53 protein-coding genes (2 of these 53 only partly in view) are annotated in these 57,671 nt (G+C 41.7%); 26 read left to right on the top strand and 27 right to left on the bottom strand.

The window, feature by feature from the left end; genetic code table 11:
- The 12 genes from L4C37_RS02580 to L4C37_RS02525 all read right to left on the bottom strand — a co-directional run.
- On the bottom strand, positions 1 to 807 hold the 5' portion of the coding sequence (locus tag L4C37_RS02580) for a protein-glutamate methylesterase/protein-glutamine glutaminase (RefSeq protein WP_429767781.1). 243 nt of this gene lie to the left of the window's left edge; the window shows 807 of its 1,050 coding nt (coding positions 1–807); it begins with the start codon at positions 805 to 807; the stop codon falls past the left edge of the window.
- The gene (locus L4C37_RS02575; protein WP_372266585.1) at positions 807 to 1,430 is read right to left on the bottom strand and encodes a chemotaxis protein CheD; all 624 of its coding nucleotides are present in this window, start codon (positions 1,428 to 1,430) and stop codon (positions 807 to 809) included. Before L4C37_RS02575 ends, L4C37_RS02580 begins: the two co-directional genes overlap by 1 nt.
- Positions 1,431 to 1,533: 103 nt before the next feature.
- Entirely contained in the window at positions 1,534 to 2,361 is an 828-nt protein-coding gene (locus tag L4C37_RS02570) for a CheR family methyltransferase (RefSeq protein ID WP_137372254.1), read from the bottom strand.
- A 77-nt stretch (positions 2,362 to 2,438) separates the two neighbouring features.
- On the bottom strand, positions 2,439 to 4,838 hold the full coding sequence (aer2, locus tag L4C37_RS02565) for an aerotaxis transducer Aer2 (RefSeq protein ID WP_137371811.1): 2,400 nt from the start codon (positions 4,836 to 4,838) through the stop codon (positions 2,439 to 2,441).
- Between the two features lie 7 nt (positions 4,839 to 4,845).
- Positions 4,846 to 5,310, bottom strand: coding sequence for a chemotaxis protein CheW (locus tag L4C37_RS02560; RefSeq protein ID WP_137371810.1), 465 nt, complete (start codon positions 5,308 to 5,310; stop codon positions 4,846 to 4,848).
- A gap of 7 nt (positions 5,311 to 5,317) precedes the next feature.
- Entirely contained in the window at positions 5,318 to 5,803 is a 486-nt protein-coding gene (locus tag L4C37_RS02555; protein ID WP_372266589.1) for a chemotaxis protein CheW, read from the bottom strand.
- Between the two features lie 181 nt (positions 5,804 to 5,984).
- Positions 5,985 to 8,120 carry a chemotaxis protein CheA gene (locus L4C37_RS02550; RefSeq protein WP_429767780.1) on the bottom strand — a complete coding sequence of 712 codons (2,136 nt, stop codon included), beginning with the start codon at positions 8,118 to 8,120 and terminating at the stop codon, positions 5,985 to 5,987.
- A gap of 72 nt (positions 8,121 to 8,192) precedes the next feature.
- Positions 8,193 to 8,552 carry a response regulator gene (locus L4C37_RS02545; protein WP_137371807.1) on the bottom strand — a complete coding sequence of 120 codons (360 nt, stop codon included), beginning with the start codon at positions 8,550 to 8,552 and terminating at the stop codon, positions 8,193 to 8,195.
- Between the two features lie 20 nt (positions 8,553 to 8,572).
- Entirely contained in the window at positions 8,573 to 8,842 is a 270-nt protein-coding gene (locus L4C37_RS02540; protein ID WP_489686370.1) for an STAS domain-containing protein, read from the bottom strand.
- 409 nt (positions 8,843 to 9,251) lie between these two features.
- Positions 9,252 to 11,387 (bottom strand): tRNA(Met) cytidine acetyltransferase TmcA, encoded by a 2,136-nt coding sequence (locus tag L4C37_RS02535; protein WP_429767779.1) that lies wholly within the window; start codon positions 11,385 to 11,387, stop codon positions 9,252 to 9,254.
- Positions 11,388 to 11,472: 85 nt separating this feature from the next.
- The gene (locus L4C37_RS02530) at positions 11,473 to 12,447 is read right to left on the bottom strand and encodes a ParB/RepB/Spo0J family partition protein (RefSeq protein ID WP_273294584.1); all 975 of its coding nucleotides are present in this window, start codon (positions 12,445 to 12,447) and stop codon (positions 11,473 to 11,475) included.
- Positions 12,448 to 12,454: 7 nt separating this feature from the next.
- A complete protein-coding gene (locus L4C37_RS02525) occupies positions 12,455 to 13,672 on the bottom strand; it encodes a ParA family protein (protein ID WP_137371803.1) in 1,218 nt (405 codons plus the stop codon).
- Between the two features lie 1,236 nt (positions 13,673 to 14,908).
- Here L4C37_RS02525 and L4C37_RS02520 point away from each other — a divergent pair.
- Entirely contained in the window at positions 14,909 to 16,882 is a 1,974-nt protein-coding gene (locus tag L4C37_RS02520) for a replication initiator protein RctB domain-containing protein (RefSeq protein ID WP_137371802.1), read from the top strand.
- Positions 16,883 to 17,150: 268 nt separating this feature from the next.
- Here L4C37_RS02520 and L4C37_RS02515 read toward each other — a convergent pair whose 3' ends face one another.
- The 3 genes from L4C37_RS02515 to L4C37_RS02505 are packed head-to-tail and all read right to left on the bottom strand — an operon-like array spanning position 17,151 to position 19,380.
- Positions 17,151 to 17,618 carry a transcriptional regulator gene (locus L4C37_RS02515; protein WP_137371801.1) on the bottom strand — a complete coding sequence of 156 codons (468 nt, stop codon included), beginning with the start codon at positions 17,616 to 17,618 and terminating at the stop codon, positions 17,151 to 17,153.
- Positions 17,615 to 18,547, bottom strand: a complete 933-nt coding sequence (locus L4C37_RS02510; protein ID WP_137371800.1) for an ATP-binding cassette domain-containing protein — start codon at positions 18,545 to 18,547, stop codon at positions 17,615 to 17,617. The genes L4C37_RS02515 and L4C37_RS02510 overlap by 4 nt, the downstream gene beginning before the upstream one ends.
- A gap of 8 nt (positions 18,548 to 18,555) precedes the next feature.
- Positions 18,556 to 19,380 (bottom strand): ABC transporter ATP-binding protein, encoded by an 825-nt coding sequence (locus L4C37_RS02505; protein ID WP_137371799.1) that lies wholly within the window; start codon positions 19,378 to 19,380, stop codon positions 18,556 to 18,558.
- A gap of 359 nt (positions 19,381 to 19,739) precedes the next feature.
- Between L4C37_RS02505 and L4C37_RS02500 the strand changes: the two genes are divergently transcribed.
- The gene (locus L4C37_RS02500; protein WP_137371798.1) at positions 19,740 to 19,934 is read left to right on the top strand and encodes a PA3496 family putative envelope integrity protein; all 195 of its coding nucleotides are present in this window, start codon (positions 19,740 to 19,742) and stop codon (positions 19,932 to 19,934) included.
- 276 nt (positions 19,935 to 20,210) lie between these two features.
- On the top strand, positions 20,211 to 21,263 hold the full coding sequence (gene ribA, locus L4C37_RS02495) for a GTP cyclohydrolase II (RefSeq protein WP_137371797.1): 1,053 nt from the start codon (positions 20,211 to 20,213) through the stop codon (positions 21,261 to 21,263).
- Between the two features lie 127 nt (positions 21,264 to 21,390).
- On the opposite strand, the gene L4C37_RS02490 is transcribed toward ribA, so the two are convergent.
- A complete protein-coding gene (locus L4C37_RS02490) occupies positions 21,391 to 22,146 on the bottom strand; it encodes a substrate-binding periplasmic protein (protein WP_372265971.1) in 756 nt (251 codons plus the stop codon).
- A gap of 82 nt (positions 22,147 to 22,228) precedes the next feature.
- On the opposite strand from L4C37_RS02490, the gene L4C37_RS02485 reads away from it, so the two are divergent.
- From L4C37_RS02485 to L4C37_RS02475, 3 genes are all read left to right on the top strand, one after another.
- Positions 22,229 to 24,703 (top strand): response regulator, encoded by a 2,475-nt coding sequence (locus L4C37_RS02485; RefSeq protein ID WP_429767778.1) that lies wholly within the window; start codon positions 22,229 to 22,231, stop codon positions 24,701 to 24,703.
- A 141-nt stretch (positions 24,704 to 24,844) separates the two neighbouring features.
- A complete protein-coding gene (locus tag L4C37_RS02480) occupies positions 24,845 to 25,054 on the top strand; it encodes a DUF3283 family protein (RefSeq protein ID WP_137371794.1) in 210 nt (69 codons plus the stop codon).
- A gap of 96 nt (positions 25,055 to 25,150) precedes the next feature.
- Positions 25,151 to 25,867: a YebC/PmpR family DNA-binding transcriptional regulator gene (locus tag L4C37_RS02475; RefSeq protein WP_137371793.1), complete on the top strand. Its 717-nt coding sequence runs from the start codon at positions 25,151 to 25,153 to the stop codon at positions 25,865 to 25,867.
- A 138-nt stretch (positions 25,868 to 26,005) separates the two neighbouring features.
- On the opposite strand, the gene L4C37_RS02470 is transcribed toward L4C37_RS02475, so the two are convergent.
- Positions 26,006 to 26,257, bottom strand: a complete 252-nt coding sequence (locus L4C37_RS02470) for a DUF2798 domain-containing protein (protein ID WP_137371792.1) — start codon at positions 26,255 to 26,257, stop codon at positions 26,006 to 26,008.
- A gap of 85 nt (positions 26,258 to 26,342) precedes the next feature.
- Between L4C37_RS02470 and L4C37_RS02465 the strand changes: the two genes are divergently transcribed.
- The 15 genes from L4C37_RS02465 (at position 26,343) to rlmJ (ending at position 46,267) form a co-directional block, all read left to right on the top strand.
- Positions 26,343 to 27,245: a LysR family transcriptional regulator gene (locus L4C37_RS02465; protein WP_273297180.1), complete on the top strand. Its 903-nt coding sequence runs from the start codon at positions 26,343 to 26,345 to the stop codon at positions 27,243 to 27,245.
- 12 nt (positions 27,246 to 27,257) lie between these two features.
- Positions 27,258 to 28,133, top strand: coding sequence for an NAD(P)-dependent oxidoreductase (locus L4C37_RS02460; RefSeq protein ID WP_429767777.1), 876 nt, complete (start codon positions 27,258 to 27,260; stop codon positions 28,131 to 28,133).
- 446 nt (positions 28,134 to 28,579) lie between these two features.
- The gene (locus L4C37_RS02455) at positions 28,580 to 29,221 is read left to right on the top strand and encodes a hypothetical protein (protein ID WP_273293780.1); all 642 of its coding nucleotides are present in this window, start codon (positions 28,580 to 28,582) and stop codon (positions 29,219 to 29,221) included.
- A 37-nt stretch (positions 29,222 to 29,258) separates the two neighbouring features.
- Positions 29,259 to 29,960 (top strand): ABC transporter ATP-binding protein, encoded by a 702-nt coding sequence (locus tag L4C37_RS02450; protein ID WP_137371789.1) that lies wholly within the window; start codon positions 29,259 to 29,261, stop codon positions 29,958 to 29,960.
- On the top strand, positions 29,957 to 31,234 hold the full coding sequence (locus tag L4C37_RS02445; protein WP_429767776.1) for an ABC transporter permease: 1,278 nt from the start codon (positions 29,957 to 29,959) through the stop codon (positions 31,232 to 31,234). The genes L4C37_RS02450 and L4C37_RS02445 overlap by 4 nt, the downstream gene beginning before the upstream one ends.
- A 64-nt stretch (positions 31,235 to 31,298) precedes the next feature.
- Positions 31,299 to 32,033, top strand: a complete 735-nt coding sequence (locus tag L4C37_RS02440) for an outer membrane lipoprotein-sorting protein (RefSeq protein ID WP_273293766.1) — start codon at positions 31,299 to 31,301, stop codon at positions 32,031 to 32,033.
- 86 nt (positions 32,034 to 32,119) lie between these two features.
- Complete coding sequence (locus L4C37_RS02435; protein WP_429767884.1) at positions 32,120 to 33,499, top strand: hypothetical protein; 1,380 nt, start codon at positions 32,120 to 32,122, stop codon at positions 33,497 to 33,499.
- On the top strand, positions 33,499 to 34,539 hold the full coding sequence (locus L4C37_RS02430) for a sensor histidine kinase (RefSeq protein ID WP_372265965.1): 1,041 nt from the start codon (positions 33,499 to 33,501) through the stop codon (positions 34,537 to 34,539). Before L4C37_RS02435 ends, L4C37_RS02430 begins: the two co-directional genes overlap by 1 nt.
- Before the next feature lie 39 nt (positions 34,540 to 34,578).
- Positions 34,579 to 35,433, top strand: a complete 855-nt coding sequence (locus L4C37_RS02425) for a LytR/AlgR family response regulator transcription factor (RefSeq protein ID WP_429767775.1) — start codon at positions 34,579 to 34,581, stop codon at positions 35,431 to 35,433.
- Between the two features lie 166 nt (positions 35,434 to 35,599).
- Positions 35,600 to 38,359 (top strand): M16 family metallopeptidase, encoded by a 2,760-nt coding sequence (locus L4C37_RS02420; RefSeq protein ID WP_429767774.1) that lies wholly within the window; start codon positions 35,600 to 35,602, stop codon positions 38,357 to 38,359.
- Between the two features lie 235 nt (positions 38,360 to 38,594).
- The gene (locus tag L4C37_RS02415; RefSeq protein WP_429767773.1) at positions 38,595 to 41,399 is read left to right on the top strand and encodes a M16 family metallopeptidase; all 2,805 of its coding nucleotides are present in this window, start codon (positions 38,595 to 38,597) and stop codon (positions 41,397 to 41,399) included.
- Positions 41,400 to 41,686: 287 nt separating this feature from the next.
- A complete protein-coding gene (locus L4C37_RS02410) occupies positions 41,687 to 42,220 on the top strand; it encodes a hypothetical protein (protein WP_429767772.1) in 534 nt (177 codons plus the stop codon).
- 172 nt (positions 42,221 to 42,392) lie between these two features.
- A complete protein-coding gene (gene secD, locus L4C37_RS02405) occupies positions 42,393 to 44,234 on the top strand; it encodes a protein translocase subunit SecD (protein ID WP_429767771.1) in 1,842 nt (613 codons plus the stop codon).
- Between the two features lie 2 nt (positions 44,235 to 44,236).
- Positions 44,237 to 45,163, top strand: coding sequence for a protein translocase subunit SecF (gene secF / locus L4C37_RS02400; protein WP_429767770.1), 927 nt, complete (start codon positions 44,237 to 44,239; stop codon positions 45,161 to 45,163).
- 231 nt (positions 45,164 to 45,394) lie between these two features.
- Positions 45,395 to 46,267 carry a 23S rRNA (adenine(2030)-N(6))-methyltransferase RlmJ gene (rlmJ, locus tag L4C37_RS02395; RefSeq protein WP_273293776.1) on the top strand — a complete coding sequence of 291 codons (873 nt, stop codon included), beginning with the start codon at positions 45,395 to 45,397 and terminating at the stop codon, positions 46,265 to 46,267.
- A 70-nt stretch (positions 46,268 to 46,337) separates the two neighbouring features.
- Here rlmJ and L4C37_RS02390 read toward each other — a convergent pair whose 3' ends face one another.
- Both L4C37_RS02390 and L4C37_RS02385 read right to left on the bottom strand, forming a co-directional pair.
- Positions 46,338 to 46,979, bottom strand: a complete 642-nt coding sequence (locus tag L4C37_RS02390) for a hypothetical protein (RefSeq protein WP_429767769.1) — start codon at positions 46,977 to 46,979, stop codon at positions 46,338 to 46,340.
- 270 nt (positions 46,980 to 47,249) lie between these two features.
- The gene (locus tag L4C37_RS02385; protein WP_429767768.1) at positions 47,250 to 47,666 is read right to left on the bottom strand and encodes a hypothetical protein; all 417 of its coding nucleotides are present in this window, start codon (positions 47,664 to 47,666) and stop codon (positions 47,250 to 47,252) included.
- Positions 47,667 to 47,857: 191 nt separating this feature from the next.
- Here L4C37_RS02385 and L4C37_RS02380 point away from each other — a divergent pair, with 191 nt between their 5' ends.
- Positions 47,858 to 48,325, top strand: coding sequence for an OsmC family protein (locus L4C37_RS02380; RefSeq protein ID WP_429767767.1), 468 nt, complete (start codon positions 47,858 to 47,860; stop codon positions 48,323 to 48,325).
- 55 nt (positions 48,326 to 48,380) lie between these two features.
- The gene (locus L4C37_RS02375) at positions 48,381 to 48,728 is read left to right on the top strand and encodes a ribosome recycling factor family protein (RefSeq protein ID WP_429767766.1); all 348 of its coding nucleotides are present in this window, start codon (positions 48,381 to 48,383) and stop codon (positions 48,726 to 48,728) included.
- Positions 48,729 to 48,879: 151 nt separating this feature from the next.
- On the opposite strand, the gene L4C37_RS02370 is transcribed toward L4C37_RS02375, so the two are convergent.
- The 8 genes from L4C37_RS02370 to L4C37_RS02335 form a co-directional block, all read right to left on the bottom strand.
- Positions 48,880 to 49,119 (bottom strand): RNA recognition motif domain-containing protein, encoded by a 240-nt coding sequence (locus L4C37_RS02370; protein ID WP_137371774.1) that lies wholly within the window; start codon positions 49,117 to 49,119, stop codon positions 48,880 to 48,882.
- Between the two features lie 69 nt (positions 49,120 to 49,188).
- Positions 49,189 to 49,854, bottom strand: coding sequence for an SDR family NAD(P)-dependent oxidoreductase (locus L4C37_RS02365; RefSeq protein ID WP_429767765.1), 666 nt, complete (start codon positions 49,852 to 49,854; stop codon positions 49,189 to 49,191).
- A 184-nt stretch (positions 49,855 to 50,038) separates the two neighbouring features.
- Positions 50,039 to 50,299 carry a DNA polymerase III subunit epsilon gene (locus L4C37_RS02360; RefSeq protein ID WP_137371771.1) on the bottom strand — a complete coding sequence of 87 codons (261 nt, stop codon included), beginning with the start codon at positions 50,297 to 50,299 and terminating at the stop codon, positions 50,039 to 50,041.
- Between the two features lie 161 nt (positions 50,300 to 50,460).
- Positions 50,461 to 50,982 carry a DUF3833 domain-containing protein gene (locus L4C37_RS02355; RefSeq protein WP_429767764.1) on the bottom strand — a complete coding sequence of 174 codons (522 nt, stop codon included), beginning with the start codon at positions 50,980 to 50,982 and terminating at the stop codon, positions 50,461 to 50,463.
- A 104-nt stretch (positions 50,983 to 51,086) separates the two neighbouring features.
- Entirely contained in the window at positions 51,087 to 51,614 is a 528-nt protein-coding gene (locus L4C37_RS02350) for a chalcone isomerase family protein (protein ID WP_429767763.1), read from the bottom strand.
- Between the two features lie 3 nt (positions 51,615 to 51,617).
- Positions 51,618 to 52,193: a DUF2878 domain-containing protein gene (locus L4C37_RS02345; protein WP_273293524.1), complete on the bottom strand. Its 576-nt coding sequence runs from the start codon at positions 52,191 to 52,193 to the stop codon at positions 51,618 to 51,620.
- Positions 52,171 to 53,448 carry a class I SAM-dependent methyltransferase gene (locus tag L4C37_RS02340; RefSeq protein WP_429767762.1) on the bottom strand — a complete coding sequence of 426 codons (1,278 nt, stop codon included), beginning with the start codon at positions 53,446 to 53,448 and terminating at the stop codon, positions 52,171 to 52,173. The genes L4C37_RS02345 and L4C37_RS02340 overlap by 23 nt, the downstream gene beginning before the upstream one ends.
- Before the next feature lie 416 nt (positions 53,449 to 53,864).
- A complete protein-coding gene (locus L4C37_RS02335; protein WP_273293526.1) occupies positions 53,865 to 54,749 on the bottom strand; it encodes a LysR family transcriptional regulator in 885 nt (294 codons plus the stop codon).
- A gap of 157 nt (positions 54,750 to 54,906) precedes the next feature.
- Here L4C37_RS02335 and L4C37_RS02330 point away from each other — a divergent pair, with 157 nt between their 5' ends.
- From L4C37_RS02330 to L4C37_RS02320, 3 genes are all read left to right on the top strand, one after another.
- Positions 54,907 to 55,308, top strand: a complete 402-nt coding sequence (locus L4C37_RS02330; RefSeq protein WP_137371765.1) for a RidA family protein — start codon at positions 54,907 to 54,909, stop codon at positions 55,306 to 55,308.
- Between the two features lie 148 nt (positions 55,309 to 55,456).
- On the top strand, positions 55,457 to 56,932 hold the full coding sequence (locus L4C37_RS02325) for an aldehyde dehydrogenase family protein (protein ID WP_137372250.1): 1,476 nt from the start codon (positions 55,457 to 55,459) through the stop codon (positions 56,930 to 56,932).
- 72 nt (positions 56,933 to 57,004) lie between these two features.
- Positions 57,005 to 57,671, top strand: the 5' portion of a protein-coding gene (locus tag L4C37_RS02320) for a membrane dipeptidase (RefSeq protein ID WP_273293528.1). 320 nt of this gene lie beyond the right edge of the window; the window shows 667 of its 987 coding nt (coding positions 1–667); its start codon is at positions 57,005 to 57,007; its stop codon lies beyond the right edge, outside the window.

Raw genomic sequence — 57,671 nt, 5'->3', positions numbered from 1 at the left:
AAACATCACATCGACCGAAGGTTTATGTCGGTTAACAGGAGGTCTATCGTCCACCTGGCCAAATAACTTACCTCCCTTACGTATAATCACGAGATGTTTATCTCCGGGAGCAACATACGCTCTTCCGTGAATAAGCGGCACAGTGCCATCACTCAACTCTTGAACATTGACTTTACTTACGCTGTCTAAACGGGCTGCAAAAGGTTTAGTAAACAAAGCGCTAATATGCTGAGTAATAACGATAGGAGGAAGCCCGCTTGGCAAGGCTGATAAAACATGACGCACAGCTTCCGTTCCTCCGGTGGATGCTCCTATTGCAATCAACTCAATATTAGAATGACCCGGCGCCACTGGAGCTAAATCCACATCACTGGACATACTCTCTAGAGGTTTCCCATTTACGTTAGCCTTAGCTGCCATTTTGAGTTTTTTATTGATCAATGATCTATAGCTAAGCATGTCTCCTGTACTGTCCATCGCAGGCTTGGGAAAGTAGTCGATAGCGCCTAATTCCAAAGCTTGCAGCGTGGTTTCTGCTCCATGCTGAGTCAAAGTGGAGATCATCACGACAGGCATAGGTCTTAAACGCATAAGGTTTTTTAGAAACTGCACGCCATTCATTTTCGGCATCTCAATATCAAGCGTGATCACATCTGGATTATGCTTTTTGATCAAAGCTCTTGCTTCATAAGGATCTTCAGCAGTTGCGATCACTTCCAAAGCGGGATCCGACGAGATCAACTCCGATAACAATGCTCGGAACACGGGCGAATCATCCACAACGATCACTTTAATTTTTCTACACATTAAAATAACTCCACATCGTCGTTGGGTTGGTGACTATCAGACTCAACCTGCTGAGCGTAATGGTCTTCTTCATGTCTTAAATGGCTCACTTCGGCAAATGGAATCCTCTTAAGCCAAGCCTTTCCGGAAAGTGGATCAAAAATAATCTTACGAGGCTCTAATCCTCCTAAATCGTAAGCATCAAGTTCGAAACCTTCTTGCTTAGCGTAGCGTAAAACAAAGTCGACATTTTTCTCACCAATGGCTGACTTTATGCCGTGCATTTGCGCACCACCAAAAAGCTTCATATGCATTCGACTTCGATTTGCACCAAGAGAAATCAATTGATTAACCAACATTTCCATTGCATAGCTACCATATCGAGAGGCTGTCGACACCACATCATCATGTGACCAGTGGTGATGTTCACTGCTGTGCGCCATCGGTAACAAGAAATGGTTCATTCCTCCAACCTGAGCAAAAGGGTCCCAAATACAAGCTGCGACACAAGAACCTAACCCCGTGCTGATGACTTCTTTTTCGGCTGTGCAGTACAACCCCCCTGGCAGTACTTTAACAACATGTTGCTGCCTCAGTTCATGATAAAACCGACTGTAGTAAGCGCCCTGCTCTTTGGCTAACACGGGCTAAATTCTTTCATTACACACTCCATATGTTCCATTTAGGCGCTCTATGACCGATTCATTACGCCCTAGTCATCTCTGCTCAACATCCGCTGTGGGCACATTACAACTTCAAATAGATGGTATTGCCTAAGTGTTCAAACTGTTGGCAATCTGCCCCTACACTTTCGGAATGACCAATAAACAGAGAACCTCCTTCATTAAGCTGCTGGCAAAATCGATCTATCAGCAATTTTTGCGTTTCTTTATCAAAATAGATCATCACATTACGACAAGAGATCAGATCAAATTTCTTTGTCATTGGCCAGCTTTCTAAAAGATTGAGCTGCTTAAAAACCACTTGTTGCTGAAGCTTTATGGCGCATTTTATTTTTCCTAAAAACTCGCCTTTGCCTTTAACAAAGTTTCCCTTGAGGTATGATTTAGGAATGCTGTCTATCGCTTCTTCGTCATACACTCCAGCCTTAGCATGAGCCAACACATTTGTATCAAGGTCGGTTGCCAGTAATGCCACCTTAGAAAAATGTTCGAACGCATTCGCATGATTTAATGCCGCCATATAGCTGTACGGCTCTTCACCGGTAGAACAACCTGCCGACCATATCCGTACTTCCTGTTTTCGTTGGTTAACCCACTTTGGAACCAATGTTTTTTCAAGATAATCAAAATGATGTTGCTCTCGAAAAAATGACGTTTTGTTAGTCGTCAGAGCATTCACAAATGCTATTTGTTCAGATTTAGAATGTTCAATCATCTTTCGATAATCAGCAAAGCGTCCCACCTTCTTCTCACGCATTTTTCTACTGACTCGTCCATACACCATCGCGTACTTCTGATCGGTTAAATGAATACCCGCATTCTTATGGATAAACCACTGCACAAATTTGAAGTCTTTTTCTGTCAACTCAAACTCTTGCTTACCGAGATTCATCGAATTTAAACTTGGATTCACAGAAGACGCTCTTGGGCCCATTGAGCTTACCTTTTCTGACTGATCAACCTGCTTGGTTAGAACTCTTCCCATTCATCCCCATCCTCACGAAACGTCACTCCAGAATTAACAACCTTAGCGTTTTTTAATTCGCTCACATTGCCTCGTTTAGGAACAGATGAAAGATTACTTTGAGCGTTGTACTGAGCAACATTACTGTCGGTACTGAAGAAATTCATGAGATTAAGTAGCTCTTTACCTTCAGACCTTAATGACTGGCTGGCAGCCGACGTTTCTTCAACTAATGACGCATTCTGCTGAGTCATTTCATCCATGGTGGTAATGGCTCGGTTTATTTCATCAATACCTGTCGACTGCTCCAAACTCGATTCAGCAATTTGTTGGATAAGATGTGAAACACTGGCTACCGCTTCAACAATTTCATTCAGAGTTTCACCAGATTCATCAACCAAACGGGAACCTTCATCTACTTTCTCTACGCTGTCTTTAATTAAACCTTTAATTTCTTTTGCTGCTGCTGCGCTTCGCTGCGCAAGATTTCTTACCTCTCCAGCAACGACAGCAAAACCGCGTCCTTGCTCACCAGCTCGCGCTGCTTCAACCGCAGCATTCAAAGCTAACAAATTCGTTTGGAATGCAATCTCATCAATGACACCTATAATGTCGGCAATCTTCTTACTCGCACTGTTAATTTCGGACATCGCAGACACAGCTTGGCCAACGACTTCCCCTCCTTTCCCCGCTTTCTTCGCCGCATCATCAGACAGTTCATTAGCACCTTTGGCATTTTCCGCATTTTGTTTAACCGTTGCGGTCATCTGTTCCATACTGGCTGCCGTTTCTTCTAGATTCGAAGCTTGCGCTTCCACCCTTTGGCTCAAGTCATTATTACCTTCGGCTATCTCAGTAGAGGCTGTCGCGACTCTTGCTGACGAGGTTGTGATCTTCTCGACCATATTTCGAATATTTAAAATAGACGTATTTACCGCATCCGCTAAACGACCAAACTCACCTTGATTACTGTCTGGCATCGTACTTTTTAAATCACCATCAGCGACTTTACTCATGACATCAATACACTGCCCTAATGGCTCAACTAATGTATCTAATAGCCCGTTAATCCCATCCCCCAACTCTTTCATGAAACCGCTGTAAACCGAGGTGTCGATACGTTCGGCTAACTGCCCAGCCGTCGCCTTTTGGATTAAACTTTCTACTTGGCGCTGCCCATCTTGTTGCTCTGTTATGTCAACCCACTGCAATGCAGGTCCCATATAGTTGCCGTTACCATCTCGCATGGCGATACACGTTAAATTGAATTCTAATGAACCAACTTTTATATCGGAGGAAAATGGTAAGCGGTCAGGATTGGCAATAATACTTCGCTGGTGGGCAGGATTTTTATGGAAGATGTCTATATTTTTACCCACTAAATGACTCGCATCGAAGCCGGTAAGTACTTTACGCATCTCACTCTCACGACCTTTCAATAAGGTAGAAAGAGATGGGTTTACATATTGAATAATGCCTTCTTCATCCGCCATCATGAGGTTTGTGGTCATACCTTCAACGGCAGAGGCTAAACGACCAATTTCAGCTTCTTTTGCACGCTCTTCGGTAACATCGCGCCACTCTAGAGTATTCCCAATATAATCACCTTTGGTATCAAAAATAGACGCGACATTAAGTTCAATTTTTAAATGCCCAATCGTGATATCAGTACTGTAAGGTAGGTTACTGGGGTTGCTGAGTAACTGGCGTTGGTGCGCGGGGTTTCTATGAAACTCATCAATACATCTGCCCATTAACCATTCTTCTGTGGCTAAAAAACCAGACCAAACGCTTCTTAAAGTCGCTTCATGTTTCTTAAATAAATTAACAGTTTCATTATTGATGTAAGTGATCAGTAAATCTCGGTCAATCATCACCATGGCAGTTTGTGCTTGATCAACTGCCGCTTGCAAACGAGCAACATTATTTTCCTGCGCTCGCAATGCCGTAACATCTTGCCACTCCAAAGTATTCCCAACGTAATTACCCGAGGAATCAATAATCGCCCCGACATTTAATTCGAGCAGTACATCTTGAACAGTAATAGTGGTGCTATAAGGAAGGTTTGCTGGGTTAGATAATAACTGTCGCTGGTGTTGTGGGTTGGCATGAAAGCCATCAATACAAAACCCAACCATGAAATCTTTGTCTGCTCGAAAGTTTGGCCACACAGATTGAAACGTCGCTTCATGTGTTTTTAATAAAGTAATGGATTGCTGGTTGATATAAGTGACCTTAAAGTCTCTATCTACCATCATAAGAGCGGTTTTAGCCGCGCCTAAAGCTGAAAGTAATTGTTCTTTGGATAAGCCATCCTCTTCCACTGAGGTTTCTTCCATTAATACATCTGATGCTGCTTCTGCAAACTGAGCAACAGGTTCCTTTTTTCTATTCCAAAATGACATATTTACCTCACATTAGCGCGTCTTCTACTGTCGTCGAATTGAGCTCGTCTACATCAAATAGAGCCTCAAGATTTATTATAATTAGATGCCCATTAGCTTCTGATGCAATACCTTTGATGTAGCTTTCATCAAGCGTTACAGACATATGTGGAGCAGGTTTAATTGCTGTAGGTTCGAATGCGTACACTTCAGCCACGGCATCCACAATGATGCCTAAAGGATGTTTTTGTTCATCATTCAAAACAATGACCACAGTTGTGTGATTAATCACAGACGGGGGCAAATTGAACCGCATTCGAAGATCAACAATCGGTACGTATTCCCCTCTTATTTCTAACACTCCTTTAAGATAATTAGGTGAATTAGGCACACTCCGAACTTCACTCCACCCACGCACTTCACGCACATCCAAAATAGGCACTGCGTACTCTTCATGTTCCAAAATAAAGCTTAAATACTCTTCTGCAGCCATGGTTTCCTTACCCTCGCGGAAGTGTCTGGTTAGTGTGTTTTAAGATGAGATCGATATTAAGTAACTCAGCAGTGTCAAACAGAGACATCACTTGATCATCGACATTTAATAAACCTTGGATAAATGGATTAACTTGGGACTCTCCAACGGCAGGATAAAGTTCATTTTCACCTTGGCTAACTACGTCGGAAACGGCGTCTACTACAAGCCCCATTAACTTTTCACCCTCGTCATCTTCTGAACGCAAAACTAACACCACCGTGGTAGGCAAGTAATCGCAAGTGCCAATTCCAAAGCGAGATCGTAAATCGACAATAGGAACGATCATCCCTCTCAGGTTTATCACCCCTTTAACAAAACTTGGAGAACGAGGTATCGGAGTAGGTCTTTCCCAGACTCGAATTTCTTCAACATCTTGAATGACGACACCATACAATTCGTTTGCCAAGCAGAAACTGAGAAAGTCAGCATTCTCGCTGATTTCAGCATTCATCACATGAGTCGGTAAATCAGATGCATCAGTCGCTACTTGTTGCTCCATACTTGCTCCTTGCATTGCTTCGTTTGTCTTTGCTTGGTTTGTTTTATTTTGTTTATGGCACCATCGCTTAAGGTTTCTCGTAGCCATTTTCTATAATGGGTTCGTCACTTTTTTCTGCGAAACCCCATTAGTGCTAGGCAGCGATACCGCCTTTATTCACTTTACTGTCTGAAGCCTTATCTAAAAATGAGGTAATCAAACCTTGGATATCGAGAATTAATGAAACCGAACCATCACCTAAAATAGTGGCACCAGAGATGCCTGGCACTTTATTGTAATTAGACTCTAAGCTTTTGATGACCACTTGCTGCTGATCGAGAAGCTCATCCAAAAGTAAACCAACTCGGTTACCAGCCGCTTCAACAAAACAGAGAATTCGATTATGGAGATCCCCACTTGCTCCCATACCAAACTCTTCTTGCAAACGTAAAATCGGAATATTTTCGTCACGAAGTCGGTATAGCTCCACACCGCCTGATGCATGCTTCACGCAGTGGGTATCAATTTGGATAGATTCAATAATGGTTAGAAGTGGAATGACATAAACTTCTCCGCCGACTTTAACAAGTTGTCCATCAAGAATGGCTAAGGTAAGAGGTAAGCTAATGGTGAATTTGCTGCCCTTGCCTAATTTTGATTCCACCTCGATATGTCCGCCGAGTTCTTCAATATTTCTTTTTACAACATCCATACCCACACCACGCCCTGAAATATCAGACACTTGATCAGCGGTAGAAAAACCAGGGGCGAATATTAAGTTTAGGACTTGTTTATCTGTCATCTCCTCTCGGCGAGCGTCACTGACCACTACGCCTTTTTCTACAGCTTTACTCCACAATCTATCGCAATCAATTCCGGCGCCATCGTCTTCTACTTCTATAATGATTGCCCCTCCTTGATGGAAAGCAGTGAGTTTGATAACCCCCATTTCCGCTTTACCACTTTCTTGACGTAGCTTGGGAATCTCAATCCCGTGGTCAATACCATTTCGCACGAGATGTACGAGGGGATCGACTATCCTTTCGAGTACGGTTTTATCCAGCTCGGTATTCTCACCAATGATTTGAAGGTCGACTTGTTTTTCTAAACGACCCGACAAGTCTCTAACTAAACGAGGAAAACGACTAAATGCAAAGCTCATTGGCAACATGCGTATGTTGAGCACATTCTCTTGCAGGTCTTTGCTGTTTTGTAAAAGTTGGTCTAATCCTGCTTTTAGTTTCTCAAGCTTATCGACCGTAAAATCATTGCCTATTTCTGTCAGCATTGACTGAGTAATAACAAGCTCACCCACAAGGTTTATCAGCCCGTCGACTTTATCGATATCAACTCGAATAGAGCTGACACCTGAATCTGTTTTATTTGATTTTGCTGGGGTTGGCTTTTGTTGCGTCTCTTTAGTATTAGCTTCAGCCTCTGTAACTGGAGGAGTCGTTTCAGTGAGAGTCGTGGGAGTTTCTTTTGAAGTGGGAAGAGGTGTATTTAAAGGTGGCGTTTCTTTCTCAGTACTTGGTGAAACCTGTTTTTCAATGTTTAGGTCGCATTCGTCTTCAACCCATTCGAATACTTCAACGATATCCTCTTTATTTATCTCGCCATTTAATTCAAACGTCCAACTCAAATAACACAGTTCTGCTTCTAGCTCAGCTAAATGAGGTAGTTCCAACTGAGTATTAGTTACCACTATGTCTGAATCTAAATCTTTTAATTCTCTGATAATTCTTAGCGGATCATTGCCACTGAAAAACAAATCAGAGTGTGGGATGAAGGTTATACTCCAATTCCCCAATACTTCACCATCAACAACATTCGTTGAATTCTCGAGATTCGTAAGAGCTTCATCTTCAAAATTATCGCCACCACTCACTGTTTGAACTTGTTCAGAACCAAGCAAATTTCTTAATTCATTACTGACGGACTCTTTGAAATTTAAATCTACATCTACTTTATCTTCATGCCCTTCCAGCATTGCTTTAATGCAGTCACAACTTCTCAGCAAAACATCCACAGTTTGCTTCGTTAGTTGCATTTCATTGTTTCTGACTTTATCTAAGTAGGCTTCTACGGAATGGGTAAACTCGCTAATATCAAAAAGGTTAAATGTTGCCGCACCACCTTTAATGGAATGAGCCGCTCTAAAAATAGTGTTAATGGTTTCAATATCGACAGTCTCAGGTTCAAGATCGAGAAGAATCTCTTCAAGTACTTCTAAGTTCTCGCAACATTCTTCGTAGAACATTTTACGTAACTGGTCCATGTCTAAAGCCATAACTGTCCCTACCCTGAGTTGAGCACTACTATTTTGTGTTACTACCGAATTAGTTCTTTGGAATCTAAACTGCTATAGCACTCGCTTTAGCGTTTTTAATAATGTCTCTGGATTGAACGGTTTCACTAACCAGCCTGTAGCTCCTGCAGATTTTCCTTCCTGCTTTTTTTCCACACTGGTTTCCGTCGTCAACATGAGGATTGGAATGAACTTATATTGGGGAATGCCTCGAATAGCTCGAACAAGATCAAAACCACCCATGATTGGCATATTTACATCGGAGATAACCACATCATACTTTGTGGTTTTAGACTTTCGTAATGCATCACTTCCATCATTTGCCGTTTCAACATCGTAGCCTGCGTCTTTCAATGTATGGCTAACCATTTGACGAATCGATACTGAATCATCTACCGCTAAAATTTTCTTCATTTGAAACCCTCAACATCCATTTATGAGTAAAACTGCGCTTTGAGATCGAGCAAAGCAATCGAGTCGTTTAAGATTTCAGATGTATTCTCAATTCGAATATCTAGCCCAACATGTTTTGCAGAAACAAACAGAGATGCTAATGCTTGCAAACCTGCAGTGTCGACACGTGTGACTTTAGAGGCATCAATGGATATTGATTCATTGTGAGTAAGCCATTGTAGATATTTTTCTTTCGAATTGAGAACTGTTGAAATCTCTAAGGACTCTTCCAGTACATATTCCATATGTATCCCTTCGAAACTTAGTGTCCATGAAACTCAAATATTTCTGTAAAACTAAATATTTAAAAAACCAAATATTCAATAAACCTAAGTGCTAGCCAGTAAACGTAAGTATTAACCCTTGAAACTTGTCGCTTATTATTCAGTGTAGGTTGGAATATCCATTTATCAAATCTAACAAGGTTAATTCAGCCTAAGCATTTGTTTAAAAAATGTATGGTATTTAATTTCAAAGTTAAACACAGAGTTGGGTTAATGAAATTATCAGTAGTTATTCGTCAAATAGATTTATGACTAATTCAATTGGGTGAGGATAGAAGAGTTTTGTATGAGAAGGATAAAGTAGAAGTTTACAGTGTAAATTGATTCTGTTCTTCAATTTACACTGTAAAGTGGAATTACAAAGCAGCGGCTGATTCTATTTACACTGTAAATTGCAGAGAATCTTTTCTACATCCAAACGAACTTGTGATTCAGCTTGTTTGCGACCAGTAAAATCATGCTCAATAATGCACTGAGACCACGTTTTTTGCTGAACCACTTTAGATATCAATAAAAGTGAAACCTCATCATTTCCATTTGAATTGATGAGTAGAATCGCTTTAACCAGAAGATAAGCAACGCTATCAAAACTGTTTCCACCTTGAACATAATATCCAAGCAAACCAATTTCAGATGCAGACAGTTCCAAACCTGAAGACTTCGTCAATAGTGCTTTTACCATTTGAGGCTCCAGTGAAATTAGAGAACTGGAAATCAGGTAAAGAAAGCTTTGCTCAAAATGATGAACAGCGTTAGTAATCCAACCTTGAGATTTTTTTTGTACAGACTTCACCATAAGTAAAGAATGACAACCACTTGCTTGGTCTCTTTGATGGCCCAAATGGGCAGGATAAAATCCATTACGCTTCCAGAAGCTAACAAGTTCACTTGTTGCCCCAAAACTTGTGGCAAGGTAATCACAATCAGATAATGAGATTGAAAGATGTTCCAGCAGTAAACTGCCTAACCCCAGATTCTGATAACTAGGGTGAACCGCAATTCTCATTATTCGAATGCATCTAGATCGAGCAGACTCCTCAAAACCTAAATGGTTGGCTAAAACAGCAGGTGCTAAATGACCTTTAGGGCGACGCTTTCCAAGCTGGATATCCTTAATTACATCAGAAGATAACCCTCCTTCTCCCACCGTTAGAATACATCCTAAACAAACTTGCCCATTAAATAATGCATAAAGCTCGACTGATGGATTAGACAATATCTGCATTAAGTCATTGGGTGTTGTTTGATAATGAGCACCAACCAATAAAGCAAAGCATTGTTTCAATTTCTCTGGATGAGTAACAAAATCAGCCTTAGGTAGTTTTTCCCATAGGAGAGATTCACTTATCAGCGGGATATGACCGCCATTTTCTTGCTTAGATAGTTGAGTTGATGAGAGCTCTAATGCAGTCGCTTCTAACCGAGATCGCATACCACTTTCTAAGACTTGCTCCCCTTGATTTATATCCACATTCAATAGAAAACAATCGAACAGCCAGTTTTCAAGAGGGTCGTTAACACTCCAGCGAATAGGCTGTTCTATAGAGCAGGCTTTCCAATTCGGTCTTACCTTAGAAAGCCAAGATTCAAACTTTAATCCAAACCCTCTTCCACTGCCTTCATAGCCATGTAACGTGGTTGAAAAAACTAAACGGTGGTAGCTCTCAACCATTTTTTTCAGCATCGGAATAGGAATAGCGGCAGCTTCATCAACAAGCAGTAAGTCACAATTAGGCTTAGTTTGAAGTAACTCGTCCGGGGCAACAAAGGTCACTCTAGACTGACCAAATTTAAGAGTCCCCTTCCCTTCTAGTTCAGCGCCTTTCAATAAATTCTGAGCGTGAGAAAAAATAGGTTCAACAGCTTTAATAGAAGGAGCAGTAACCACAACGTTAAATGGCGAACGCATCAAAAGAAGTTGAGCGGTCGCAATGCCAAGCGCACTGCTTTTTCCACGTCCTCGATCAGCAGTTAGGACAAGTGGTCGTTTACGATGGCCAGACACAACTTTTAAAATAAGTTCGATTGCATGATTCTGCTGGCTAAATTTATCTGATATTTGTTCTACACTTTCTTTTTCGGGTAGTTCTGGAAGTGATAGATTTTCATCTAGCTGCAATAATTTAGCAAAATTGTTAGTTAGCCATACTTGGTCGATAGAAGAGTTTTCGTGTTTCTCAGCGGGTAATATGATCGCTAGCCCACCACCCATAATTGAGCCAAGCGCAGCACTAAAACTATTAGCATCAAATTCAAACCGAAAATCACATATCAGCAACTGACATTCACGTCCTAATAATTGCTGACCTTTATTGATAACGATATGATTCACGCCTTCTCTTCTGGCTCCCCCAAGTTGAAAGGCATTCAATTCAGGATTGTTCACTAGATAAGATTGAATCACACCATCTTGCCAATTATCACAGCCACGTAAAACAACCCCATAGCGATGGTCATTGTGCTGAGCGATAGAAGAAAGATCGGTAAGAAAATTAAGCGGCTGAGTAGTCATAAATTGCATCCAGATTTATCTGCCATGCAGTTTACCACAGGTACAAAAAAAGCCGCATGAGCGGCTTTTTATATAAGTGTAAAAGTTAAACGAGTTTAGATTCAACAAAAGCTAAGATATCTTGCATTGTCGCATCATCGACTTTCTTAAGATTAAGCGCCAAGTTAGAACCTTTACGGCTGTAGCTTGCACGACCTTTTATCAGCTCAACTTTTGGTGATGATTTTTTCACAGGCGCTGGAGCCAATTCTAAAATCCAAGCTTCTAGTGTTTCAGTCACATCTTTTGTTAATCGAGCAACGCCTTGAGCATCGCTTCTTTGCCAAACAAAGCCTTCTGAGCCAGTACACTTTTCAAGTAAAACGATTTGCTGTTCGCTAGTTAAGCCGACAAATTGTTTATGCAGTTTAACAATAGTTGGACGACCTAAATCACTGACATTAGGATAAGCTTGCAGTAATTCAAGTGGTAACGCCGCGGCTTTTAGCGCCCCACTTACTAATGCTTCACTGCACTGGAAAATTTTAGCGAGTGCTTTTTGATCTTCAGCTTCACCTTTGTCTAGTTTCGCTTGCATCTCTTTGCCTTTTTCATATAACGAAAGTGGTTTATGAGCATTAGCAACATCAGAAAGAAACTTAGCATGCTCTGAATTAATATCTTCAGCAACATAAATTAAGAACTCTTTCCCTGCAAGAATACAAGACATACGACGACGACTACCGTCAAGTACCTCAATCTTTCCATCTTTATTCTTACGACCGACAGCAGGATATTGCTGACCTCGTTCTTTTAAAGTCGTAAGAACATCCGATAGTGCATGCTCATTTAGAAATGATTGTTCACGGGCATTTTCTTCAAATACTACCGTTTTATTCGCTACCTGATCCGCAGGAATACGCACTAACTCAAACGAAACTAGGTCTTCACCCGCGACAGAAAGCTCAATAATTTGAGCCTGCTCTTTCGCCGCCGTTTGAGCCTCTTGAGGAGTCACAACACGACGCTTATTCGCTTTTCCAAATAGCTTTGCGTTTAAGTCTGAAGTTTTAATTGCCATGTGTTACTTACCCCTGATTTAGTGATGACCAATTGCTATGAAGTACGCGTTCCAACTCTAAAGCACTTTTTTGAACAGCATCTTGAGCGGTGGCAAGTGTCTTTTTACCCCCTTCAAAGTCGCTTGTTGTTAAATCAAAAACGGTACTGTAAGTATCGGCGCAAGTTTCAAATGCACGGCTTCTTGGTATGGTCGCCATCATTACCTGGTCACCCAATAAATAATTCATCTCAGTCAGAACGGAAACTTGCTTTTTATTGTCGTCTTCGAACATGGTTGGCATGAGTCGAACAAACTCCAACCCTTTCCAATCATCAGGGAACATTTCATAAACTGTCGGTAAATGCTGGAAAAAGTTAACGGTAGAAGCCCAATCCAGGCGCTTAGCGGCACATGGAATAAGTAACGCATTAGAGGCGTACATTGCATTCCAAACCAGTGGATCAACGTGTGGACCGGTATCAATCATGATGACGTCAAAATCATCAGCAATCTTATCAATCAGTTTCTCTTTCAATAAGCGCACAATATCTAAAGACTGGTTTTGAGAAAGATGCTGCCACGCTTCTGCGTTAAACATTGCGTCTTCAGGGAATGCCGAAATCGTCTTTAAGTTAGGATATTGAGTCGGTAATAGAACGTTCTTGCGTAAGAATTCAATATCGACTTCTTCATCTTCTGGCACGTTATCCAACATAATGTCGACCGCTGAATAAATGTTTTCGTGTTCGGATACACTAATTTGAGGGTTCAAGAACAAACGAAGCGACCCTTGTGGATCCAAGTCAATCAAACAAATGCGGTAACGCTTATCCAAATTTAGCGATAGACAAGCCGCAAGATGAACCGCTGTCATGGATTTACCTGTACCACCCTTCTGGTTTTGTACATTAATAATCCACGGTTTATGATCCACGTTTTTTTTGCGTTCATGGAATTTTGGCAAGCCAGCCGCATCCATAAGCATATGTGCTTCTTCAAGAGAAATAGAATAATGGTTAGCATTATTCTTAGTAAACTGATGACCTTCAGCTTCAAGCTTATTAATCGCATCATCTAACTTACGACGAGTTAAACCCGAACGCGTTTCCATTAAAGCTTTAGACATTGGAGGAAAGTGCTCATCACTTCTCTCTTCTAAAACAATCTCAATGCGATCAGCCTGAACCTGTTGTGTCTGTTCGGCTAGTTGATAGAGATTTTCAATCGTTTGTTCTCTTTTCATTGCCAATATCCGTAATGATTAACCTGCCCACATTGTACAGCAATAAACACCAAAACCAACAAAAACATGAACATACATTCAGGAGCAATATCACATAAAATAAACTAACAAATCGATAGTTTGTGTAAATCGATAGAAATAATGAACAAATATATTAGTAAATCTTGGATAAAACACCAGACAAAAACAATTAAAATAAAAGTGTTACAGCATCACTTATTTACAATGTAAATGACGAGTAAAAGTAAAACTCTCGGAACGATTGAAATTTATGCACAAACTACGGCAAATGTGATTTGGATTGTACTATTTAATAATGGAGGCTCAGCTTAGAAAATAATTAGGCAATGTGGTCATTTACTCATATCGTTGTATATAAATACACCACTTACTTTGGAAGAATGATCAAGAGGCAAAGTGATAAGGAGAAATCATTTACAGGTTGATAAGGAAACATGATCAAGGCTTAAATACGCTTATACTGATCTTATGATTGGTCATACCAATAAGATCTACTTTCGGAAAAATGATCAAGATAAACAAACATCGGAAGCATGATATTATTGGTCTAGATTACGGATAAACGTAGATGTACTGGGCTTTTGAGCTCAATTTATATTAGTAACCTCGAAATCCAATGAACAAACATAATAGATAAGCATATTTAGCTCATTTCCTGATCATGCTTTCAGGTTTGTCTAAAGAAATACTAATTATGTGAATTTCAGTAGATTAAATACAGTAAGTCATGCAAGTACACATAAAGCGTTATATATGCGCAAATTTCATCCAACACTCACTTTACTTGATCATTCTTCCATAGAGAATATTCCAAATTAAACGAGTGAAGACCTAGAGAACTTCTCTTACAAACTCTTGCTTGTGGATAACGTGTTTAAATAAGATGATCATTCTTTCGGGACTTACTTGATCATCTTTGTAGCAAGGTAATGATCATGTTTCTAGATAAGTGTGATCATACTTTCAAGATTAAATGATCATCGTTTCGGTGATCTTATGATCATGCTTTCAAAGGCTAAAAAAATAAGTCTTTTATTTACAATAAGATAAAAGCAAAAAGCCAACCAGATCATTAGATCACTTAATCAATATAGATCATATTAATCAAAAAGATCAGTTATTTAAAAGCCAATAAATTCTCTTTATTTATGATCAAAATTTCTTTATCCTTCAGGAACTATAGTGATATTACGGCTAGTGTGATACGGATCAACAATGAAACCTGAAGACAAATTATTAATAAAAGCACGCAGCCATAAAGATGGCCACCTGTTTGAAGTATCTGAAGCAGCTGTGGAGTGGATTGATCAATATCAGCATTTCAAAGGTGTCACCAAAAGCATCGTAGAATTACTCAATTTAATCTCATTACGTGGCTTCAGTAGCAAAGATGGCTATGTTTCTACAACAGAAATAATTGAATCAACGGATGGGCAAGTTACCCGAGCGGCACTTCAGCAACGATTAAGAGCTGCGGTAAACATTGGTTTATTTAAACAACATCCTGTTAGATTTGAAGAAGGTTTAGCTGGTAAAACCATGCTTCACCGTTTTGTTAATCCTAGCCAGCTTATATCTGTATTGGGAGCAACAAGCTTAGTTACTGAATCAGTAAAACAATCAGAAAAGCAAAAACGCTCAAAAGCATTGGCTCAAACGCAAGTTAACAAGCGTTTACTGACAGAACATGGCTTAAACACACCACCTTCAATGAAAGATGAAGCAGACCAATTTATTGTTTCTCCTACAAATTGGGCTGGAATCATTGATCAAGCGCTTGCTCCACCAAGAACTCGTAAGAATTACCAAAAGTCGATGGTTTCGATCTCTGGAACTCGAGCTGTGATCGAGACACGATCTTCTAAAAATATTATGACTGTTGATGATCTTATGACGTTGTTTGCGTTGTTTACGCTTACTGTTCAATATCATGATCACCATCAAGACGATTATCACCTAGACGCTAAGCACACCCCAAATAAAACACCTTTGTATATCACTGATATTTTGTCTCTTCGCGGCAAAAAAGACAGTGGTCCTGCACGTGACTCGATTCGCGATAGTATTGATCGCATTGAATTCACGGATTTTCAATTACATGAGCTAACAGGGCGCTGGTTAAGTGAAAACATGCCAGAGGGCTTTAAGAGCGATCGTTTTAGATTTCTAGCCCGTACTATCACTGCATCAGAAGAAGCCCCTACAGAAGGCGCTGACGGCGAAATACGCATTAAACCAAACCTATATATCTTGGTTTGGGAACCGTCGTTTTATGAAGAGCTGCTGACAAGAGATTATTTCTTCTTATTTCCACCTGAAATTCTTAAGCAACATACGCTTGTTTTCCAAATGTATTCTTATTTCAGAAGCCGAATGGCACGCCGTCATTCAGATAGCATGTTATTAAGTGAACTTAATCAAAAACTTGCTCGTAATATCGATTGGCGCCGTTTTTCTATGGATCTTATTCGAGAATTAAGAAAGTTAGGGGAAGTCGAAATCACCGCTGAGCATTTCCAGGTTAACCTTTGGGGCTACCACTTAACGATCAATACTTTAAGTGATAAAGGAAAAACGACGGATTATCAGGTAGATATCAAATGTAACGTTGAAGAGGTATTGCGTTATTCTCGTGCTCGTACCACGAACGCAGGTAAGAGAAATATGGCTCCGACGCTGCCAAACCCACTACGAAACGAAATGGTTTCTAAACAGAAACTAGAGGAACTTTCGGAGATTATTGATGGTGAGTTTGAGCCTATTCAGCGTAAAGCACCTTCTCCAAGAGGGAAGCTAGGGCGCCGCGTTAAATTACGTAAGCACTCTGTTGAAATTAATGCGGATGAAATAATGATTACTCTATCCAAATACACGTCAGCAGAAGCCCTAGAACGCAGTATAACGGCATTGTCAGCAATGACAGGGCATTCACATGCTTCAATCAAAGATGAATGCACAGAGCTAGTTGAGAAGCTTGATTGGCTTAGAGTTGATGGTGAAGTGTTAAGTTACGAAACTTTGAGCAAGGTGATTGAGTTGTATAACGACCGAAGCTCTAATAAGCATTTATCTATTGAGCGTTTAATTTCTGGCTTAGCGGTTCGACGTAAAGTGTGTAAACAAGTTTATGAAGGCCATTTAGATGAAAACGTCTTTTTAGCTTTAGATGAAGTCGCGATTGGTCATTAACCGCTAAATCCAAGATTTGATGATAATTGAACATAACGCTGACAATGAACTGACATAGCCAGCCCGCTGGCTGGTTATTATTTATCCCGAATAGACAACCTTTTTGTCCTTTCTGATGATTAATAGATTGGCTCATATTGTTACATCATACTGAATTGATTTTTGCGAGTTCTTAATGAACTCGCTTTTTTTTGCTTAAAATTCAAGAAGATGATCATATGAGTATTATGAAGCATGATCACGATGCTCCATGATCATGCTTCCTTAATTAGTGCGATCTTACTGAAGGCATCACTTGATCATCGTTCCAAGAAATCGAAGCCATGAATTTCACATGTGATTCGATCAAACTTTCCGATTCTTTTTGCCAAGTGGTGTCTCGTTGTTGGTTACTAAATTCAAGTGCTAAAACGCACAGATGCTGTATCCGCTTTACACACCATTCTTTCAAGCCTTGTTCAGCCATTGGGTCACAACATACAGATTGCAACTTACTGTATGCCAGCATGAGGTATTGATATGCTTTTTCACAATCATGATGCAGGTAGAAAGTATGTAAGCGCAAACAGCCATCAAGCCAGCAAGCAATGCCTTTGCTTTGTTGATCTGTAATCGTTGGTCCCCAAACGGTTTCCGGCGGATTTAAGATCAAAGGTTGTAGTGCTAATACTTGATCATGCTTCTGGTCTTTATACCAAGCACTGATCGTTTCTAACCATGCATCTAGATCATTCATGCGACATTATCCCACTGTTTAACAAAGTGATTTTCATTAACTTGATGAACATTTTCTTGAACGACGCCACTTTGTTCTCGAATTACATCTGCGTCTATTGAATAGTTTGGTTCATTTTTAACAAGTTCGCCAAATGGTAAATCAGGATCGGGTACCGCAGAGATCAGTAATTTTGTGTAAGGGTGCTGAGGGTTCGTCAAAATAGATTCCGTTGAACCCCACTCGACAATTTGCCCTTTGTACATCACAGCGGTCTCTTCTGCGATGTAGTGAGCGGTCGCGAGATCGTGTGTGATGTATAGAAAACCTATCCCTAAGTCTTTCTTCATGCGTTGCATGAGGTTTAAGACACCTAATCGGATGGATACATCGAGCATCGATGTTGGTTCATCCGCTAGGATGACTTTTGCACCAACTGCTAATGCACGTGCCAAGTTCACACGTTGTCGTTGTCCACCACTTAATTCATGTGGGTATTTAGATAACGTTTCTTTAGGCAGCTCCACCAGCGTCAGTAATTCAAGTAAACGGTCTTGTAATTGCGCATTGCCATTGACTTGCTTATGAATCTTTAAAGGTCGAGTAAGGTGGTGTTCTATTGTGTGAGTTGGGTTAAGAGAGCCAAATGGGTCTTGAAATACCATTTGTACTTTTCCTCTGTAGTCCAACACGTCTTTTCGCTTATTTAGTTCGCGAATGTCTTTGCCTTCAAACAAAATTTCGCCTTCTGTAGGCGGGTATACTTTTGTCATCAACCTTGCACAGGTACTTTTTCCGCAGCCAGACTCACCGACCAAAGCTAGGGTTTTACCTGCGTAAAGATCGAAACTAACGCCATGAAGGGCTCTGAATATGTCTTCTTTTCCTAATCCGCCGCCGACTGTGAATTCTTTGACGAGGTTTTTAACTTGCATTATTGGTTGCGTCATGTGAGCTCCTAGCTAGCGATTGCTTGTTTAGTTTCGTGAATATTAGGGAATGAACTCCACAGCTTTTGTGTATAGGCATGCTGCGGGTTATTTCGGATCTCATGAGATTTGTTCACTTCTACGATTTCTCCGTAGCGCATGATGGCAATGCGATCGCACAATTGGCTCATTAAAGCTAAATCGTGAGTAATAAATAATACTGAGAAGCCAAATTCTTCACGTAATTGGTAGATTTGCTGCAAGATTTCACGTTGTACAACCACATCAAGCGCAGTCGTGGGTTCATCCATGATGATCAACTTCGGATTGAGTGATAAAGCGATAGCAATGACTAGCCTTTGACGCATACCTCCAGAGAATTGGTGTGGATATTCGGTAAGACGGTGGCGAGGTATATTGACGAGATCCAACAGCTTTTCTGCGCGGTCTTTTGCTTGTTCATCACTCATGCCTTGGTGGTGGCGTAATACATCAGCAAACTGCTCTTGAATTGGAAGAACAGGGTTGAGAGAGTTCATCGCGCTTTGGAATACCATGGCAATTTCACTCCAACGCAAGGTATTAAGTGATGAATCAGACAGTTTCAGCAGATCGCAACCATTGAAGATGATTTCTCCGCCTGAAATAAATGCTGGCGGCTTGTGTAATCGGTTGATAGCAAAAGCTATCGTGCTTTTTCCACAACCAGATTCGCCTGCAAGCCCAAATATTTCGCCAGGTGCAATAGAAAAGCTTACTGACTTAACGGCGTTGAAATCGCCATCATCGGTAATGTAGTCGACACAAAGGTTCTTCACATCGAGAAGTGGAGGAGGGGTGAGTTCAGCAGTCATTGAAGTTACTCTTAATGTAATGATAATTATTATCATTATCTTTTTGTGACTTTAAAGAGAAGTGAGCAACTAAAAAATATTGAACTGACTCGTAAATATTTTTAGAGAATGTAAGGAATTTTCAAATAAAGACAGGAAGGATGACTTGAGAAATGAGAGTTGGATCAAATGACTTTTTCGACGGGGAATCTTTTAACTGTAATTCTAGAAAATGGCTTTGGCAAAGTATAATTGATGAAATTATTATTTCGCTTTGCGAACAGTCGAAATCATCACATTTTGGTACAGATTTTCTTAACAACCGAATGAGCATTTGCTACAGATTACTTGTCCATTACATGGTGCTTTCGGAGGAAAATATGTCCATTAATTCTATCAACCATGATGAAATGACAAACATAACAAACAAATGGGATGCGGATGAACAGATATCCCTAAAACCAGAAAAACAGGTGAAGTCAGCAGAAGCTCGTCGCCGCATTGAAGCGCTCAGAGAGATCCGTGAAAGTGGATTGAGCCTTGAAGAAGCGCGTGAGTTAGGCTTGATTCATTAAGCTTAAATTTCCTGAGTTTAATGATTGTTTGGTTTATTTGACAGGGGGGCAGGAAGCCGCCCTTTTTATTACATATTAATTAATGATAATCACTTAGATAAATGATCACCACCAGCCATAATGTCTGAAAATGTAAAGTTCTTGCTTAGCCTCTACCTCTTATATTCGCCGTTCAATTTGACACCCATCATTCCCCACACTAGCTTTAAAATGAAAACTATTAATATAAAACCTACTGCATAGGTTTTACACTATTTGTTGTGCTAGGAGTCAGCTATGTCAAGCGATGTACTTTTCTATGAACCAGAAGATAGTAACGGTTACCTTTCAAACTTCGCCAGTTCACCCATTGAAGTGAATGATCAAGTTTGGGCAACGAGTGAACATTATTATCAGGCAATGAAGTTTGCTTCTTCTGAACTGAGGCAAAAAATATATTATGCAGCTTCCCCGGAAGATGCGTTTATCTTAAGCCGTCAATATGAAGATCAAGTTCGTAACGAGTGGGATGAAATTAAAGTGGACGTAATGCGTTTTATTGTCACGGAAAAGTTTAAACAAAATCGATACTTTTCGCATTTACTTGCCAGTACGGGCGATTCGGTCATTAAAGAGCATTCGCATATTGATTCTTTTTGGGGAGATGGAGGAGACGGCTCGGGGCAAAATAAGCTGGGTCATATTCTTATGGATATTCGGCAAAATCTCCAAGAAACCGAGCCATTCAATCATGTGAATTTTGTTGATAAAGCCAAGCTCCCCACTCAATGGGGTACATTTCAAATGTATGGGTTTGTTGAGCGGGCAACGGGTAAAGAGCATTTGGCATTAGTTTACGGTGATTTATCTGAACAAGCTTCACCACTTATACGCCTTCACTCTGAATGTTTAACTGGTGATGCTTTATTTAGTGCCCGTTGTGACTGCGGTTTCCAGCTCTCTAGAGCGATGGAAAACATAGTGGAAGCTGGTAGTGGAGTTTTGTTCTATTTGAGGCAAGAGGGGCGTGGAATAGGGCTGATTAACAAGATAAGGGCTTATCATCTACAAGATGATGGGGCAGACACAGTAGAAGCAAACGAGAGGTTGGGTTTTGAGGCAGACATGAGAGATTATTCTTTTTGTCGCGGTATGTTGAGCTTCTTGGATATTAACTCTGTACGCCTTATGACAAATAACCCTCGAAAAGTTAAAGCGATGGAGAAGTCAGGCATAAACGTGGTGGAGCGTGTTGCTCTACAAGAAGGGAATAATCCGCACAATAACCACTACTTGAAAACGAAAGCAGAAAAGTTAGGGCACATGTTTGATGAGAGCTTTGTCCGCTAGTTATTTAAAAATCCGCTAGTCATTAGTTATTTCAAAGCCTAGGTAGAACGTAAAATAAAGCCCCAAACTGGAGTGGGGCTTTTTTGTTTCTCTGATAATAAAAATGACGCTTATGTCATGGCATTTATCAGTACTGTTGAACGATCTTATCCAATTTACCATTTGCTTTGAGAGCAACGAGTCGCTGATTAATAAAGCTTTGTAGTTCTGGGTCCATTTGAGGATCAAAAGCAAGGTGAATGGGATAATTAGGAATGACAGAATCAAAGTTTTGAAGTTGGAAGGTGCTTGGATCTAAGTTTTGCTGCGCTAAGTTATATTTTACTCGCGATTCCATTTCAACGAAGACGGTGTCTCCCGGAATTCGTTTTAGTACTCGGAAGGCTGCTGTGTAGTCCTTAACTCTTAATTCTTCTATCTGCCCTTCCTGAAAGTAGGGGTCAAGGTTCGGGTACTCAAACCCTAACAACAATACAACTGCTTTGTTTTCTAGATCATCCATGTTTTCAAAATCAAAAGGTTTAGATTGGCTGCTCAATAATGTGTGTTTTACATTGTAAATAGGGATGTCAGACAAGTTCCTAGACTGAATATTCCCCCAGGTAGGGCTACCATAGGTTATCCAGTTATTTTGTTGTTGAGATTCTAATAATGTGATCATTCTGTTAAAAGGGTAGGTGTGGTATTCCAATTCATACTGTGAACCTTGAAAGACCGCTTGAACAATATCAGTCACCATTCCGCTGTGGTCACTACCATTAGTTTCGATTTGAAAAGGTTGAGCCTGGTTTGCTATCACGTAATAGTGGACGGATTCGGAAGCCATCAGAGCATAGCTTGAGAATAAACTGACTAATGAAGTGATCATAATGGATTTGTGCATAACCTTCCCTGAGTAGTTAATGATTTACTACTATAATACTAGTTGAATATATAATGTTTGAGATAGAAATAGGTACTAAAGTATGGTGAAAATGGATAGACGCTATGTAGGATTATCTCGCCAGTTACTGGGAGTCATCATTGTTATCAGTACCCTATTTACGGTAATTGTGACAGCTTTAAGCTTATATGTTGAATATCAAAATCGAGTTTCGTACATCAGCTCTCAAATTGAGCAGGTTGAAGCCGGTTACCTTTCCGGACTAAGTTCTAGTTTATGGGTGGAAGATAGAGATCAACTTTTAGTTCAAGCTGAAGGGATCTTTCGTTTACCAGCTGTTAGCCATGTATTTATCCAAGATAAGAATGAAACCTTAGTTGACCTTGGTACTTCACCTGCGGAACAGTCGCACTCTCAATCATGGGATATGGTTTATGAGATGGGCGGAAAAGAGTATTACCTTGCGACTCTTACTGTTGAGTCGGATTTAAGTATGATTCTGCAAGACTTCGGTCAGCGAATCGGCATTTTATTATTGTTTGAAGCCATTAAAATTTTCCTTCTTTCTATTGTTTGTTTGTCAGTGGTTTACCACTTAGTCGTAAAACGCTTGATGGCTATGTCCTCTGAAATTCGTCATTTTGAAGAAGGTAATAAACCAGTATTATTGAAACCCTCTAAGTCTCATTACTATGATGAAATTACCGTTTTAGAAAACAACTACAATCAATCGATAGAAGAAGTGCGTAAGCATTATGAACAATTAGAAAAAGCCCGTGAAGTGGCTGAAAATGCCAACCGAAACAAGAGTGAATTTTTAGCCAATATGAGCCATGAAATTCGAACTCCAATGAATGGGATCATAGGGCTTTCTTCACTTCTTTCTGATATGGACATGCCTGAAGAGCAGAAAGAATACATTGAGATGCTCAACACTTCTTCACTCACTCTGTTGGACTTGATTAACGACATTCTCGACTTCTCTAAAATTGAAGCTGGGCGGTTAGAGTTACAATATGAACCTTTAAAACTTGCCGATATTGTTGCTGACGTTGAATCCACTTTTAGAGTAAAAGCCGAACAAGAAGGGTTGCTGTTCAAGTTGACTGTCGATCATCGTATTCCTTGTATGGTGAGTGGAGATGGCACTCAGCTAAGGCAAGTACTCAATAACCTAGTCGGCAACGCCATTAAATTTACCGAAAGTGGTTACGTACATCTCCACATGCAGCTGGATAAAGAGCCTGTTGATATGGGCAGAGTGAGCATTCGTTTTGAAGTGATAGATAGCGGTATTGGTATTGCGTCAGATAAGATTCAGTCAGTATTTGACAAGTTTCAGCAAGCCGATGGCAGCACGACCCGTAATTATGGCGGAACAGGGCTAGGGCTCGCAATTTGCCAGAAAATCGTCGCGTTAATGGGAGGTGAACTGAAAGTCATCAGTGAAGAGGATAGAGGAAGTACTTTTTACTTCACGATTGATTTTGACTCGAGTGATGTCTTAGGTAAAAGAAACGTCGATTTTGAATCGCTATCGGTATTGCTGGTGGATGACAGCCAATTCAACATGCGTATTACGTCATCACAATTGCAATCATTTGGTGCCAGTTCTATGTGCTGTGAGCACGCTAAAGTAGCGGTTGACTTGGTTCAGCAGTCCATTATAGATAACAAGAATTATGATCTAATTTTAATTGATAAAGTCATGCCTGGAATGGATGGGTTTGAACTTGCTAAAGTTTTAATTAATCGATTTAAATCGCAATGCCCACGTTTAGTGATGGTGTCAGCATGTCCAGAGACCCGTGATGAAGAATTGGCAAAACGAGTTGGCTTTGTCGCTTATTTGGCTCGGCCATACCAAGACAACCAGCTCAAGTGGCTCATCCGAAAAGCACTATCAGAAAACATTGAAGTTCAGTATACGCAGGACCACCTTTCTCACTCTCACGATAGGGCGGCTACCCTTGAGCCGACAAGATCTGAGACGCCAAGAGCCAAGGTCCCAAAAGTTGAAACGCCTAGAGCTGGGACATCGAGAACGGATGTATTTACCCCCACTAAAAAGCAAAAATCTGTTAATGATTCCATTGAGAACAGTAACATTCATCCACTTTCAGAGCCGTCACAGGAAAAAGAAGCTTATAAAGTGTTGGTTGTTGAGGACTCGTTAGTTAATCAACAGGTGGCTAAAATGATGTTGACCAAGCTTGGCTTACACGTCGATATTGCTGAGAATGGTAAAATTGGCGTAGATATGTATAAATTGTATGACTATCAAATGATTTTCATGGACTGCCAAATGCCTGTGTTAGATGGCTTTGAAGCCACTAAACAGATTCGCCAACTAGAGTCATCAAGCGGGCGTAAACCGACTCCTATTGCAGCCCTAACCGCTAATGTTGTCATGGAAGATAAGCACTTATGTTTTGATGTCGGTATGGATGAATTTCTTGCCAAGCCTGTGAACCACAATGCTTTAAAAGAGGTGGTTCGCCGTTATATACCGGATTTAGAAATACTAACGGGTAAGAACGAGCACGGGATCCGCTAAAGATTCAAAAATTAATAACTAACTTTGATTCATCCCCTAGCATTAAGGGTTAAGCCTTGAGATTGTGCTCAATATGTTGGTTTTACTGGGTGGCTATGTGCTATATTTCCCGACCAAGTGTATTACAGACGAAGGCTAGCAATGTCTATCAACCTTTCACTCCTTCCGCCCAGTGAGAAAAATAAAATCGAACTGGATAAGCAAGCATCATTTCTTGTATGGAAATTGAAGCAAGCTAAATGTGGCCCTGAAGCCATTGTTGAAGAAGCAATGAAGCTAGGTGATCCAGAAGAAAAGGCTTGGTTTGAGCAGTCTGTAGATAAATACAAACGAGTAATGGGTGTCGCATAATTGCGGCTTTCTGTTACTCAGCAAGGCTGTTGAATTGAAATGACACAGCTTTTTGCTAGAATTTGCCCCGTTAATTGAATTAGAGAGAACATCCCGATGGGAAGAAGTTTTGAAGTGCGCAAAGCCTCTATGGCGAAAACTGCAGGCGCAAAAATTAAAGTTTATTCTAAATACGGTAAAGAGATTTACGTACTGGCTAAGAACGGCAGCTCTGACCCAGACATGAACCTACCTCTTAAGCACCTGATTGCTAAAGCGAAGAAAGACCAAGTACCAGCACACGTTATCGACAAAGCGATCGATAAAGCGAATGGCGGCGGTGGTGAAGACTTCCAACCAGCTCGTTACGAAGGTTTTGGCCCAGGCGGCACTAGCGTAATCGTTGACTGCCTGACAGATAACGGTAACCGTACATTCCAAGATGTTCGCCAATGTTTCGTAAAAACTGGCGCGAAAATTGGTGTTGAAGGAACGGTTTCTCACATGTTCGCTCACCAAGCTGTATTCCAGTTCAAAGGTGAAGATGATGAAATCATTCTAGAAACTCTGATGATGGAAGACATCGACGTGACTGACGTTGAGCTAGAAGACGGTGTGATCACTGTATTTGCTCCAACGACTGAGTTCTTTAAAACTAAGACTGCACTAAACGCTGCGTTCCCAGAGCTAACTCTGGATGTTGAAGAGATCACATTCGTACCTCAAAACCACGTTGAAATCCCAGAAGAAGATGCTGAGAAGTTCCAGAAATTCTTAGATATGCTAGATGACTGTGATGATGTTCAGCAGGTTTACCATAACGCTGAGCAGTAATATCAATCTATAATTGATAGCTTTGCTCTTGTGAGTAGAATGCAGAATACAAAAAACCGAGCCTAGTGCTCGGTTTTTTTATGGGTGTAATTCAGGCGTTTGTCTGTGACATGGTTCTTTGAACGGATAGCCCCTTGATCATTGTTCCGTGATTTTAGGTTGGCAAAGCGTTCTCGGGCGACAAATCCATGCTGATAGTTTTCTAATCAAAGGGAGCACTGTGAGGTTGAGCACGATGGCACACGGCCAAGCAAGAAAGAAGCTTTGTAGCCAGATTGGCGGCCATTCGTGGCTGAACCCCATTTTATAGCCAGAAATTACCCCTGACATGATAGTCGCCATGGTCAGAGAGGATAAAATCGCGGTTACCCAAAATTGTTTGTTGTTCATATTATGTTTCTCCCGTGATTTTCTGTTGTTGATAAGATAAGGTTACATCTATCCATTAGTGAGAAAAATAGGCATATGTAGAAGTATGAATTCCATATTTGGAAACATTGATGATCTCTTCTTATTCTGTGCTGTGGTTGAAGAAGGCTCTTTGCTGTCTGCATCGAAGCGGCTGCAACTGCCTGTGTCGACCATGTCGCGTCGGTTAACCGCATTGGAAGAACGCCTCAATATCCGGCTATTAGAAAAGAAAGGTCGTGAGCTGGTGGCTACCAAAGATGGTGAGGCGGCCTTTGCTGCACTGAGCAGTGGCATGGAGTCGATTCATTACGGCTTTAATAGCTTGCTGGAAGAGCGTGATGCTATTCAAGGCAAGATAAAGCTCGCAGTGCCTCATAATTTCTATAGTGGCTTTCTACGGTCGACTGTAGAGCAATACCTCTCTCAATACCCGAACGTTCAACTCGACCTTACCTTGAGCCAGCAACAACTCATTCCGCAGACTGATCGTGATTTGCTGATCACGTTTAAGATCTCGGGTATGGAAGGCATGATTGCTCGGCCACTTTTCAAAGCCAAGCACGGATTTTTCGCGAGCCAAGAATACTTAGATTCGCGTGAGACAATAGAAAAGCCGGACGATCTAGAGCTGCAAGACTGGATTAACGTCGATGATGTGTTTGATATGCCGCTCTACAAATCCGACCGCCTAGAGCAGATGATCACGATTAAACCTAAGTTCATCGTTAACGATATTCATGCGGTAGCGGCCGCAGCGCAAAAAGGCTTGGGGCTTGCTTCATTGCCTTTTCGTCATATATCCCCTGAGATGAATTTGATTCAAGTGCTTCCAGAGTATCATCGGGGTGATCGCCAAGCGTATTTAGTGTACAAAGAAAGAAAATATCAGCCAAAGGCTTTGACCCTGCTTATTGATGCATTGATTGAGAGTGTTCGATCTTTTCATAGCGATGACTTGGTCAAATAAAAGGAGAAAGAAATGAAAGTAAGTTTTATCGGGCTAGGCGTTATGGGTTTCCCAATGGCAGGCCACCTAGTCAAAGCCGGTTTTGAAGTTACGGTATTTAACCGCACTCACAGCAAAGCGCTAGACTGGGCTGATAAACACCAAGGTAAAGCTGCTGAGAGCGTGGCTGAGTGTGTTGCCGAAGCTGACATGGTATTGGTTTGTGTTGGCAACGATGATGACGTTCGCAGCATGACGACCAGCGAAACCGGAGCTTTAGCTGCAATGAAACCTGGGGCGATTCTTGTTGACCACACAACTACGTCAGCTTTGTTATCTGAAGAGTTAGATAAAGCCGCTCAAGAAGTCGGTGTTCGTTTTATGGATGCGCCAGTTTCTGGCGGACAAGCAGGCGCTGACAACGGTGTTTTAACGATCATGTGTGGTGGTGATGATGCCTTGTTCAATGAACTACAACCTATCTTTGAAGCGTATGGTAAATCTTCTGTTTTGATGGGCAGTGTAGGGCAAGGGCAACGTGCCAAAATGGTCAACCAAATCTGCATTGCAGGTGTATTGAATGGTTTGTCTGAAGGTTTGATCTTAGCTGAAAAGTCAGGTCTAGATATTCCGACATTGGTGGATTGCCTTAAAAATGGTGCAGCTGGCTCATGGCAGATGGAAAATCGTGCAGTGACCATGGCACAAGACAAATTCGATTTCGGTTTTGCTATTGATTGGATGATCAAAGACCTAGGTTTCTGTTTAGATGAAGCTCAACGTCAAGGTGTGCGTTTACCGCTAACAGAAAAGTCGATGGCTGCGTATAAAGCGTTATCTGAATCAGGTGAAGGGCGTATGGATACCTCTGTATTGATGAAAGCTGTCACAGCAGAATCAAAAGCCTAGCTGATCATAGTGTATTCGAATCAGGATTTTTTTAATCGATGGTTAAGTCGAATATTAATGATTCATCACTAAGCTTAAGTATTTAAGAATAAATTGAAGCGCTAACGTTCAACGCTAACTCATAATAACAATGGCTGTTTGTACAGCCATTGTTTTGTTTTATCTTGGTGCTATGTATCCATGCTCCTTTCTAGCTTCAATCCATTTTCCTCCATCCAACTAAGCGCTCTATTTTCCGTTTACCCAGCCTGATGACCATTCACGCCGATTAAATACCTTTCATCGCATTCAACTTTATCCATGACAATTTACGGTTAACCTTTCATCGTCAACTTATGAAAGGAACCGCAGCTATGACACATCTAACTTCGAATACAACGACCTTCTCTACTACTTCTAGTTTCAAGCAAGTAAAAAACTCCCTGAGCTCTGCGCTTAAAGTACCAATGCTAGGTTTGGCGGCATCTTTACTTTTTGTCGCACCATTTACGGTGAATGCGAATCCCAATAATGAAACGCTTTCTATTTACAACCAAGCTGCTCAAGGTGATGAAGATTTGGTTGATGTGGCTTACGAGCAACTGAATGCAACTCTAGAAAAAGAAGGGGCGACGCCTCTTACCTTGGTTTATCTAGGTAGTACTGAAACCTTAATGGGTCGAGATGCTTTTTTACCTTGGAATAAAATGAAGTTTGTAGAAAAAGGGCTAGCGACCATTGATAAGTCTTTGCACTTGTTGAGTGATTTTGAAACGCCAATTCATGAACAAGAGAGAATTCAAGGCTTACCAGAGTCGTACCTGACTCGCGCTATGGCTGCTGTTACTTATTCATCACTTCCAGACATGTTTAACCACTTTGAGCGTGGTTATGACCTATTTATTGCCCTACTAGCTGAAGATAATTTCCGCCAACAGCACTTTGCTGCCACTTCATGGGTTTACCGCTATGCAATTGAAGCTGCGATTCGAGCTGAAGATATGAAGCAAGCAAAAGAATGGTTAGCTGAAATGGAAACGCAAGATGATTCAAATATTGAAACCATGACAGCAAAAGCCTTAGTCGAAAAAGCAGTTTCACAAAGCTAATCACAGAATGAAGTCCAAAGAGCTAGAGGGAAGCGGCATGATTCAATTTAATCAAATTAAGAAAAGTTACCAGTTAGGTACTCAAACTGTGGCTGCGCTACAAGGTGTGGACGGGGTTATCCAAAAGGGCGAAATGGTGGCCTTATGTGGTCCTTCTGGTTCAGGAAAAAGTACGTTACTTAACATATTAGGTTTACTGGATATGGACTACCAAGGGGCAATCACTTTGGATAATAAACCTTATCCGAAAGAACGAATCGCGGCTGCAACCTTCCGTCGTCAGCAACTGGGTTTTGTATTTCAAAAATTCAGCTTAGTACCTGTGATGACCGCTCTAGAAAATGTGGCTTACCCGCTTATGTTAAACGGTCTGGATAAAGCACAGCAGGAATCTATGTCAATCGACATGCTAGAGCGTGTTGGATTAGGTGACTTCATCCACCATCGTCCAGATAACCTGTCTGGTGGGCAACAGCAACGAGTGGCGATTGCGAGAGCTTTGATACATAAACCTACATTGGTTATTGCTGATGAACCTACAGCGAGTTTAGACAGCCATACAGCCAACATGGTGATCGATATTATGAAAGAACTCGGTCATGAGATGGGGACAACCTTTGTGGTTGCGACACACGACTCTCGAATGGCCGAGCGCTGTGATCGAGTGATTGAATTGCTGGATGGTCAACTTCTAGGAGCACAATTACAAAACTCACCTAAGTTGGAGGCAGTGTTATGAAAGCATTAACTGTTTGGGCTCCTATACGCTTAGCTTGGTTGAATTTACTGCGTAATGGTCGCCGAAGTTTATTGTCGGTTTTAATTATCGCAATTGCTGTTTTTGCGTTAACCAGTGCTGGTGGGTATGGCTTATACACCTACGAGTCTTTACGTGAATCAACAGCTCGTGATACCGGACATTTAACTTTGAGCGTACCTGGATACTTTGAGCAAGATGAGGAGATGCCGCTGAGTAATGGTTTAGATAATGCTCAAGCGTTAATTCAAAACATCATTGGTGATACAGATGTACGTGGTGTGCAACCTAGAGTGTATTTCAGTGGTTTGGTGTCTAATGGTACCAAGACGAATATCTTCATGGGTACGGGCGTGAATGAACGTGAATTTGATATGAAAGGACCGTTCTTAGACGTTCGCAGCGGCAGCACGCTATCAGATGTGAATTCACCTCGATATGATTCTCAAGAACCGCAAGTTATGTTGGGTATTGATTTAGCCCGTAACCTTAAAGTGGAAGTCGGTGATTGGGTGACTTTACTGGCAACCACCAGTGACGGCGCATTGAACGCTTTCGACTTCAAAGTACAAGGGATTTACTCAACAGGTGTTCCTGATCTAGATAAACGCCAGTTATATATTCATGTAACCAGTTCTCAAGAACTTCTGGCATCGGATAAAGTCAGTACCTTATCAGTTTTCTTATTTGAGACAGGTTTGACGGACTCAGTGCAAACCCGTTTGGAAAGTAAATTGTCTGCCCCTCCTTTCTTGAATGATCTTGGCTCACAGAAGATCGAGATCACTCCTTGGCAAGATCGCGCTTTTTTCTATACCAAAGTGAAAGATCTGTATGACCGCATTTTCGGGATCATGGGCGCTGTGATGGCATTGGTCGTCTTTGTGTCTTTGTTCAATACCATGACCATGTCGGTGACCGAGCGTACTCGTGAAATAGGTACTTTAGCAGCGCTTGGCAGTTATCCATCGGAAATTGTTTCTGGCTTCTTAAGAGAAGCAGGACTATTGGCATTGATAGGCAGTGCTGTAGGCGCGATAACCAGTGCGCTCGTCAGCTTATTGTTGCTGGTGGTTGATATTCAAATGCCACCACCACCGGGAAGGTCAGAAGGTTACCCTTTGAACATCTATTTCTCATTTGAGCTGGTTGCAGCAGCAACCTTGTGTGTGATGCTGATTTGCTTAACGGCGGCTTACTTTTCTGCAAGAAAAGGCGTGAATAAACCCATTACAGAGGCACTAGTGTATGTATAACTTCAAAGAGATAAGACGCTCTCAACGTTTCCTGATTAACAGCTTTTTTATAGTGTTTTTGTTCATGGGTAACATCGCGAATGCATCACAAAGCTTAGACCAGCAAACAGTAACTGAAATGATCGCTAAAGCAGATCGCTACCGACTCAACTCAGAAGCGGCTTCAAAGGTAATTTCCTTAGTCAACTTATACGAAAGCGGGCAATTGGACAAAACGCGTCAGTACAATGTATATACGCGCCCAAATAGAGAATCATTAGTTGTGTTTAAATCCGCGGTAGAGGCGGGGCAAAAAATGCTCATGATAGAAGATAGCTACTGGCTATTGATGCCGAAAAGCCGTCGTCCTATTCGTATTACACCAATGCAAAAACTATTGGGTGAAGCGTCGGTAGGGGACATATCGACTTTGACATGGAGTGAAGATTACCAAGGCTCTTGGGTGAAACAGCAAAGCCTAACTTTACCTTCTGGTGAAAGCTTACAAGCGCATCAATTGAAGTTGATATCGAAAACCAAAGGGGCAAGTTATCAAACCATCGATTTATGGGTGAGTGTCGACAGAGCCTTTCCTATTAAAGCTGATTTGTACTTACGTTCAGGGAAAATAGCCAAACAAGCGTGGTTTGAAGAAGGTGTACGCAATGAATTGCCAAGTGTCGTTGCGATGACGCTACTTGATAAGATCCAACCTAATAAAAAGACAGTGATTGAGTACTTGGAAATCTCAGAACAAAAGCTAGAAGATAAGTTCTATAACCCAGCTTACCTATCACGAAATAGTGTGTCAGGGCTTTAATCATGTTTGGTCGTAGGGAAACGTATATGAAAAAAGCATGGGTACAGGTTCGTTCTTTAGGCTTATTGAGCTTAATAAGTGTCGGCATGAATGCTTATGCCGAGGCTGCCTTTCATGAAGCTGTCTATCATGGAGGTACTCAAACAGATCAAGAAGTGACATTGGCGTGGGACTGGCAAATCAGTGCGGACACCACACAATCCAGAGAAACGCCGTTTAGCTTACAAAGCCAGCATAGCTACCAATCAGTGAATGCGTTGCTTGATTTAGAAGTCGGTTATGAAAACTGGCTTGGGCTATTTGCGATTAAAGGCAACGATTTATACAGCCATAGTTCTCATTTCACCTCTATTGATAGCAACTCTACTTATGGGGCATCACAAACGGACTTTGAGGCTGAGTTCATTATTCGAGAGCTATTTTGGCAAGGTGAATGGGATTTATCGACTGATTGGCTTGGTGATCACTATCTCGATGTAACCTTGGGTAAAGTTCGTTTAGATTGGGGAGTCGGTTATGGTTATCGCCCACTTGATGTGATTAAACCTTACCGCCGTAACCCTGTTGGAATAGTGGCGGAAGAAGGGGCTGGCGTGTTCTCTCTTTCTTCGTTTGATGGGCTAGGGGAGTGGACGCTTATTTATAGTGATTCTTCTTGGACATCTCATGACAGCGACTCTCAATACACCAACGAATTAGAACAACAAAGTGAACAGCAAGGGTTTGGTATACGCCGTTACGGCTTAGTTGGAGAGCATGAATACCAATGGCTCGCTTATTATGATGACGTTAGGCATGGCTTATTTGGGGCAAGCGTGGTTTCTGTACTGGATCTTGCTTGGGAGTTTCATGGTTCAGCGGTGTATCAGCGCCACAGTCTTGGCTATCAGCAGCCCAAGACACAACCCAATAACCTTCAGCCTGTAACGTTATCCGAGAAGGGTGAGGCTTATCAAGCACTTGTCGGTTTAACGTGGGCGAATGAAATCGGCAATAGCATTATTCTTGAATACTGGTTTGATAGCCGAGCATGGAGTGGCTCTGAATGGAAAGAAGCAATCAACAGTGCAACGCTATTAAAAAGTAACCCAGCAAGCGCCACACTGGCTGGTTCCTATGCTCAGGGTTATCAGCACGCCAATATCGTTCAGCATAACCTCATGTTTCATTGGGCATTAGACTCAACTGCATGGGCGCATATTTTTTCAGATGGCATGAATGAAACACCTCAAGGTGATTCGTGGGGATGGCTAAGCAGTGTGACTCCAACCTTAGATGTGCTGATTTCGCCTGAAGATGGTGGTTTTATTGTGACTCAATGGATCAACTACCAAATAGTCGATAGCGGCTCATCTTCGGTTGATTTGGAACTTGCTGCACGCTTTTTAGCTGGTAAAGGTGATTCTGCTTACGCCAATCTACCAGATAGCCATATATTCATTTTAAATATCAAAGGACGATTCTAATGGCACTTAACATTTCTCAACGAATCAAACCTAAGCACTTTCCGTGGATCAAAAGTGTATTACTGACTAGTTTGTTTTGTGTATTAATTGCGTTTACCACACAAACGGTTTGGGAAGGTGGGATCGCACATCACTTATTGATCAGTTTTGGTTTTGGTTATAGCGCAATATTGTCTTCATTCGTCATTGTCCGCTTATTTCCGAATATCTCAAAGTTACTTGAAGCTGCGACCTCTATGGTTTTTTCATTGATTGTCGGGACGCTGAACGCGCGATTTTGGTTGGATGAATATTTAGATGACAGCCAGTCAGGTATGAAATCTGTAGTGTTACTTGGTATTGTTTTTTGTACCATTTGTTATTACTACTTTTATACAAAAGAACAAAAGCTTGTGGCTGAAAATGCCCTAGAAACTGCGAAACGAAGACAAGCCGATCAAGATAAAGCGTTGGTTCAAAGTCAACTCAAACAATTACAAAGCCAAATTGAGCCGCACTTCTTATTTAACACGCTAGCGACTATAAGCGCATTGATTGAAACTGATAATGACAAAGCCAAGCTTATGCTTGAGAAGCTGACAGAGTTATTACGAGTGACACTAAAAAACAGCCGAAATGAGCAATCTACCATTGAACAAGAGCTAGCTTTGATTAACGCTTACCTCGGAATCCAAAAAATTCGACTGGGTGAAAGGTTAACGTTTTCTATCAACAGTGAAGGGATATCTGATGATCAGATTCTACCTCCGTTTTTGATTCAACCTCTTGTTGAAAATGCACTAACACATGGTATTGAACCAAGGGCTGTGGGTGGTAATGTGTCTATTCAAATTACTCGCAAAGATTCACATCTGGTGATTGAAGTTTCTGATAATGGCGCAGGGTTGAATCCTGAACCTAGCTCAAGTACTACTGGGCATGGTGTGGGGCTTAGTAACATAAAACAACGCATTGAAACTTTGTTTGAAGGTAAGGCAAGTATGTCTATCAAAGAGCAAAGTACTGGTGGTGTAATTTCTACGTTATCGCTGCCTATTTAATCGAGCAATTTACAGTGTGAATTTAAAGGAATGACAAGCATGGCTAGGGCTGAGCAACCAAAAAACGTGACGGCAATCATTGCTGATGATGAAGCATTGCTTAGGCGACATCTAGATAAAACATTAGCGGAAGTGTGGCCAGAACTAGACATCGTTTCTTGCGTCGATAATGGATTAAAAGCATTACAAGACATTGAAACCCTCAACCCTGATATAGCATTTCTCGATATTCGAATGCCTGAAATTGACGGCATGAAACTCGCCCAGAAATTGCAGGCGCTACCTTCACCTCCACTTGTCGTATTTATCACTGCTTATGACGAATACGCCGTGAAAGCATTCGAGCAAAATGCGGTTGATTACTTACTCAAGCCAATTAATGAGGCTCGTTTAAGTGCAACCTGTGAGAAGTTGCAATCGAGGCTTGTCAGTTTACATTCTTCTCCAATAAAAGGTTCTCAACAAAATAAATCGTTATCTGCTTCCGCCATACAGACACCAGACTTAGCGGCTTTGATGGAGCAAATACAGCAACTCTCGCAACCGGCTCAAATGCCACAGTACTTAAATTGGGTGAAAGCGAACGTAGGTGATGATCTTCACTTAATTTCTATTGATGATGTGTTGTTTTTTAAAGCCGAAGATAAATATGTCTCTGTGTTTAAAAAAGATGAAAACGGAAAGCTCCAAGAGTTCATTATCCGAACTTCTTTAAAAGAGCTTCTTAGTCAACTTAATCCAGATGAATTCTGGCAAATTCATCGTTCTACAGTAGTGAAAGTATCGTCTATTCAAAAAGTGAAAAAAGACTTTTCCGGGCAAATGTTGGTTCATATTGAAGGTAGAAAACTACCGGTAAGCCGTTCATCTCAAACCTTATTTAAAGGTATGTGATTCCACTTTAACTCGGTACTCATGCTGCATGATTTGTAATTTATAAAACCAACAATTTCAAAAAAAATAACGATGGGTTGCAAAAAATAAAAGTAGAGCGGATAGCGAAGAATAATGATATTTGAAGGCGATATATTAGGGGAAAATACCACTTAAAGAGGTCGTCATGAAAGCACATTATGCCGCTGTTGTACTTTGCGTAGCATTAGCCGGGTGCAGCACTCAGCCTACCCAAACCTTATTAAAATCTGACCCGTATTGGGTTACTGGCGAATTGAATAATGGTCTTAAATACCATATTTATCCTGACAAAGAACAGCCTGTTTCGGTACGCTTGCTTGTACATGCCGGCTCACTTCAAGAAAATGAACAGCAGAAAGGCTATGCTCATTTTGTAGAGCACATGGCTTTTAATGGCAGCACCAATTTTTCTCAAAATGATGTAGTAAGTTTGTTTGAACAGGCTGGCGCAAGTTTTGGTGCAGATCTCAACGCGTATACTTCCTACCAAGAAACTCTGTATAAACTTGATCTTCCTGATAATAGCCAATTAGAAAAAGCGGTTACTTGGTTGCGCGATATCGGTGATGGTTTAAGTATTTCTGAGGAAGAGGTTGAAAAAGAGAAGGGGGTGATACTTGGTGAGTTTCGCTATTCCCGTAAAGAAGATAAGCCCTTCGCCTTCAAGTTTTACGACCACTTAATTCAAGATAATCAATTTGCCAAACACGATCCTCTTGGCACTAAAACGTCAGTATCCAATGTGGATGCTCAAGGTCTGAAAGATTTTTATCAAACATGGTATCAGCCTCAATTGACCGAACTGGTTATATCTGGTGATATCACGCTTAGTGAAGCGATACCACTTGTAGAAGAAAAATTTTCAAGCTGGAAAAGAGGGACGACCCCGTTCCCCAATAAGAAAAAACACACCACGTACAATAATAATGACTTTGTCGATTATGTTGGGGGCAGTGAATCTCCAAGTATCGGAATCGTGATTGATCGTGGTGCAAGAGTTACCACCAGTCATGAGCAACAACACCAGTTATGGTTAGATGAAATCTCACAACAGTTGATTCAGCAACGTCTCTCTGATGTATTTGTTGATGCGGCGTTACCCATTCAATGGGCTTTCTCGACCAGTTATTTAATCGAGTACCAGCGTTACTCGATAACCAGTGTGGCCTTTCCTACTCAGCACCGTGAGCAGAGCCAACAACAGTTTTTCACTACATTGGCTTCTTTACGTGATTACGGTGTGACAGAAAATGAACTGAAAGTTCCTTTACAGGAATACACATCGTATTTAGAAGACGTGAACAGCAATTGGGATAAAATGAATGGTATTGGTCATGCAGAAGGTAAATCGGTTGCGTTAGTTATTGATCAAAAAGTGCAATCTCAGTTGGATTACATCGCCAGTATGAAAGTGTTTTTGGCTGATTTGAACGTGAAGACGATCAACCGGAACCTCGACAAACTGTTATCAAGTTCTTACTTTATCGGCGTAGGGTTAGATGAAAGTGAAGACGTAGCGGCAATACAGGAAGAGCTATCTGGATTGAAATCTACGTTTAAGAAAACAGGCTCAAAGCCATTATTAGTCACCGCCAGCAATGCGTTTAGCGCACCTGGAAAGCAAGGTGAAATAGTGTCGGTGAAACAAATTAACCAAGACCCAAGTTTGCAGAAGTGGACTTTAAGTAATGGCGTGGACGTATGGTATTTACGTGATAGCAAGGCGGGGAATCAAGTCGGTGTATATTACGCTAGCCAAGGTGGTAAAGCTGCATTAGACCCTAGTTTGTTTCCTGCGACCGAAGTGGCTGTTCCCGTCGTGATCCGAAGTGGAGTCGGGGATTTTACTGGTCCTCAATTGGATGCTCACCTAAAACGCCATGATATTCAAATTTACCCATTTATTAATTTTACTCATCATGGGCTAGAAATTAGCGCCAAGAAAAAAGGGCTAGCTGAAAGTTTCGCCGCTCTTAATGCTATCATGAATGATGTTAAGGTTGACCCTGCTCAGCTAGAAGCTGTGAAAGAAGAATTTGCTCAAAATCGCAGTGCTTACTTAGCGACACCTCTTGGCGAGTTTACGCAAATGGTGAACAAGAATAGTTATAAAAGCGACAGCCGACATTTCATGTTGGAAGCTGATGATGTAAAGCGTGTCACGGCAAAAGAAGTGGAAGCGATTCATCATCAACTGTTCCAAATGAGGCGTAACAATACGCTGGTGGTTGTGGCTGATATTAACCCATTAGAGCTGAAGCCTTTGGTTCGTCAATACATTGCATCGATACCTTTGGAAGCCATTGAAGCGCCTGAGTTTACCGTCGCTTATCAAAAAAATGCTTTGCCTAGAGTGGATGTTAACGTAAATACAGAAGACAGTAGCCAATACTTTCTAAGAGTCATGTCAGACAACCATACTAGCCAATCAGCGAAGGATGTGTTTATGGATGATATGTTGCAAAGAATATTGAGCCGCCGTTTAACTTCATATGTGCGCGAAGAGCTCAGTTTGGATTATGCACCGTATGCTTTTTCAGCGGCACAAGATAGCGAGCCAAGCCATGACTGGTTCCTAGGTGCGCAAACGGCACCTGAGAACATAGATCAGATAGAAATAGCCATCGATAAAGTGATTACAGATATTTTAACGGGTATTTCAGAAGAAGAAACTCAGGTTGCAGCAAAGCAGTTGGTGGTGGATCTGAACCCTATTAAAGATAATCCAACCCAACAAGCTTGGTTTCTTTCACGGTATCTAATTCATGGCTATGGTGTGAATGCATTGATGGATATTCAAGGAATGGCAGATTCCATTTCTCAAGAGGATATGTCTCAACATGCTAAAGACATTTTTGGTAGTGGTAGTTGGACTTCTAAGAATGTAATGAGACCTAAGTTGTAAATTAAACTCTGTATGAATTTTATCCAAATAGAGGTGAGAGTCGAGAAGTCGCTCTCACTTTTTTGTATTACTAGAATGAAAATGGCCTATTTACTACGAAATATAGGAGTGAAGTAAGCTTAAATAATTTATAAAATGAAGATCGTGATCACAAAGCTATTCGTACAATTTAATATTAAATAATAATCATTAGCTCAGCCTGTATATTGTCACTGAATGACATTAAGAGGTTGTTATGAAAAATTATTATTTAGCGACAGCGCTTTGCGTAACTTTGATTGGCTGTAGCTCAACTCCCCAAAATACCCAACTCCAACCTGATCCTGCTTGGACTTCTGGTCAGCTAGACAATGGTCTTACGTATCATGTTTATCCAGATCATGAAGCATCTGTTTCTGTTCGATTATTGGTTCATGCCGGTTCATTCCAAGAAAATGATCAGCAAAAAGGCTATGCCCATTTTGTTGAGCATATGGCTTTCAATGGCAGCAAGAACTTCTCTCAAAATGATGTTATTAGTTTATTCGAGCATGCAGGTGCCAGCTTTGGTGCGGATCTGAATGCGTACACTTCTTATCAACAAACGGTGTATCAATTAGATTTACCTGATAACACTCAGTTGAAGCCTGCTTTAACTTGGTTGAGAGATATTGGTGATGGTCTTGAAATCGCAAGTCGCGAAGTGGAAAAAGAAAAAGGCGTCATTTTAGGTGAATTCCGTTATTCACGTTTAGAAGACAAACAAGTTGCAGATAAATTCTATGATCACTTCATTGAAGGTGGCCCATATGAATTTAAAGATGCTCTGGGTACGAAAGAGTCGGTGACTCAAGCGAATTCTCAAGGGTTAAAAAGCTTTTACCAAACTTGGTATCAGCCTCAATTAGTTGAGGTGATAGTGTCAGGTGATATCAACATTAATGATGTGGTACCACTCATTGAAAAACAGTTTTCAGATTGGGAACGTGGTCAAACACCTAAGCCTGCAAAACAAAAAATCACGACGTTTAATGAAGGTGACTTTATTGAATATGTGGGTAGTAGTGAGCCCCCGAGCATCTCTTTGATGACGAAACGTGCACCTAGTGTGATTGAAAATCATGCCCAACAGCATCAGTTGTGGCTTGATGAGTTTTCTCAGCAAATGATTCAACAGCGGCTAAACAAAGCATTTAATGACGCAGCACTGCCTACTCAATGGGTGATATCGCAAAATTACTTGATGGAATATCAGCGTTATTCGTTAACCAGTGTGGCATTCCCTGCAGGTGAGCGAGAAGTGACACAGCAAAAGCTATTGTCGACTTTAGCGTCACTGCGCGATTATGGAGTGTCGGAAAACGAGATTGTGAGTGAAGTCCAGGTTTACAAAGGCTTGCTTTATAATGTTGAGAAAGATTGGGATCAAATGGACAGTGTGATTCACGCTGATTATAAAACCACAGCTTTAGAGGTTGAGCAAAAAGTACAGTCACAACGTGACTACCAAGCTAGCCTTGGAGCATTCCTTGAGAATTTAGATCTCGATGTGATTAATGACAATATTGAGGCGTTACTATCTAGTGATTATTTCTTGGTTGTAGGGGTGGATAAGAGTGAAGACCGAGCAGAAATCATAAGCAGCATCGATAGCTTGAAAGCTGAATACAGCAAATCTGGAATTCAACCATTATTTGCCATGACCAGCAGTGCCTTTGCGATTCCTAGCGCTCAAGGGGACATTGTTACTAAAGAGCAAATGTATACAGACCCGCATATCCAGAAGTGGATGCTAAGTAATGGTATTGAAATGTGGTATCTGCGTGACTCTCTTGCTGGTGAGCAAGTTGGGCTGTATTACATTAGCTTAGGTGGTAAAGAGGCGTTAGACCCTAGCTTATACCCTGCGGTTGAAGTGGCGCTCCCTGCCATTGCAAGAAGTGGTGTTGGCAGCTTCACGGGTTCTGAACTTGAAGCTCATATGGATCGTGAAAGCATTCAGGTGTATCCATTTATTGATTCTACTCGTCATGGCATTGAGTTTAAGCTGAATAAAGATGGGTTAGCAGAAACGTTTGCCGCTTTAAACGCTATTGTGACATCTCCCAATGTATCACCAGACCAACTGGAAGCAGTCAAACAAGAATTTATGGAAGCTCGAGAATCTTTCTTGGAAAGCCCTGTTGGTCAATTTGATCAAGCTATGAACCAGAACAGTTTTGCGCCGAGTAGCCGTCACTTTTTATTAGACGGAAAAAGTGTTGAGTCTGTTTCGGCTGATGATGTGTTTAGTGTTCATCAGCAACTGTTTGGTCAATTTCGCAATAATAAACTCGTAGTTGTCGGGAATATTGACCCAAGTGAGTTGATGCCTCTTGTGCGTCAATATGCCGCTTCTATTCCATTGGAAAAGGCCGCAGTGCCTGATTTTAAAGTCGCTTACAATACTAAGCTCAAAGAGCGCATTGATATGGCGATTAACAATGAAGATAGCACTGAGTACATATTGAGAGTGATTTCTGAGAAGTCATCAGAAGCGGTGTCTGAAACTGAATTGCCGAGTTCAGGGCATACAGAAAAACAATCAGCGAAAGAAGTCTTCATGGAAGATCTTCTGCAGCGTATTCTGACTATTCGTTTAGATGGATATATTCGTGAAGAGTTGAGTTTAGACTACTCGCCTTATGCTTATTCAATATCACAAGACGGTGAGCCAAGTTATGACTGGTTTGTGGGAGCACTAATCGCACCTGAAAATGCGGATAAAATAGAAGTTGCCATTGATAAAGTGATTACTGATCTGCTGAAGGGCATCTCTGACGATGAAATTAGATCGGCGGGTAAACAATTGGAGAACGACTTCACCCCGTTAGAAATAAGCCCGGTTGATCAAGCATGGGTTGTGTCTCGTTACCTTATACATGGTTACGGAGTCGAAGCTTTGTTTGATGTTAATAAGATGGTGAATTCAATTTCTAGCCAAGAAATGAATGAGCTTGCAGAACGAATTTTTGGTGAGAATAGCCGACAGGTCAAGAGTATCTTACGTCCTAAAAGCTAAACTTAAGTGCTTTGCATTCGAACTAATTAAGACAAACGTCTATTTGTTACGTTTAAGTTAGGGTGAACAAGTTACTCTGTATTTCAAAGCCAAGCACTTGTTGCTTGGCTTTTTTTGTAGAGTATGAAAATAGAAGAGGGCTAAGAGTTTAAGGGTAAAGCACAATAGGTTGCCATCGAAGTGGTGAGCTATCATTGTCAGCGTTATGTCAAATATGAATGAGTTTGCTTTTAAATCAATTGTCACTCTCACGGATGTTCTATATTGTCGCCACTTATACCTTTTGAGTGTTAATTGATTTGCTGAAACTGGGTTTTCGACTTGTGTTACTTTTGCTGTTACTGAGCCTTGGCTTAGTGAATTTGCATGGGCATACGTTTAATTCCATCCAATCGGTGCAATACACTACAGCTAAGCAAGTCTGTGATGTGCAAGCTCAGTCTGTGGCAAGCGATAGTGCGGTCTCACTCGTAGGTAAGGGGTTCAACAATGATGTAAGTACGGCTTCAGACTGTGCTAATCAAATAGCTGGACCTTCTCACGACAGTACCCATTATCATGACACTGAAATGAGCGTTCAGTGGAACACATTCAGGCGGATACTCAGTAATGATCAAGATGCCTCATCTGATCTAGAGCCTGTCTATCATCTGCTTATCGACTTTTTTCCTCCATCATTGCTAGCTTTAGTATTAGCAGCCGTACCGCTGCTTGATTCTAAGCTGCATTGGACCAGTCTTATTCAATCGCCTCCATCACGGCTATCAGGCTGGAAAGAAGGCAATATTCAATACTCGCATTTCCGAGACTCTATTTACTAATTACTTCCTTATTTAGGTAAGTCTGCCGCACTGAAATACAACAATTCAGCTTGCCAGTCGATCGCCTAATACAAATTAACTTGCAATGAAGTAAAACTCACCGTAACTACAGCCAAATTTGATCGGGCGGTTTTACGTGTGGGTTCAGTATTAGTAAATAAAATAAGAGATCTTGCTTGTGAAAAAACACAACAGAAGACAACCCATTAACCGCTATTCAAAGTGGAAATACGTGGTGCTCATCGCCACCATCATCATTATGATTTTTAGTGCTTTACCGTCATGGTATGGCGAAAATGCAGCTATCCAGGTTAGCCAGCGTTCAAGCTCGACTTCTCAGAGTGGATCGTTAAATAGCATGCAAGGAAGCGATGTATTAGATGCGACAAAAGTCATGCAAACACTAGCAAGCCAAGGTATTCAGGCTCAATCTGCTCATCAGAAAGATAAGCGACTGGTCGTGATCTTAGAGGATGCTGAGCAGCAAGCTAAAGCGAAGCAAGTATTAACCGAAAGCTTAGGCAGTAATGCAACGGTTGCGTTAGCCATGGAACCGGCGGCTCCTGCTTGGTTGACGGATATGGGGTTTTCGCCAATCCAATTAGGCTTGGATTTACGTGGTGGTGTGCAGTTCTTATTAGAAGTGGACATGGCACCTGTGTACCAAGCTCAAGTTCAGTCTGTGATTGATGAAGTGACCAGCGAAGTGCGCTATGCACGAGGCCGTATTGCAGGTGATGCCGCTGAGCTGACTTTCAGGACTGAAGCGGATTACCATCAAGCTCAAGCATTGATTAAGGAACGTTTTCCGCAGTGGCAAGTGCATGCTTCTGATAAACGTTTAACTCTTACTCAAACAGAAGATGAGCAGCGCACATTGCGTAACTTAACCGTTCAGCAAAACCTCCAAATTATGCGTAGCCGTATTGAAGAGTTGGGGGTAACGGAAGCGTCAATTCAGCGCCAAGGTGAAAGCCGAATTCGAATTGAATTACCAGGAGTTCAAGATCCAGCAGCGGCGAAAGATGTGATTGGAGCAACCGCTTCTTTGGCGTTCTATTCCGTTTATGAAACGCCGATAAGAGGCTCGCAGACTCTTAAAGATAAAGAAGGCAACTCAGTCATTGTTGCTCGTAAAGCAGTCCTGAGTGGCGAGCATATTATTGATGCGAGAAGTGGCATTGGGGAGATGGGTAGCGCTGAAGTGAATATCACTTTGGATTCCGCTGGTGGTCGAAAGATGTCGGACTTCTCTCGTCGCAATATTGGTGAGCCAATGGCGACCGTCTATAGCGAATACAGCCGTGACCGCGCAGGGAACAGTGAGCAAACTAGTGAAGTAATTAGTGTGGCTAATATTCAGTCTCAACTAGGCAGTCGTTTCCGTATTACCGGTGCTGGCAGCATGGATGAGGCGCATGAGCTCGCGTTACTGCTGCGTGCAGGGTCGCTTACAGCGCCTGTGACCATTATTGAAGAGCGTACTATTGGTCCATCATTAGGGGCTGAGAATGTCACTAATGGTTTTGCTGCTCTCGCTCTTGGGCTTGGGTTGACTCTGACTTTCATTGCCTTGTGGTACAGACGCTTAGGCTGGGTAGCTAACTTTGCTCTTATCATCAATATGACCACATTATTTGGTTTAATTGCCATGTTACCTGGCGCAGTTCTCACATTGCCTGGTATTGCTGGTTTAGTGCTTACGGTGGGGATGGCAGTGGATACCAATGTTCTGATATTTGAACGTATCCGCGACAAGATGAAAGAGGGGCGAAGCTTTGCTAGCGCGATTGATTGCGGATTTAGCAGTGCTTTTTCGTCTATCTTCGATGCGAACTTCACCACCATGATTGTTGCTATTGCTTTGTACGCAATTGGTAATGGTCCAATTCAAGGCTTTGCATTAACACTTGGCTTAGGTCTTCTTACCAGTATGTTTACTGGCATTTTCGCATCACGCGCCATCATCAATTTGGTTTGGGGGCGTGATCAACGCCACGACGTAAGGATTTAAGCATGAAAATTACCGATAAAATAATGACAAAATCACGTCTGGCGATGTGCGGGTTATCACTAGTGCTATTTTTTGCTTCAGTGATGTTAGTGACGGTGAAGGGCTTCAATTGGGGGCTTGATTTCACCGGAGGTGTGGTTGCGGAAGTTCAGCTTTCTGAGCATATATCCAAAGATGAATTGAAGCTCACACTTGATCAAGCTTTAAGCCAAGACGTGCAAGTAATTGGCATGGGCGAGCAAGATCGTTGGACGATTCGTTATAGCCAAGTCGCACAAGGGGAACCATCAAATACTGCAGTTCAACCTAACTTAGTCGAAGTGTTGAACCAGATTAGTGACCAAGTTCAAGTGCTCAATAGCAGTGTAGTTGGTCCGCAAGTTGGCCAAGACATGGTGGAGCAAGGTGGTCTAGCCTTGTTGGTGTGTTTCGTACTTATCATGCTGTACTTGAGTGTACGTTTTGAGTGGCGTTTAGCATTGGGTGCTTTGGCGGCATTAGTGTATGACGTGACTTTGATTCTGGGGTTGTTTGCACTCACTCAACTTGAATTTAACCTGACTGTACTGGCTGCAATCTTGGCGATTCTGGGTTACTCACTTAATGACTCGATCATCATTGCCGATAGAGTTCGTGAAGTATTGCGTGGTAACCCGAATGGTGAAACAGATAATTTGATCAACCGTTCGATTCAGGCAACCTTCTCACGCACTATGGTAACGTCAGGCACCACATTAATGACAGTCTCTGCATTATGGCTGCTAGGTGGCGCAGCTCTGCAAGGGTTTGCTATCGCATTATGTGTAGGGATCGTGAGTGGTACTTGGTCATCAGTTTCAGTTGGGATTACCTTACCGAAATTACTTGGTCTTAAACCTTGCCACTATCAAGTGAAGCCAATCGAAGAGACCGAAGAAGGGTATTCGTGATTGCCTGTCCTAAACAGATAAACAGATAAACAGATAAACAGAAATAATAAGGCTAGCCGATGAGTTTTAATCACCGCTAGCCTTTTTCTTTTTATGGATGATTCATTAAGCTCTGAGGTGGTCTTATGATGTGAATAAATGTGTATTAACACATAAAATTATCTCAATTCTAGGGCATTTTAATTTCTATGCATTATGTTTATCTGAGGCTTAATAAATGGAGAGTAAGTCATGGAGTACAGACATCAATGCCACGTTGGCGATCATGGCGATGCACTTAAACACCCAGTGCTTGCAGCTTTAATTCAATCACTTGCTGCGCAGCATGCCAGTTTAAATATTATCGATACACACGCTGGAACAGGCTGTTATGACTTAACGAGCGCACCAGATAATCATGCTGCTGAGTTTAAAGAAGGTGTTGGCTACCTTTGGCAAAATAAAGGTCACTTACCTAGACCGTTTCACGCATTTCTTCGTACTCTCTCCGCCTTTAATCCAGGCGAACAACTGACACTGTACCCTGGTTCTGCCGCTCTAGGTTTCCAGCAAGGTAGACCTCAGGATGCGTTTCATTTTTCAGATATTCAGCCAGATGAAGCCGCATTGCTTCAAACGAATATAGAGCAAATTCGGTCTGATCTTCATATATCTAGCACTTTATCGATCCTCGCTGAAGATGGTTTAAAAGCTCTGCCATTATCGGTTGGTACGGATCACTCTCATCACCTTATTGTGATTGATCCGCCTTATGAACAAGATGAAGAATATACCGCGGTGATAGATGCATTATGTGAAGCGTATAAACAAAATGAAAAAGTGACGGCATTGATTTGGTACCCACTTTATACAGAAGATAAAAGTACATTGATTTTACAAAGAAGTTTATTAGCTTCAAAAGATCAACAGCTCCCTGTTCCTATACAAGCAGAGCTAAGGTTAAGAGATCCCAAAGATGATGATCGCTTAATTGGCAGTGGCTTATTGTTGTTTAATCCTCCAGCCGGTATGGCTGCTGTAGTAGCTGAAGTACTGGAATATTTACACTGTGAATTGGCTACAAAAGGTGAAGGGTATTGGCAAGTTAAATCCTTGTCTTGCTAAGCTAAAAAGCCCGTCACATAAGTAACGGGCTTTAATAAATAGTCTTGAGATTTAAGGCTCAGTGTTTGTTTTAGTCAGATAGGTCAAACTGCATTCCAATAGACAGCCCAATCAAATCTTCACCTGCTTTGAGTTCCCCAAAATACTTTCCATGAGAGAAACCGACTGCAATCGAAAACTTATCTTGCATAAGCTCTGGGTCATTATCGGCGACTATCCCTTCAGCTTCAATATACATAGGGAAGGAGAGTATATCGGACATATTGTATCGGTAACTAAGAATAACCCATTCAGCCCACTCACCATTCGTGATGGTATTTTGGTGCTCAGGGTCAATCACTTTGTCATCAATCTCGTATTCTTCTTTGGCGTATTGACCTTTTATTCTTGCTGAAAACCAGTGTTTCTCATCAAGGCGATACCGCGCCCCGGCTTCACTGATTCGGGAATTTCTAAGCTCTGAGGTTCCGAGACCATACTTCGCAAAAATATCCCAGTCTTCTAACTCATGAATGTATTTAACGTGGATTCCATGTTCTAAACTATTCTTTTCATGGTAGAAGCCCGGTAAGTCACTGTATTCTGTATCGTAATAATACGTAGACTCTCCGACATAAGTTCCATCTAATGCTTCGACTGACACTTCAAGTTGGTGTGCATAGGATTGAAAAGAAATGAATCCTAACCCTAGCGCGGTATAAAACTTGTTCACTGTTGATGCCTGCTTACAATTAGTAGGCGAGAACTATGTCACATATTAGTTTTTTATATAGCACAGGAATTGATTAACTGTGTCTCGTAAATCGTGACAATTAACCAGGTCAGGTCAGGTCAGGTCAGGTCAGGTTAGGTTAGGTCAGCGATTTACCACACCCTAAGCACGTTGGCTGTATATCCGGCGGTAACATGAGGATTAGCCCGCAGTGTGGGCATAGGTCACCTTGAGCCACAGAGATCGGTTGAGCGAGAGTGGGGCAGATTATTAAAGAGGTAATATGCATACGCCAGTCTTAAATTTATCTTTAACCGATTCGAACGCTTCAGGGTACGCTGCTTTTGCTGCTGCTCGAGTCTCATAGTGTTCGCTAGAGAGCATGTTACCTAACACTTCAACTGTACTAAATTGTGTGTCGTCTTTGATGTAGTGCCCAGCAAATGTTGAACCAATATAAGTGAAGGTGATAGCTGTAATGGTGTCATCGGTATTCTTACGTAGGCTAACGCATTTTTGGTCCTTGGTTATTTTTTCAAAATGCACACGACCTCTGCCTTTTTCCGGAGTGTAGTAATAAATCGCTTTATCATGAACATATTTATCACCTTGGTGCTGCGCAAAGTCAGTATCAATAAGGATAAAAGCCGGTTTTTGGGCGGCTTGTATTTTTTCTAAGAATGTCATTATTTCTCCAAACTGTGCAGAATCCGTACCTTTTTATTATATTATCGGAATGTCGTTCTATATGCGAATGGTATCTCTGATTGGTTTAATTCATTGCTTCTCTTTATTCCTAATACTCCTTTTGTTCTTCAAGGCATCTTCATTTAAAGTAGAGCGCACAAACATGCAAATGAACGAACAAAGGAATGGTTATGTCTGAATATGGAGCGGTTATTCGCTGGAATCGTGGAAAAGATGAAACTTTTAGCGACAATCAATATAGCCGAGGGCATATGTGGGAATTTGATGGTGGAGTCAAAGTACCAGCTTCCTCTTCTCCTCATGTCGTTCCTTTGCCTTATTCTGTTGAAGAGAATGTCGACCCTGAAGAAGCCTTTATTGCTGCTCTATCAAGTTGTCATATGCTGGTTTTTCTCTCTATTGCTGCCAAACGTAATTATGTGATTGAAGAATATGTGGATGACGCAGTTGGAGTCTTAGATGAAGATACTGAAGGCGTAACATCGGTGACAAGAGTGACACTAAGACCCAAGATTGTGTTCTCAGGAGATAAACAGCCGACCTATCAACAGCTTGAAAAGTTGCATCATTTATCCCATCAACACTGCTTTATTGCTAACTCAGTAAAAACGGTAATTACCACCGAGATTATTATGTAATGAGTGCGCAAATATACTGTATTTTCGTGAATTTTGATTGAAGGCTTCACCGGTTATGTTCAGCGTCCCACTTAACAGCTTTGTCCACCGAGTGCATGATAAAGCACAGGTTCTCGATTACGTTTCTCGTGAATCATGCTCTCTTAAGAGGGTTCGTCGTTCACGACATTGGCTGCTAACGGGCTCAGAAGAGCAGCTCAGAAAACTGCAAAGTACGCTAAGTGATGAGCATGATTTATGGATCAAAGATGCGATAGATAAATCTTTGCCGACTCCGATTGTGTGTTTGGAGGGTTTGCTAGTTGATACACCCAATTTAACGCTTAAACAGCTAGTGAGTCTTTCTGGCTGTTCGATGGCAGAAGCTCGCTTAGCAATGGATGAATTTGAAGGGTTGAGTTAAATGTGGAAAGGTAACGTTGGAAGTATGGTTCGTCTCTGAGTATTCTAGAAAATAGATAAACTAAAAAGCCCACTCAATTATGACTTAATAGAAGTATTAATTGAGTGGGCTTTCATGTTTTACGCGGTTATCCAGAATAACGGATCGCGACTTACGAGTTAGCGATTTTAACTCGAATTGTACTCTTGTTGAAGCTAGTCATGTTCAGCGCTTTAAGGGCTGCTTGAGCTTCTTCTTGCTCTGGTAACTCAACAAAAGCAAAGCCTTTCGAGTAGCCAGTTTCTTGGTCTAGTACAACTGTACATTCTGTTACAGAGCCATGCTCTGAAAACAAAACGCGAAGTTCTTGTTCTGTTGTTGCGCGCGATAGGTTGCGAACTAAAAGTTTCATGATGAACCATTTCTATATGAATTTACGTTGTGCATTGTCTCACACTTTCGTGCATTCCTCACATGATCTTTATTGGCGATTGATCGTGATGTCAGAGACAAAACCATGCTCGGTACTGACTAATGCTTGCTTAAGCATGATTGCTGCTTCATTTGCGGTCATAAAGCTAGAGGTATCGAGTTGCTTACCACTGGATGCCCAAAATTCGGTTGCCATGCCGCCTGGGTACACGGCAACAATTTTCATTGGACTACCTTTCAGCTCTAATCGAATAGACTCAATGAATCCTTTTATCGCCCATTTTGCCGCACAATAAGTGGATTCTTCTGCTTTTGCACTTTGTGCGGCAGTCGACATCACAACCGCAACCGTCACCGCTTGGTCGCGGTAGCGTTGCACCAGTTCTCGGAGCAAAAATATGGTGGAGTGAATGTTGTTGTTTAGCATGTCAGTAATGCTGCTTGGATCTTGGTCTTCAATCTTTCCAAAATAGCCACTACCAGCACTATGAATGACGAGGCTAGGCGGCGTTTCGAGGTCATCAAGTAGGTTAGATACTGATTGAGGATCACATAAATCGCAAGGCAACACGGTTGCGGGGTGTGAAAGGCTCGTCGATATTTGGCTTAAACGTCGCTCGTTGCGCCCTGTTATGGCTAATGGATGTTTATCAATTGAATATAACTTTGCGAGAGCTGCACCAAGTCCACTGCTTGCACCGGTAATTAAGATCATAAGATTTCGTACTATTTGGATTAAGCCGTTATCTTACGGTTGAGGTTTGGGTATTGCTGAGACCTAGAGTTGATTTTGATACTGTACTTGAAAGTGAAAGTGAAAGTGAAAGTGAAAGTGAAAGGTATAGATATGCGCTTGGGGTTTGGGCTTTACCCTGCCTAATCGAAGACAGGGCTAAGATTTAATCTTCGTATTGCTTAACGGCAAACGAATCTTCAATTCGGTTCAGTTCTTCTTGCTCTTTTTGCTTAATTTCTTCTTGGCGTTCAGCCTTTCTTTCATTCAGCGCTCTTTTTTCTGATTTGGTCAGAAACTTAACCGCTTTTTTGTTAGTAAGCGCATACGCTACAACATCTTCGCCCTTTTCTCTGCGTTCGTTGACACGCTGTGAAAAACGCTCGTTGTCGCGTTCTTTACGCTCTGCAGCACTTAATTTGCTCATTTTTATTTGCCTCATTAGTTAATCACGGTAGGTTTGGTCACTACCCTCAGGTAAACAAATGAGATGTACATTCATATAGCTGATAAAACCATTTTAGCATAATAGCCAGAGCAATTTGCTATCCTATCTGGCTGAGAGCCTTGATTAATCAGCTGTTGGAATTATATCTTTTCGATATACAGGATGATTTCGCCGACTTTGAAGCCAAATTTAGACATGTCTGTTTTGTTAAATAGGCGTTTTTCATCGATTAAAAACATCCAATCATCAAGTGTGACTTCGTATTGGCTGCCATCTACTTCGATCTCAAGGCTATATTGCCAATAAAGTGCTGAACCTTCGGTCGTACCTTTTGCCACCCCAACGACATCCCCAGCCGTGCCTGTGTAGGTGYTGTCTCCGGTTCGGGTCAAATTCCAATTTCTTATTGAACGCTCACCATCATCAAAGGTAAACCACTCTTTGATTTCACCATTATCGCCTTCCCATGTCGCTAGCAACTTCACCTCAAAACGTCGCAGTAAATTGCCAGAACGATCCAGTACCATCCCATAGGCTTTGAGTTCCCCATCAAAGAATTGCTCTAGCTTTAATTCTGGAGTGGTCTGAGCGTGCTTTTCAAGGCTTGCAGAGCCACAGCCAAATAGGAACAACGCGCAGAATATACCAATGAGTTGTTTCATGACTAATCCCTTAAGTATTGATTATGTAGTGCTAATCTGTAATCACTGAGTGCTAACTGTTGATAGATGGTTAGCTTCATTCTTGAGTGTATTTGAATCGTTTTTTATTTAACGAGCCCAAGTAACTGCTTTCTAAGCTTTGGCTCAGAGGTCTTTTCAGATAGCCAGATAGAAAGAAATGCCTGTCCAAATCCCTTATCACTGACCACTCCTATAGGCTGGTCGTCAAAGTAAAAACGGCTAGTTTGATCTTCTGCAACAATAATGGTCAGCGTGTTACCTGGTTTGACGTTTGGCCACAATGCATTGAGAGGTTCAAGCCAAGCATTAATGTTCTTCTGGGTGTAACCCAATTGATTCCATTGGTCTTCCGTTGCATCAATCAAAGCTTGGCTATCAATCGATTTTTGATATTCGATCTTCAGCGCTTGTTCTCCAGTGGATACCGAAGAAAAGAGCTCCGCTGAGTAGATCGTCCAAAACATATAGTTCATTTCCCCTTCACCCAGTTTTTGAAAATCACTAGTTGGAGAGGCACTAATTGAAGAAGCGACCCCTGAAAGCGCTAGCAAAATAGCAGCAAGGGTTATGCGTCTTGATATATGGGTTCGAGTGGTTAGTAGCTGTCGCATGCATCACCTCAGAGGTTGAAAAGTCATAGGTTTTTGGAGGTAGTTATAACCAGAAACTAAGATAGGCAGTAATGCTCCCCAGCCAATCATTAGCGACGCGAGCATCCATTCGGTTTGCCAATTAGTTTGTAATGCTCCAGCTTGAATGCCGCCCCAGTAACTACTGGTTCCGCCTATGGCTCCAATGACGATAAGAGTTACGGTTGAGCGATTCACCAACCAGTGCAAACTGTGGTTCAGGCTTATCAAAAATAAAACCCAAATCATCACAAGCCAAGCTGGGAAGTGAAACCCTAAATTGGCCACTTCTTCACCCACTAATAATGAAGAAGTAGTTGTGAGTGAAGATGTTTCAAGTGGCAAAGCACTCAGACCGCCAATACTCAGTTGTAAGCTATCCATTGCTATTCCTACAGGCAGCAGCAGTAGCAGTTTTAAGTCTTCTTGTTTGGTGGGAGACAAAGCAAAGTGTAATGCGATTATCACGCTGACTACCCACCAAGCTTGCTCTGTATAAAAAGCCGAACAGAGCCAAGCCGCTTGAAATAAAACGAGGTTAATAATCCAAAATCGTTTCATCTTTGTCTCCCAAGTAGCGAGGTTTTCTCGCCACAATGTGGTGGGTACTGATCACTCGCTCTAAAAAAGCACCTTCGCAATAACAGAAATAGAAAGTCCAGAGACGTTTGAACTCTTCTGAGTAACCGAGTGTCTGCAGTTCATCCCAACTTTTATCAAAGGCGGTTTTCCAATCATTTAATGTGCGAGCGTAGTGCAAACCAATGTCATCCACCTCGTGAATCACCATGTCAGTATGAGAGGCAAGGTGATGGCTCATGACAGAGACAGAAGGTAGGCAACCGCCAGGGAAGATATATTTTTGAATGAAATCGACGTCTTTGCGGTATTTCTCGTAACGCCCGTCGGCAATAGTGATGGCTTGAACCAACATTTTCCCTGTCGGCTTTAGCAAATTCGAACAGGTTTCAAAGAAGGTTTGCATGTATTCGTGGCCAACGGCTTCAATCATTTCTATTGAAACCAGTTTGTCGTATTGACCTGTAAGGTTACGATAATCTTGCTTCAGCAGAGTGATCTTATTAGTTAGCCCAAGGTGCTTAATACGCTGTTCAGCAAGGTTATGCTGAGCATCAGAAATAGTTGTAGTGGTGACTTTGCAGCCGTAATGCTGAGCCATGTAAATAGCCAGACCGCCCCAGCCAGTGCCAATTTCTACCACGTGATCGGCTTCTGAAAGCTCTAACCGCTCGCAGATAGTGCGCATTTTATTTTGCTGGGCTTCATCTAATGTCAGAGCACCAGAGCTGTAAATAGCCGATGAGTACTGCATCGATGGGTCAAGAAAACGCTCATACAGTTCATTACCAATGTCGTAGTGAGCTAGGATATTTCGCTTTGAACCTTGCTCGGTATTGGCATTTTTACGTCTAAGTAATAAGTTTTTGAATTGGGTCAGCCATTGGGTTTTGCTGTCTAATTCATCCAACTGAGACTGGTTTTTTGCCATGATTTGAATGACGCGGGTTAAGTTCGGGCTGGTCCATTTACCGTCAATATAGGCTTCAGATGCTCCGATACTGCCTCCCATCACTACGTCTTTATAAAAGGTTGAATCGTGCACTACGATTTGACCGAGTAATGAGGCTGAACGTTCACCGAAGATCGAGTGGTTGTCTCCTTCGATGATTTCAATGCACGCGTCTTTAAGTTCATCCAATACTCGAAATATGAGAGTTCGGTATTTACTCGAGTGGGTCGCTTTGTCCGTTTGGGCTAGTGCTGAATTTTGATTTTGTTTTGCTAGCTGTTCCATGTAAACCTCTCTCGGGTCTCGTGTCTAATTAGAATGCCGTGTTTTCTTGATCTTAAATCCTAGTACAAATAAACGAATGTCTGATGACGTGTACTGGATTTTTTCATTTATTTTTAACTGCTTAGCGATGTCCCTCTCACTTGAACCGATTTCTGCTTAACCTTAATTCCGTATTAAGAGGTAGCCGCGAGTAAAATGAGTGAGTGATGCTCTGTTTCATTGTTGTATACGGGATGATTAGCAAAAGGGTTCATTTAAAAAGAGTATTTTTTAAGAATAAGTTGGAGCGATAGAAAATAAGGGGGCTCACAAATCTGATAGCGGAGTCGGTGAGGTAAAATTGAAGGGTACTGAGAGCCCCTTCATTGGTATCGACTAATGGCTAAAAGAATCGAGTGAGAGTGACTAAAGCCATTTTATTCGTCACTGTAGTTCAAATATTGAATACACAAGTCATGGAAGGCTTGAGCCTGTGGGGAGATAGTTCTATCGGTTAAACGGAAGATGCCAATTTGTCGTTTTAGTGGTGGATCGATAAGTGGCACCCAAACTAACCGAGTTTCATTCGTTGGGAAGGCTAGTTTGGGTAAAGTGGTGACTCCAATCCCTAATTCGAGCACGGAAAACAGTGAAGTGATGTTCTCAACCGAGTACAGAGCTTGCTCACTTAATGTTCGAGCAGGAGTTGGATCAAGCAAGGTGCAAGTTCCGTTTCGAATGAAAGGTTGTTTTAACAAAGTTTGCCACTCAATCCCTTCAGGTTGTTGTGCTATTGGGTTGTCTTTTAAGCAAACGACTCCGATGGGATCTGAGATAAGAGGGGTAAACTCAATGGAATCTTCTTCAAGATGAGAGCTATTTCCCAGCGCCAAGTCCACTTCCCCTGAGAGTAACCGCGCTTCAACCCCCGCCGCATTATCATCAATTAAGCTCACTTCAACGCTTGGGTACTGTTCACAAAAAGCCCCGAGTACGCTAGGGATCAACTTTGCAGCAACAGAGGGAACGCTAGCAATTCGAACTCGGCCTTGTTGTCCCGCAGCAGCAGCTCGGAGATCGTTGTTTAACGCATTGTAAACATTCAGGAATTGAATGATTTTCGGTAAACATATTTCACCAAATGGGGTTAGGGTTGACTTGTTTCCAGTCTCAAAAAGGGGTTGCCCTAGAATTTTTTCAAGCTCTTTAATTGATGTTGAAAGGGCGGCTTGTGATCGGTTTGCACGGTGAGATGCGGCTCTAAATCCACCTTCTTCGACGACTAAAACAAAATGTTTTAATTGTTGGAGCTTAATACTCATTGGCTAACATCCTTCTCATCCCTTTATTTTCCGTACTTTTCTCATGATGATAAGTTTTATTTATCAAATGCACAAAATTTACCGTTAGATTTATCAGGTGTCAACGTGCAGTATTTAACCATCTTGAAACATTTTAGTTACAAAGTTGGATAAAGCCGTGAATGCACAAACTAAAAAACACCCAGTAAAGACCTCTCTTTTTGCATCTAAAGCGCCTCTTGAATGGGCGATTGTTAACAACGGTACGCTTTATACCGCTCAGATCCCAATTGATGACACTGGAGCGGTAGTTGAAGGTGGAATTGAAGCTCAAACACGCCAAACCTTTAGCAACCTTGTTCATACTTTAGAGTGTGCTGGCGAATCGATGGATTCCGTTTTACAAGTGCTTATCTACGTGACTGACCGTGAGTACTTAAAAACAGTAAACAGTATTTACGCTGAATATTTCAATGCCCCATACCCGAACCGAGCTGCCATTGTGGTGGCTGGATTAGCTCGCGAAGAAATGTTGGTGGAGTTTGTGGTTTACGCCTCAGCCTCTCAACCAGAAGAATAAGCGACTAAAATTGTATAAAGCTTAGTAACTGCAATAAAGCTCAATTACTGAAATAAATATCAAATTGATATAAAGCTCAAAAATCTCCCATACATAAACACTAGGTTGCCAGACTCAAATACAGCCTAAATGTCACAAGGAAAGAATGATGACTCAAGTACATACGAATCAGACAGAAAGCGCTCAAGCAGAAAATGCGTTGTACATTGCAGGTGAATGGCAATCTGGTATTAGTACCGTTGCAAATATCAACCCTTCAGATATCTCTGAAAACCTTGGTCAATTTGCTCAAGCAAGTGAAGAGCAGGTTCAACAAGCGATTTCAGCGGCAAAACATGCTCAACCTGAGTGGGAAAAAACACCGATCGAACGTAAGCAAGCTGTGCTTCAAGCAATTGGTGATGAACTGATTGCTCGTTGTGATGAACTAGGTACGTTACTTTCTCGTGAAGAAGGCAAACCTTTTGCTGAAGGTCGTGGTGAAATTTATCGCGCGGGTCAATTCTTCCAATATTTTGCTGCTGAAGTACTTCGTCAAATTGGTGATAACGCTGCTTCCGTCCGTCCAGGGGTCTCCGTTGAAGTGACTCGTGAAGCTGTGGGCGTTATCGCCATTATCTCTCCTTGGAATTTCCCAACGGCTACGGCGGCTTGGAAAATTGCACCAGCATTAGCGTTTGGTAACAGCGTTATCTGGAAACCTGCGAACTTAACACCGGCGAGTGCCGTTGCGCTGACTGAAATCATCCACCGACAAGGCATCCCTGCTGGCACATTTAACCTAGTGCTAGGTAGCGGGTCTCAGGTCGGTGATGCGCTTATCCATTCTAAAGATATTAATGGCGTCAGCTTTACTGGTTCTGTTGATACTGGTCGTAAAGTTGCAGCGGCGACGGCGCCTAATTTTGTACGTTGCCAATTGGAAATGGGCAGCAAAAACGCGTTGGTTATTGCCGATGATGCCGATATTCAAACTGCCGTTGAAGCGACTATTGCGGGTTCATTCTCTGGTGCGGGTCAAAAATGTACAGCGTCTTCTCGTTTAGTGGTGATGGATGGTATTCATGATCAATATGTCGATGCGCTGATTAAACGCATGAGTGAGCTAAAAGTGGGCCACGCTCTACAAGACGGCGTATTCATGGGTCCAGTGGTTGACGGTAAGCAGTTGGAGTCGAACTTCAATTGGATAGAAAAAGCACGTCAAAGCGGAGGCGAATTAGCATTCGGTGGTGAACGTTTAAGCCTAGAGCATGAAGGCTTCTATATGTCTCCAACCCTATTTTTAAATACCCAAAACAGCTGGGAAGTAAACCAAGAAGAAGTCTTTGCACCAATGGCAAGCGTGATTCGTGTTGCTGATTTGGAAGAAGCTATTGCAACAACAAACGATACTCGCTTTGGCCTTACTGGCGGCATCATCACTCAAAGCTTGCGCACTAGTGCCATGTTTAAACAACAGGCTCAAACGGGTTGTGTCATGGTCAACTTACCTACCGCGGGTACTGATTATCACGTTCCATTTGGTGGAAGAAAAGAGTCTAGCTTTGGTCCTCGTGAGCAAGGTCAGTATGCGAAAGAGTTCTACACAGTGGTTAAAACCGCTTATCAACGTCCGTACTAATTGAGGTCGGTGGTGCGTCATTAATACGCACTACCCCCACAACATATTAAGACGGTTTATTAAGGAGTGGTTATGTACCAGCAACGGATTGTTATAGATGGATTGCAGTATTGCAATTGGGATAGAGAATATTTTCAAACTCTAAAAGCCAGTGGGATTACTGCGGTACATGCCACTATGGTGTATCACGAAACGGCTCGTGAAACGCTGACTCGCTTTGCTGAATGGAACCTAAGGTTTGAGCAAAATGCTGACCTGATTATGCCGATCCACTCTATGGCTGATGTCGAAATAGCCAAAGCGACGGGTAAAGTAGGGATCTTCCTTGGCGCGCAAAACTGTTCACCGATTGATGATGAAATTGGTTTGATCGAAGTGATGCGTAAGCAAGGGCTGTTGATCATGCAATTGACTTATAACAACCAAAGCTTATTAGCGACTGGCTGTTATGAGCAAAATGATACGGGTATTACGCGCTTTGGTAAGCAAGCCATCGAAGAGATGAACCGTGTAGGCATGATCATCGATATGTCTCATAGTGCTGAGCGTTCAACTCTAGAAGCCATTGATATGTCTTCTCGCCCAATTTGCATTAGCCACGCCAATCCCACTTTTGCTCATGATGCTCTTCGTAATAAATCGAATGATGTGATCAAAGCCTTAACGGCTCGTGATGGCTTAATCGGTTTCAGCTTATACCCATTCCATTTACCTAATGGTAGCCAATGTACCCTTGAAG

Source organism: Vibrio kagoshimensis, from assembly GCF_050337535.1.
GTDB lineage: Bacteria > Pseudomonadota > Gammaproteobacteria > Enterobacterales > Vibrionaceae > Vibrio > Vibrio gallaecicus.
The sequence above is the reverse complement of the archived record's forward strand: the minus strand, read 5'-3'. Positions and strand labels throughout refer to the sequence as shown.

Excerpts from the sequence above, each read along its gene's own strand:
- L4C37_RS02340 (WP_429767762.1), bottom strand. The coding sequence starts at position 53,448 with ATGGAACAGCTAGCAAAACAAAATCAAAATTCAGCACTAGCCCAAACG.
- L4C37_RS02350 (WP_429767763.1), bottom strand. The coding sequence starts at position 51,614 with ATGCGACAGCTACTAACCACTCGAACCCATATATCAAGACGCATAACC.
- L4C37_RS02510 (WP_137371800.1), bottom strand. The coding sequence starts at position 18,547 with ATGACGCAACCAATAATGCAAGTTAAAAACCTCGTCAAAGAATTCACA.
- L4C37_RS02345 (WP_273293524.1), bottom strand. The coding sequence starts at position 52,193 with ATGAAACGATTTTGGATTATTAACCTCGTTTTATTTCAAGCGGCTTGG.
- L4C37_RS02490 (WP_372265971.1), bottom strand. The coding sequence starts at position 22,146 with ATGCACAAATCCATTATGATCACTTCATTAGTCAGTTTATTCTCAAGC.
- L4C37_RS02505 (WP_137371799.1), bottom strand. The coding sequence starts at position 19,380 with ATGACTGCTGAACTCACCCCTCCTCCACTTCTCGATGTGAAGAACCTT.
- L4C37_RS02380 (WP_429767767.1), top strand. The coding sequence starts at position 47,858 with ATGTCTGAATATGGAGCGGTTATTCGCTGGAATCGTGGAAAAGATGAA.
- L4C37_RS02560 (WP_137371810.1), bottom strand. The coding sequence starts at position 5,310 with ATGGCTGCAGAAGAGTATTTAAGCTTTATTTTGGAACATGAAGAGTAC.
- L4C37_RS02465 (WP_273297180.1), top strand. The coding sequence starts at position 26,343 with ATGAATTCCATATTTGGAAACATTGATGATCTCTTCTTATTCTGTGCT.
- L4C37_RS02500 (WP_137371798.1), top strand. The coding sequence starts at position 19,740 with ATGTCCATTAATTCTATCAACCATGATGAAATGACAAACATAACAAAC.
- L4C37_RS02420 (WP_429767774.1), top strand. The coding sequence starts at position 35,600 with ATGAAAGCACATTATGCCGCTGTTGTACTTTGCGTAGCATTAGCCGGG.
- L4C37_RS02480 (WP_137371794.1), top strand. The coding sequence starts at position 24,845 with ATGTCTATCAACCTTTCACTCCTTCCGCCCAGTGAGAAAAATAAAATC.
- ribA (WP_137371797.1), top strand. The coding sequence starts at position 20,211 with ATGTCAAGCGATGTACTTTTCTATGAACCAGAAGATAGTAACGGTTAC.
- L4C37_RS02555 (WP_372266589.1), bottom strand. The coding sequence starts at position 5,803 with ATGAATGCTGAAATCAGCGAGAATGCTGACTTTCTCAGTTTCTGCTTG.
- rlmJ (WP_273293776.1), top strand. The coding sequence starts at position 45,395 with ATGGAGTACAGACATCAATGCCACGTTGGCGATCATGGCGATGCACTT.
- L4C37_RS02470 (WP_137371792.1), bottom strand. The coding sequence starts at position 26,257 with ATGAACAACAAACAATTTTGGGTAACCGCGATTTTATCCTCTCTGACC.
- L4C37_RS02415 (WP_429767773.1), top strand. The coding sequence starts at position 38,595 with ATGAAAAATTATTATTTAGCGACAGCGCTTTGCGTAACTTTGATTGGC.
- L4C37_RS02385 (WP_429767768.1), bottom strand. The coding sequence starts at position 47,666 with ATGACATTCTTAGAAAAAATACAAGCCGCCCAAAAACCGGCTTTTATC.
- secF (WP_429767770.1), top strand. The coding sequence starts at position 44,237 with ATGAAAATTACCGATAAAATAATGACAAAATCACGTCTGGCGATGTGC.
- L4C37_RS02515 (WP_137371801.1), bottom strand. The coding sequence starts at position 17,618 with ATGAATGATCTAGATGCATGGTTAGAAACGATCAGTGCTTGGTATAAA.
- L4C37_RS02460 (WP_429767777.1), top strand. The coding sequence starts at position 27,258 with ATGAAAGTAAGTTTTATCGGGCTAGGCGTTATGGGTTTCCCAATGGCA.
- L4C37_RS02520 (WP_137371802.1), top strand. The coding sequence starts at position 14,909 with ATGAAACCTGAAGACAAATTATTAATAAAAGCACGCAGCCATAAAGAT.
- L4C37_RS02545 (WP_137371807.1), bottom strand. The coding sequence starts at position 8,552 with ATGAAGAAAATTTTAGCGGTAGATGATTCAGTATCGATTCGTCAAATG.
- aer2 (WP_137371811.1), bottom strand. The coding sequence starts at position 4,838 with ATGTCATTTTGGAATAGAAAAAAGGAACCTGTTGCTCAGTTTGCAGAA.
- L4C37_RS02365 (WP_429767765.1), bottom strand. The coding sequence starts at position 49,854 with ATGATCTTAATTACCGGTGCAAGCAGTGGACTTGGTGCAGCTCTCGCA.
- L4C37_RS02485 (WP_429767778.1), top strand. The coding sequence starts at position 22,229 with ATGGTGAAAATGGATAGACGCTATGTAGGATTATCTCGCCAGTTACTG.
- L4C37_RS02445 (WP_429767776.1), top strand. The coding sequence starts at position 29,957 with ATGAAAGCATTAACTGTTTGGGCTCCTATACGCTTAGCTTGGTTGAAT.
- L4C37_RS02455 (WP_273293780.1), top strand. The coding sequence starts at position 28,580 with ATGCTAGGTTTGGCGGCATCTTTACTTTTTGTCGCACCATTTACGGTG.
- L4C37_RS02425 (WP_429767775.1), top strand. The coding sequence starts at position 34,579 with ATGGCTAGGGCTGAGCAACCAAAAAACGTGACGGCAATCATTGCTGAT.
- L4C37_RS02335 (WP_273293526.1), bottom strand. The coding sequence starts at position 54,749 with ATGAGTATTAAGCTCCAACAATTAAAACATTTTGTTTTAGTCGTCGAA.
- L4C37_RS02435 (WP_429767884.1), top strand. The coding sequence starts at position 32,120 with ATGAATGCTTATGCCGAGGCTGCCTTTCATGAAGCTGTCTATCATGGA.
- L4C37_RS02570 (WP_137372254.1), bottom strand. The coding sequence starts at position 2,361 with ATGAATCTCGGTAAGCAAGAGTTTGAGTTGACAGAAAAAGACTTCAAA.
- L4C37_RS02360 (WP_137371771.1), bottom strand. The coding sequence starts at position 50,299 with ATGAGCAAATTAAGTGCTGCAGAGCGTAAAGAACGCGACAACGAGCGT.
- L4C37_RS02370 (WP_137371774.1), bottom strand. The coding sequence starts at position 49,119 with ATGAAACTTTTAGTTCGCAACCTATCGCGCGCAACAACAGAACAAGAA.
- L4C37_RS02375 (WP_429767766.1), top strand. The coding sequence starts at position 48,381 with ATGTTCAGCGTCCCACTTAACAGCTTTGTCCACCGAGTGCATGATAAA.
- L4C37_RS02530 (WP_273294584.1), bottom strand. The coding sequence starts at position 12,447 with ATGGCAATTAAAACTTCAGACTTAAACGCAAAGCTATTTGGAAAAGCG.
- L4C37_RS02550 (WP_429767780.1), bottom strand. The coding sequence starts at position 8,120 with ATGGCTTTAGACATGGACCAGTTACGTAAAATGTTCTACGAAGAATGT.
- L4C37_RS02525 (WP_137371803.1), bottom strand. The coding sequence starts at position 13,672 with ATGAAAAGAGAACAAACGATTGAAAATCTCTATCAACTAGCCGAACAG.
- L4C37_RS02535 (WP_429767779.1), bottom strand. The coding sequence starts at position 11,387 with ATGACTACTCAGCCGCTTAATTTTCTTACCGATCTTTCTTCTATCGCT.
- L4C37_RS02325 (WP_137372250.1), top strand. The coding sequence starts at position 55,457 with ATGACTCAAGTACATACGAATCAGACAGAAAGCGCTCAAGCAGAAAAT.
- L4C37_RS02475 (WP_137371793.1), top strand. The coding sequence starts at position 25,151 with ATGGGAAGAAGTTTTGAAGTGCGCAAAGCCTCTATGGCGAAAACTGCA.
- L4C37_RS02430 (WP_372265965.1), top strand. The coding sequence starts at position 33,499 with ATGGCACTTAACATTTCTCAACGAATCAAACCTAAGCACTTTCCGTGG.
- L4C37_RS02440 (WP_273293766.1), top strand. The coding sequence starts at position 31,299 with ATGGGTAACATCGCGAATGCATCACAAAGCTTAGACCAGCAAACAGTA.
- L4C37_RS02450 (WP_137371789.1), top strand. The coding sequence starts at position 29,259 with ATGATTCAATTTAATCAAATTAAGAAAAGTTACCAGTTAGGTACTCAA.